Annotated in this window: 53 protein-coding genes and 1 riboswitch (2 of these 54 cut by a window edge); of the genes, 35 read left to right on the top strand and 18 right to left on the bottom strand. The window is 51.7% G+C overall.

Annotation, left to right across the window (positions count from 1 at the left end; all coding sequences use genetic code 11):
* The 4 genes from WFK81_RS27445 to WFK81_RS27430 form a co-directional block, all read right to left on the bottom strand.
* Positions 1-975: the 5' portion of an MFS transporter gene (locus WFK81_RS27445; protein WP_336790219.1), read on the bottom strand. Its footprint begins 231 nt before the window's first position; the window shows 975 of its 1,206 coding nt (coding positions 1-975); the start codon lies at positions 973-975; its stop codon lies beyond the left edge, outside the window.
* A gap of 583 nt (positions 976-1,558) precedes the next feature.
* A complete protein-coding gene (locus WFK81_RS27440) occupies positions 1,559-2,533 on the bottom strand; it encodes a sensor domain-containing diguanylate cyclase (RefSeq protein ID WP_336790217.1) in 975 nt (324 codons plus the stop codon).
* Positions 2,534-2,551: 18 nt separating this feature from the next.
* Positions 2,552-3,358 (bottom strand): alpha/beta fold hydrolase, encoded by an 807-nt coding sequence (locus WFK81_RS27435; RefSeq protein WP_336790215.1) that lies wholly within the window; start codon positions 3,356-3,358, stop codon positions 2,552-2,554.
* A gap of 97 nt (positions 3,359-3,455) precedes the next feature.
* Positions 3,456-4,256, bottom strand: coding sequence for an AraC family transcriptional regulator (locus WFK81_RS27430; protein ID WP_336790214.1), 801 nt, complete (start codon positions 4,254-4,256; stop codon positions 3,456-3,458).
* Positions 4,257-4,446: 190 nt separating this feature from the next.
* Between WFK81_RS27430 and tynA the strand changes: the two genes are divergently transcribed.
* The 4 genes from tynA (at position 4,447) to WFK81_RS27410 (ending at position 8,444) form a co-directional block, all read left to right on the top strand.
* A complete protein-coding gene (gene tynA / locus WFK81_RS27425; protein ID WP_336790213.1) occupies positions 4,447-6,744 on the top strand; it encodes a primary-amine oxidase in 2,298 nt (765 codons plus the stop codon).
* A gap of 148 nt (positions 6,745-6,892) precedes the next feature.
* Complete coding sequence (locus WFK81_RS27420) at positions 6,893-7,351, top strand: GNAT family N-acetyltransferase (protein WP_336790212.1); 459 nt, start codon at positions 6,893-6,895, stop codon at positions 7,349-7,351.
* Positions 7,352-7,451: 100 nt separating this feature from the next.
* Entirely contained in the window at positions 7,452-7,703 is a 252-nt protein-coding gene (locus tag WFK81_RS27415; RefSeq protein ID WP_336790210.1) for a hypothetical protein, read from the top strand.
* Between the two features lie 78 nt (positions 7,704-7,781).
* The gene (locus WFK81_RS27410; RefSeq protein WP_336790208.1) at positions 7,782-8,444 is read left to right on the top strand and encodes an HD domain-containing protein; all 663 of its coding nucleotides are present in this window, start codon (positions 7,782-7,784) and stop codon (positions 8,442-8,444) included.
* Between the two features lie 271 nt (positions 8,445-8,715).
* Here WFK81_RS27410 and WFK81_RS27405 read toward each other — a convergent pair whose 3' ends face one another.
* The gene (locus WFK81_RS27405; protein ID WP_336790207.1) at positions 8,716-9,174 is read right to left on the bottom strand and encodes a VOC family protein; all 459 of its coding nucleotides are present in this window, start codon (positions 9,172-9,174) and stop codon (positions 8,716-8,718) included.
* Between the two features lie 201 nt (positions 9,175-9,375).
* Between WFK81_RS27405 and WFK81_RS27400 the strand changes: the two genes are divergently transcribed.
* The 4 genes from WFK81_RS27400 to WFK81_RS27385 all read left to right on the top strand — a co-directional run bounded on the left by WFK81_RS27400 (position 9,376) and on the right by WFK81_RS27385 (position 12,805).
* Positions 9,376-10,266, top strand: coding sequence for an ABC transporter ATP-binding protein (locus WFK81_RS27400; protein WP_336790205.1), 891 nt, complete (start codon positions 9,376-9,378; stop codon positions 10,264-10,266).
* A 14-nt stretch (positions 10,267-10,280) separates the two neighbouring features.
* Positions 10,281-11,039 (top strand): ABC transporter permease, encoded by a 759-nt coding sequence (locus tag WFK81_RS27395; protein WP_336790203.1) that lies wholly within the window; start codon positions 10,281-10,283, stop codon positions 11,037-11,039.
* A gap of 74 nt (positions 11,040-11,113) precedes the next feature.
* On the top strand, positions 11,114-12,202 hold the full coding sequence (locus WFK81_RS27390; RefSeq protein ID WP_336790201.1) for a sensor histidine kinase: 1,089 nt from the start codon (positions 11,114-11,116) through the stop codon (positions 12,200-12,202).
* Positions 12,203-12,805, top strand: coding sequence for a response regulator transcription factor (locus tag WFK81_RS27385; protein WP_336790199.1), 603 nt, complete (start codon positions 12,203-12,205; stop codon positions 12,803-12,805). It begins immediately after the preceding gene.
* A 262-nt stretch (positions 12,806-13,067) separates the two neighbouring features.
* Here the strand turns inward: WFK81_RS27385 and WFK81_RS27380 are convergent, their stop codons facing one another.
* Both WFK81_RS27380 and WFK81_RS27375 read right to left on the bottom strand, forming a co-directional pair.
* Positions 13,068-13,466, bottom strand: a complete 399-nt coding sequence (locus WFK81_RS27380) for a GNAT family N-acetyltransferase (RefSeq protein WP_336790197.1) — start codon at positions 13,464-13,466, stop codon at positions 13,068-13,070.
* A gap of 76 nt (positions 13,467-13,542) precedes the next feature.
* On the bottom strand, positions 13,543-14,427 hold the full coding sequence (locus WFK81_RS27375; RefSeq protein ID WP_336790196.1) for a LysR family transcriptional regulator: 885 nt from the start codon (positions 14,425-14,427) through the stop codon (positions 13,543-13,545).
* A 111-nt stretch (positions 14,428-14,538) separates the two neighbouring features.
* Here WFK81_RS27375 and WFK81_RS27370 point away from each other — a divergent pair, with 111 nt between their 5' ends.
* From WFK81_RS27370 to WFK81_RS27330, 9 genes are all read left to right on the top strand, one after another.
* Entirely contained in the window at positions 14,539-14,937 is a 399-nt protein-coding gene (locus tag WFK81_RS27370) for a tautomerase family protein (protein WP_336790194.1), read from the top strand.
* A gap of 4 nt (positions 14,938-14,941) precedes the next feature.
* A complete protein-coding gene (locus tag WFK81_RS27365) occupies positions 14,942-15,253 on the top strand; it encodes a carboxymuconolactone decarboxylase family protein (protein WP_336790193.1) in 312 nt (103 codons plus the stop codon).
* A gap of 130 nt (positions 15,254-15,383) precedes the next feature.
* Positions 15,384-15,959, top strand: a complete 576-nt coding sequence (locus tag WFK81_RS27360) for a GNAT family N-acetyltransferase (RefSeq protein ID WP_336790192.1) — start codon at positions 15,384-15,386, stop codon at positions 15,957-15,959.
* Positions 15,956-16,378 carry a PH domain-containing protein gene (locus WFK81_RS27355; RefSeq protein ID WP_336790191.1) on the top strand — a complete coding sequence of 141 codons (423 nt, stop codon included), beginning with the start codon at positions 15,956-15,958 and terminating at the stop codon, positions 16,376-16,378. The genes WFK81_RS27360 and WFK81_RS27355 overlap by 4 nt, the downstream gene beginning before the upstream one ends.
* Positions 16,379-16,478: 100 nt before the next feature.
* Complete coding sequence (locus tag WFK81_RS27350) at positions 16,479-18,233, top strand: sensor histidine kinase (protein WP_336790190.1); 1,755 nt, start codon at positions 16,479-16,481, stop codon at positions 18,231-18,233.
* Positions 18,230-19,018 (top strand): response regulator transcription factor, encoded by a 789-nt coding sequence (locus tag WFK81_RS27345; protein WP_336790189.1) that lies wholly within the window; start codon positions 18,230-18,232, stop codon positions 19,016-19,018. The genes WFK81_RS27350 and WFK81_RS27345 overlap by 4 nt, the downstream gene beginning before the upstream one ends.
* Before the next feature lie 102 nt (positions 19,019-19,120).
* The gene (locus WFK81_RS27340) at positions 19,121-20,467 is read left to right on the top strand and encodes an extracellular solute-binding protein (protein ID WP_336790187.1); all 1,347 of its coding nucleotides are present in this window, start codon (positions 19,121-19,123) and stop codon (positions 20,465-20,467) included.
* Positions 20,468-20,568: 101 nt separating this feature from the next.
* On the top strand, positions 20,569-21,450 hold the full coding sequence (locus WFK81_RS27335; protein WP_336790186.1) for a carbohydrate ABC transporter permease: 882 nt from the start codon (positions 20,569-20,571) through the stop codon (positions 21,448-21,450).
* Positions 21,451-21,519: 69 nt separating this feature from the next.
* Complete coding sequence (locus WFK81_RS27330; protein ID WP_336790185.1) at positions 21,520-22,398, top strand: carbohydrate ABC transporter permease; 879 nt, start codon at positions 21,520-21,522, stop codon at positions 22,396-22,398.
* Positions 22,399-22,715: 317 nt separating this feature from the next.
* On the opposite strand, the gene thiC is transcribed toward WFK81_RS27330, so the two are convergent.
* Positions 22,716-24,479 (bottom strand): phosphomethylpyrimidine synthase ThiC, encoded by a 1,764-nt coding sequence (gene thiC / locus WFK81_RS27325; protein ID WP_336790183.1) that lies wholly within the window; start codon positions 24,477-24,479, stop codon positions 22,716-22,718.
* Positions 24,480-24,784: 305 nt separating this feature from the next.
* Positions 24,785-24,888: riboswitch (TPP riboswitch) on the bottom strand.
* Positions 24,889-25,033: 145 nt separating this feature from the next.
* On the opposite strand from thiC, the gene WFK81_RS27320 reads away from it, so the two are divergent.
* A complete protein-coding gene (locus WFK81_RS27320) occupies positions 25,034-25,498 on the top strand; it encodes a hypothetical protein (RefSeq protein WP_336790181.1) in 465 nt (154 codons plus the stop codon).
* A gap of 33 nt (positions 25,499-25,531) precedes the next feature.
* Complete coding sequence (locus WFK81_RS27315; RefSeq protein WP_336790179.1) at positions 25,532-26,533, top strand: NAD(P)-dependent alcohol dehydrogenase; 1,002 nt, start codon at positions 25,532-25,534, stop codon at positions 26,531-26,533.
* Positions 26,534-26,560: 27 nt separating this feature from the next.
* On the opposite strand, the gene WFK81_RS27310 is transcribed toward WFK81_RS27315, so the two are convergent.
* From WFK81_RS27310 to WFK81_RS27295, 4 genes are all read right to left on the bottom strand, one after another.
* Positions 26,561-29,815, bottom strand: coding sequence for an OmpL47-type beta-barrel domain-containing protein (locus WFK81_RS27310; RefSeq protein ID WP_336790177.1), 3,255 nt, complete (start codon positions 29,813-29,815; stop codon positions 26,561-26,563).
* 181 nt (positions 29,816-29,996) lie between these two features.
* The gene (locus WFK81_RS27305) at positions 29,997-30,506 is read right to left on the bottom strand and encodes a tetratricopeptide repeat protein (protein WP_336790175.1); all 510 of its coding nucleotides are present in this window, start codon (positions 30,504-30,506) and stop codon (positions 29,997-29,999) included.
* Positions 30,507-30,536: 30 nt separating this feature from the next.
* Positions 30,537-31,391, bottom strand: a complete 855-nt coding sequence (locus WFK81_RS27300; protein WP_336790173.1) for a YwqG family protein — start codon at positions 31,389-31,391, stop codon at positions 30,537-30,539.
* A gap of 320 nt (positions 31,392-31,711) precedes the next feature.
* Positions 31,712-33,319: a glycoside hydrolase family 43 protein gene (locus tag WFK81_RS27295; RefSeq protein WP_336790172.1), complete on the bottom strand. Its 1,608-nt coding sequence runs from the start codon at positions 33,317-33,319 to the stop codon at positions 31,712-31,714.
* 214 nt (positions 33,320-33,533) lie between these two features.
* Here WFK81_RS27295 and WFK81_RS27290 point away from each other — a divergent pair, with 214 nt between their 5' ends.
* Together WFK81_RS27290 and WFK81_RS27285 are read left to right on the top strand one after the other, a co-directional pair.
* Positions 33,534-34,406: an AraC family transcriptional regulator gene (locus WFK81_RS27290; protein WP_336790171.1), complete on the top strand. Its 873-nt coding sequence runs from the start codon at positions 33,534-33,536 to the stop codon at positions 34,404-34,406.
* Between the two features lie 99 nt (positions 34,407-34,505).
* Positions 34,506-36,116, top strand: coding sequence for an ABC transporter substrate-binding protein (locus tag WFK81_RS27285; protein ID WP_336790170.1), 1,611 nt, complete (start codon positions 34,506-34,508; stop codon positions 36,114-36,116).
* On the opposite strand, the gene WFK81_RS27280 is transcribed toward WFK81_RS27285, so the two are convergent.
* Positions 36,113-36,889: an exodeoxyribonuclease III gene (locus WFK81_RS27280; protein ID WP_336790168.1), complete on the bottom strand. Its 777-nt coding sequence runs from the start codon at positions 36,887-36,889 to the stop codon at positions 36,113-36,115. The genes WFK81_RS27285 and WFK81_RS27280 overlap by 4 nt on opposite strands.
* 155 nt (positions 36,890-37,044) lie before the next feature.
* Here WFK81_RS27280 and hisA point away from each other — a divergent pair, with 155 nt between their 5' ends.
* The gene (hisA, locus tag WFK81_RS27275; RefSeq protein WP_336790166.1) at positions 37,045-37,797 is read left to right on the top strand and encodes a phosphoribosylformimino-5-aminoimidazole carboxamide ribotide isomerase; all 753 of its coding nucleotides are present in this window, start codon (positions 37,045-37,047) and stop codon (positions 37,795-37,797) included.
* Positions 37,798-38,056: 259 nt separating this feature from the next.
* Here the strand turns inward: hisA and WFK81_RS27270 are convergent, their stop codons facing one another.
* The gene (locus tag WFK81_RS27270; protein WP_336790164.1) at positions 38,057-38,935 is read right to left on the bottom strand and encodes a DMT family transporter; all 879 of its coding nucleotides are present in this window, start codon (positions 38,933-38,935) and stop codon (positions 38,057-38,059) included.
* Between the two features lie 331 nt (positions 38,936-39,266).
* On the opposite strand from WFK81_RS27270, the gene WFK81_RS27265 reads away from it, so the two are divergent.
* Both WFK81_RS27265 and WFK81_RS27260 read left to right on the top strand, forming a co-directional pair.
* Complete coding sequence (locus tag WFK81_RS27265) at positions 39,267-40,037, top strand: ABC transporter ATP-binding protein (RefSeq protein ID WP_336790163.1); 771 nt, start codon at positions 39,267-39,269, stop codon at positions 40,035-40,037.
* A 384-nt stretch (positions 40,038-40,421) separates the two neighbouring features.
* Positions 40,422-41,282: an ABC transporter permease gene (locus tag WFK81_RS27260; protein WP_336790161.1), complete on the top strand. Its 861-nt coding sequence runs from the start codon at positions 40,422-40,424 to the stop codon at positions 41,280-41,282.
* On the opposite strand, the gene WFK81_RS27255 is transcribed toward WFK81_RS27260, so the two are convergent.
* On the bottom strand, positions 41,279-42,073 hold the full coding sequence (locus WFK81_RS27255; RefSeq protein ID WP_336790159.1) for a 3'-5' exonuclease: 795 nt from the start codon (positions 42,071-42,073) through the stop codon (positions 41,279-41,281). The genes WFK81_RS27260 and WFK81_RS27255 overlap by 4 nt on opposite strands.
* Before the next feature lie 113 nt (positions 42,074-42,186).
* On the opposite strand from WFK81_RS27255, the gene WFK81_RS27250 reads away from it, so the two are divergent.
* The 4 genes from WFK81_RS27250 (at position 42,187) to WFK81_RS27235 (ending at position 45,392) form a co-directional block, all read left to right on the top strand.
* Entirely contained in the window at positions 42,187-42,780 is a 594-nt protein-coding gene (locus WFK81_RS27250; RefSeq protein ID WP_336790157.1) for a TetR/AcrR family transcriptional regulator, read from the top strand.
* A gap of 256 nt (positions 42,781-43,036) precedes the next feature.
* Positions 43,037-44,068 (top strand): aliphatic sulfonate ABC transporter substrate-binding protein, encoded by a 1,032-nt coding sequence (locus WFK81_RS27245; protein ID WP_336790155.1) that lies wholly within the window; start codon positions 43,037-43,039, stop codon positions 44,066-44,068.
* A gap of 29 nt (positions 44,069-44,097) precedes the next feature.
* Complete coding sequence (locus WFK81_RS27240) at positions 44,098-45,027, top strand: TauD/TfdA dioxygenase family protein (protein WP_336790153.1); 930 nt, start codon at positions 44,098-44,100, stop codon at positions 45,025-45,027.
* Between the two features lie 56 nt (positions 45,028-45,083).
* Entirely contained in the window at positions 45,084-45,392 is a 309-nt protein-coding gene (locus tag WFK81_RS27235) for a Dabb family protein (protein ID WP_336776070.1), read from the top strand.
* A gap of 81 nt (positions 45,393-45,473) precedes the next feature.
* Here WFK81_RS27235 and WFK81_RS27230 read toward each other — a convergent pair whose 3' ends face one another.
* Entirely contained in the window at positions 45,474-45,701 is a 228-nt protein-coding gene (locus tag WFK81_RS27230; protein ID WP_162862767.1) for a DUF2642 domain-containing protein, read from the bottom strand.
* A 178-nt stretch (positions 45,702-45,879) separates the two neighbouring features.
* Here WFK81_RS27230 and WFK81_RS27225 point away from each other — a divergent pair, with 178 nt between their 5' ends.
* The 5 genes from WFK81_RS27225 to WFK81_RS27205 all read left to right on the top strand — a co-directional run bounded on the left by WFK81_RS27225 (position 45,880) and on the right by WFK81_RS27205 (position 53,240).
* Positions 45,880-46,548, top strand: a complete 669-nt coding sequence (locus tag WFK81_RS27225; RefSeq protein ID WP_132310007.1) for a bifunctional 2-keto-4-hydroxyglutarate aldolase/2-keto-3-deoxy-6-phosphogluconate aldolase — start codon at positions 45,880-45,882, stop codon at positions 46,546-46,548.
* 183 nt (positions 46,549-46,731) lie between these two features.
* Positions 46,732-48,117 carry a class II fumarate hydratase gene (gene fumC, locus WFK81_RS27220; RefSeq protein ID WP_336790150.1) on the top strand — a complete coding sequence of 462 codons (1,386 nt, stop codon included), beginning with the start codon at positions 46,732-46,734 and terminating at the stop codon, positions 48,115-48,117.
* Positions 48,118-48,942: 825 nt separating this feature from the next.
* Complete coding sequence (locus tag WFK81_RS27215) at positions 48,943-50,895, top strand: ABC-F family ATP-binding cassette domain-containing protein (protein ID WP_336790148.1); 1,953 nt, start codon at positions 48,943-48,945, stop codon at positions 50,893-50,895.
* Positions 50,896-50,952: 57 nt separating this feature from the next.
* Positions 50,953-51,582 carry a fumarylacetoacetate hydrolase family protein gene (locus WFK81_RS27210; RefSeq protein ID WP_336790146.1) on the top strand — a complete coding sequence of 210 codons (630 nt, stop codon included), beginning with the start codon at positions 50,953-50,955 and terminating at the stop codon, positions 51,580-51,582.
* 134 nt (positions 51,583-51,716) lie between these two features.
* On the top strand, positions 51,717-53,240 hold the full coding sequence (locus WFK81_RS27205; RefSeq protein WP_336790144.1) for an MFS transporter: 1,524 nt from the start codon (positions 51,717-51,719) through the stop codon (positions 53,238-53,240).
* A 78-nt stretch (positions 53,241-53,318) separates the two neighbouring features.
* On the opposite strand, the gene WFK81_RS27200 is transcribed toward WFK81_RS27205, so the two are convergent.
* Complete coding sequence (locus WFK81_RS27200; RefSeq protein ID WP_336790142.1) at positions 53,319-53,753, bottom strand: Dps family protein; 435 nt, start codon at positions 53,751-53,753, stop codon at positions 53,319-53,321.
* A 56-nt stretch (positions 53,754-53,809) separates the two neighbouring features.
* Positions 53,810-54,844, bottom strand: coding sequence for a LacI family DNA-binding transcriptional regulator (locus WFK81_RS27195; protein WP_336790140.1), 1,035 nt, complete (start codon positions 54,842-54,844; stop codon positions 53,810-53,812).
* A 436-nt stretch (positions 54,845-55,280) separates the two neighbouring features.
* On the opposite strand from WFK81_RS27195, the gene WFK81_RS27190 reads away from it, so the two are divergent.
* Together WFK81_RS27190 and WFK81_RS27185 are read left to right on the top strand one after the other, a co-directional pair.
* On the top strand, positions 55,281-56,606 hold the full coding sequence (locus WFK81_RS27190; protein WP_336790138.1) for a sugar ABC transporter substrate-binding protein: 1,326 nt from the start codon (positions 55,281-55,283) through the stop codon (positions 56,604-56,606).
* Between the two features lie 81 nt (positions 56,607-56,687).
* Positions 56,688-57,671 carry the 5' portion of a carbohydrate ABC transporter permease gene (locus WFK81_RS27185; RefSeq protein ID WP_336790137.1) on the top strand. 324 nt of this gene lie beyond the right edge of the window, so the window shows 984 of its 1,308 coding nt (coding positions 1-984); its start codon is at positions 56,688-56,690; its stop codon lies off the right edge, out of view.

The raw sequence follows: 57,671 nt of genomic DNA, 5'->3' as shown, positions 1-57,671 counted from the left end.
GCCTAGATCGAGCAAAATAACGCCGGCAATTAGTGCCCACAACATGCCGCCCAGCAGCCCAAAGAACAGGTAAGCGATAATATTAAGCGCGATTAAAGCGCCGATCATCCACTTGGTTGGGATGCGGTCGGCGAGTCGGCCAACGAAGGGAGCGCCTAATGCTCCGGCCGCTCCGATTAGGCCAAACAGGCCGGCGATCTGGCTGCTGTAATGATAAGGCTCACCTTCGACGTAGAAGGATAATGCCGTCCAGAAAATACTGAACGCGGCAAAGTTGGCGGCGCCAATCAAAGCGGACTCCCTCAGCGTCGCGTATTTTTTCACGAGCCTGCCCATGGAGAGCAGCAGCTCGCTATAGCCAAGCTCGGCGGTTGCGCGAGTTACGGGGAGCTTGATCCTAAGCAGAAGAAGCAGAGCCAGCATGGCCGCCGCCGCTACGGCGTACATAAACCGCCAGCCCCAGGTGCCGCCGATCAGACCGGACACGGTTCGGGTGAGCAGGATGCCCAGCAGCAGACCGCTGGTTACGGTGCCGACAGCTTTGCCTTGTTCGCCGGGTGCCGCGAGCGTTGCGGCAAGCGGAATCAGGATTTGCGGCACAACGGTTGTCAGGCCAACCGCAAAGCTTGCGATAAACATCCACGCGAGATTTTGCGCGGTGGCTACGCCAATCAGGGAAAGACAGACCAGCGAGAGCAGGACGGTAATAAGTCCTTTGCGTTCCTTGATATCGCCCAGCGGCACAAACAGGAACATGCCCAAGGCGTAGCCGATTTGGGTACAGGTGGATACAAAACCAACCTCATCGGGGGCAACGCCAAAGGAACGGCCGATATCCGCCAGCAGCGGCTGGTTGTAATACAAATTCGCAACGGTCATGCCGGCGGTGAAAGCCATTAAAAGCAGCAGCCCTTTGGAAAGCGATGCTTTGTCTGCCGGTGCTGCCTTGGATTGAAGCGTATGGGCGGATGACATAATAACGGTTCCTTTCAGGTAAATAGGAAAGTGCTGTCTTAACAATCTTACCTGTAAATTTTTTAATGTAAAGCAGAAGCTGAGGATGGGGAGTTCAAGGTTTTGTTGCATGGTATTATTTGAATAAAAAATAGGAGAAGCATGTTTGTCGGGAAGCTGCAGGCTTGATCTATTTCGGAAGTTGTATCCTGGGCTTAATCTTTATTCTGTTTATCTATCGGATATTCCGTTATAAATTGACGAAGTACAATAAAGAAAATGTTGGTTTAAGTATGGCAGCTGTTTTTCAAGGAGAGTTCGTTGAGTACCGGGTAGCTTACATTCTTCTCGTTTCCGTTGCGTTACTTTTTGCGGCTGTGTTCTTTTATGGTTTATTGTTTAAAAGTAATGGCGTTAATGAAGGACCTGGCCATCGTTGATGGTCAGGTTTGGTGCTTAACGATACGGCGTATCGTTAAGGTGGTGAAAAGCCGCTGGTTAACAGCCTTAGCGATGTCGCACATCGCTAAGGCTGGCCCATACAAGGGCTAGCGAAAAGGAAGCGAATAAAGGCAGTCCATACCGGTGGTATGGACTGCCTTTATCATGAACCACGGTAAAGCGTAACACGGTTACGCCCGTTGTTTTTCGAAAGATAGAGCGCTTGATCGGCCTGCTGAAGCAGGGATAGCTCGGATTCCGAAGCGGCAAAGGCTGCTGCGCCGATACTGATGGTAATGCGCAGATCGCCAAGCGGAGTCGTCTCCGTGGCTGCACGGCAGCGCTCCGCGGCTGCGAGCGCCTGCTCCTGATCCAGTCCCGGCAGCAGGATGACAAACTCTTCTCCGCCGAACCGGGCGACAACCGCGTCTTCCGGTGACTGCTCCTGCAGAAGCTGAGCCAGCCGGGTGAGGACGAGGTCGCCGACAGGGTGGCCGTATGTATCGTTGATGCTTTTGAAACGGTCGATATCAACGATGCAGAGCGAGAGGGCGGCCCCCGTCTGCTCGGATAGCTCCGTAAATTTCTGCAGCTGCTCCTGGAAGTACCGGCGGTTCTTCAGACCGGTCAAAGGATCCGTTGAGGCGAGAGTCTCCAGCTTCTCGTTTAGGTCAAGCAGCTCCTGCTGCTTTTTCTCGTATTGGGCATGCAGCAGCTCCAGTCTGTGATTCGCTTCGTTTGTCTGCTGGTACAAGACCTCAAGCTGCTGCTTGGTCTTCATAATATCCTTCTCATGCTCAATCCGTTTCCGCATCTCGAGTGCCACGCAGTCGATTACGGCCTTGCCGTCACGGTCCCGCCTTATACCGTTCAAGAGGACGGGAAGATCCTTGCCCTCTTTCGTCCGGAATGAGAAATACATCTCATTCACTTGGCTGTAAAGCTGGATGTAGGGATAGAAATACGTATGAAAAAACATTTTGTTCGCCACCGACATCGTGGACTCGATATGCCGTTCCAGCAATTCCTCACGGTCATAACCCAGCATCGTTAACAGTGTCTGATTGACCGATTGAATTAGTCCCTTGTCGGTAATCGAGAAATAACCGCAGGGTGCTTCATTTAACAGGGTGTCCATTCAAATACTGCCTTTCTCTTAAGAAATCGCCAAATAATCCTTAATATATTGCGTGGTCTCTTCCGGATGACTGAGATGCGGGTAATGTCCGGTTGCCTTCATATGTCTTAACGTACTGTTCTTCAGCTGCGCATGCATGTATTCTCCGACCTCCGGAGGCGAGATGCTGTCATCCGCGCATTGCAAAATAAGCGTCGGGACCGAAGCAGAGGCCAGTTCCGACCGGCAGTCGGACAAGAAGGTCACTTCCGCGAACTGCCTGGCGATATGCGGATCTCTGGAACAGAAGCTTTTCTCCAGCTCGGCGGACAGCTCCTGGCGTTCCTGATTCTGCATCACGATAGGTGCGAGGTAGCTTGCCCAGCCGATAAAATTCATCTGCATCATCTGCAGCAGCTCGTCAATCTCGTTGCGGTCAAAGCCCCCGTAATAGGTGGGGAGTTCGTTAACGTACCGCGGGGAAGCGCCAAGCATAACCATCCGCTGAAAATATTTCTTTTGCCGAATCGAAGCAAGCATGCCAATCATGCCGCTGACGGAGTGGCCAACGAATATCGCATTCTCCAATTGAAGCGTATCCATCACATCAAGCACATCTTCGGCGTAGCCGTTTAAGCTGTTATATTTGTCTGGGCTGTAATCGTTAATTTGGGATGCTCCGGAGCCGACGTAATCGAATAGAACAATCCGGTAATCCTGTTCGAATTGGGGGACCATGTGCCGCCACATGTTCTGGTCACAGCCAAAGCCGTGGGCGAATACAATAGCCTGTTTTCCGCGGCCAAGCACGTTTACGTTATTGCGTGTGAGAATATCCGTATTCATAGACGGTCTCCTCTCTTAAGAGAAGTATTACGCTATGAACATTATATCGGATTATTTTGGAATTGGAATGAACTTTTGTAGATTTGTGTCGAAATGACTAGAGGAGTGATGAGGAAGGTTTCACGTGTTTTCGTAACTGAATAGGGGTAAGCTGGCTGAAAGATTTAAATTCTTTCATGAAATGGGACTGGTCGAAATAACCCCCTTCCATCGCTACATCCGTCAAGGAGGATGCGCCTCTTACGATGACGCCGAGCGAACGCTGGAAACGGATAATCCGATTGTACAGCTTGGGGGAGATGCCGAGGGACTGCTCGAACTTTGTGCGGATATAACGCTCGGAGTAGCCGGTATCCTCTGCCAGGTCGCGGATCGTAACGCTGCCGTTTGAACGCTGCATGGCGGTCAGGCAGTAATCTATCATCCGAATGGAACGGACATCGCCCGACAGAATGGGCATGCAAAGCTTTTCAAAGCCTGCTACCCGCTCGGCGAAACCTTGAAACTCCGCAATAATAGCTCCCGTATCTTTGTATCTAGATAAAGAATCCTCGAATGGGACCTGGATCTCGATGACTTCCTTCAACGGCAGATTAGGCAGCAGAAGACTTAGTCTTGCGGACAGACGAACCCCGAAATAGGTAGTGTCAGCCTCGAAATAAAGCTCTTTTCCCTGCAGCACGGTGCCGCAAACTCTCGCGGAAGGCTTTCCGGGATGGCAGCAGAAGAGGAGATCGACACAGCCGTCCGGCACAACATGGATCATCCGCCCGGATGCATCCGTATTGAACTGGTAATAGATAACGGGCTGCCCGCTATAATAGATTTTCCGTTCTATATAGCCCGTTGTTTCCCATTCAAAGCCGTACTGGATGCCGCTAATGAGTTCCTCTAGCATGTGTCCATTCCTCCCGCACCTTAATATGCGTACAACAATAACAAAGGCAATGTTCTTTCGTCAATGAGTTAAGGTCATATTTTCTAACATAATTTTCGGGTTTGTTCCGTTTTTTACAATTCCTCCCCCTTTAATGTCAGGTAAATTAACGTCAAGGAAAGACGCAAAAAGAATGGGGAGGCATATAAAGATGAAGAAACTAAAAGGTTCGCTTGCTAAAAAGTCGGCGGTACTAGGTACGGCTTTAACCGTTGCGCTTGGCAGCGGGGTAGTCGCGCCGCTGCCGGCACCAACTGCCGAAGCGCATGGAGGCTCGGAGGATTTTGTTCCGCTTCGCACAACCTTGGAGGAGTTTGAGGCTGAGGTGAAATGGGACAGCTTCGCGGGTACCATTACAATTACAAAGAACAGCACGCTGGTCAAGGTAAAACCAAATTCCAATATCGCTTTGGTGAACGGCCAACGCCTGGAGATGGAAGCCCCGGTCATTATGAAGAAAAACCTGGCGTACGTATCCCATCATTTTATCAGCGAAGTATTCCAGTCGGGTCTGGACCAGACGTTCCAGGTAGAGAAAAAGGCTAATCCTCTAAACCCGCTTACTTCCGCCGAGATAGCGGAGACGGTTAATATTTTGAAGGCGGAAGGGAAATTCGGGGACAACTACCGCTTTACCGAAATTACGCTGAAGGCTCCGCCGAAGGAGCAGGTGTGGAAGTTTGTGCTTGACGGCACGGATGTATCGGCTCACCGCTCGGCTGCGGTCGTTATTCTGGACGGCAAGCATGTCATTGAGGGGACGGTTGATCTAGCAACCAAAAAAGTAACCGCATGGCAGCCGATTGAAGGCGCGCATGGCATGGTGCTGCTTGATGATTTCGGTACGGTTCAGACCGCTATTGAAGAAAGCGCGGAATATGCGGCTGCTCTGAAGAAACGCGGCATTAACGATGTGAAGCAGGTCGTTTCCACGCCGCTGACGGTTGGTTATTTCGACGGCAAGGACGAGCTGCAGCAGGATAAGAGGCTGCTTAAGGTAGTCGCTTATCTGAACACGGGAGACGGCAACTACTGGGCGCATCCGATCGAGAATCTAGTCGCGGTGGTCGATCTCGAGAAGAAGAAGGTTATTAAGATTGAGGATGCCGGTGTCGTGCCGATTCCAATGAAGGCAACCCCGTATGACGGCAGCAATATGACAGCGACAACGCCTTCGAAGCCGCTTGAGATCACGGAGCCGGAAGGCAAGAACTACACGATTACCGGCAATACGATTCATTGGCAGAATTGGGATTTCCACCTTCGTCTGGATTCCCGCGTAGGTCCGATACTGTCGACGGTGACCTATAACGATCGGGGCAAAAAACGCAAAATTATGTACGAGGGCTCGCTTGGCGGCATGATCGTTCCTTACGGCGATCCGGATGTAGGCTGGTACTTCAAGGCTTACCTCGATTCGGGCGAGTATGGCATGGGGACTCTGACTTCCTCGCTTGCCCGCGGCAAGGATGTGCCGGATAACGCCGTATTGCTGGATGCGACGATCGCCGATTATACGGGCGCGGCGATGAACATTCCAAGCGCGATGGCGATCTTCGAACGCTACGCAGGCCCGGAATACAAGCATCAGGAGATGGGCCAGGACAATGTCAGCGCGGAAAGACGCGAGCTTGTTGTCCGTTGGATCAGCACGGTTGGCAATTATGATTATATTTTTGACTGGGTATTCGCGCAAAACGGCACGATCGGCATTAACGCGGGTGCTACCGGTATTGAGGCCGTAAAAGGCGTAGAATCCAGCACGATGCATGACGAGACAGCCGCTGAAGATACGAAATACGGCACGCTGATTGACCATAACATCGTGGGAACGACGCATCAGCATATTTATAACTTCCGTCTCGATATGGACGTGGACGGCGAGCAAAATTCCCTGATGGAGATTAATCCCGTCGTGGCGGATAATACGGCCGGCGGCCCTCGCAAGAGCACGATGCAGACCGAGACTCGTATTGTGGGGACGGAGCAGGAGGCGGCTCAGAAGTTCGACGCTTCGACCATTCGCCTGATCACAAACACGAATAAAGAGAACAAGGTAGGCAATCCGGTCTCCTATCAGATTATTCCGTATGCCGGAGGTACCCATCCGATTGCCAAAGGTGCTAACTTCAGCGAGGACGAATGGCTGTTCAACCGCGTTAACTTTATGGATAAGCAGCTTTGGGTTACGCGCTACTATGAGAACGAGCGTTATCCGGAAGGCAAATACCCGAACCGCGCGAAGACGGATACCGGTCTTGGATTGTTCACCTCGGATAATGAATCGATCGTCAACACAGACAACGTAGTCTGGATGACGACGGGCACCACCCATGTGGCGCGTGCCGAGGAATGGCCGATTATGCCGACGGAATGGGTGTATACGCTGCTTAAGCCGTGGAACTTCTTCGACCAGACGCCAACGCTGAATTTGAACGGCAAAGAGTAATCGGAGAGTGCAGGGGCCGAGGTAGATTTAGAGGCTCCTGCTCTTTTTGTTGTTCCCTCTCGTCCATCAAGTTATAATGTTAGAAAATATAACGTAAAAGCAAATTGCGAGGAAAAAGGAAAAAGGAAAGAGGAAAGAGGAGATCCCGATGAAACGGATGATTGTCCAGGTTGCCCATGACAACAAAGATTTGCATGATTTAATCCGGAAGCTGGACGAGGATTTGGCAGGGCGCTACTCCAATCCGGACGAAGTGTTTACGGTCGATTTCTCGGATCCGAAGGTGAAGGACATGATCTTTATGGTCGCTTATATCGACGGAACTCCTGTAGGCTGCGGCGCTATTCGCCCGCTGGACGAGGAAATCGTTGAATTGAAGCGCTTCTATGTAGACCCCGGCTACCGGAGGCAGGGGATTGCAGGCGCCGTTTTATCCGCTCTGGAGGATCAGGCGATTGCGTTGAACCGCCGGATCATGCGGCTGGAAGCGGGAGCACCGCAGCCGGAAGCCCTTCATTTTTACGCAAGCAAAGGCTATTACGAGATTGACCGTTTCGGGGAATATATCGATTGCGAATCCAGCCTCTGTTATGAAAAGGTGCTGTAACTTATTGAAGATGAACTCCGTTCTCGTAGAGGCGGAGTTTTATTATTGTCAGCGTAGCTTGCGGTTGGAGCTGGCTCTCGATTAACATTATCGGTAGAAAATGACAAACGAAACCCGGACTTTTAAGGAGGGAGCTGCGGAGAATATGAATGACGGTCTGGTTGGCGGAGCGTTGGAGAAGGTCAATCCCTATTATTATGTTGGCGGGATAGTTGGCTGCATTGCCGGTTACGCCATGGCGAAGATTTATCTGATCTGGGCGATGATGTTCATAGAAGGCGGGTATGACCGTTTCACCGGTGATGCGTGCTCTCGCAGAGGCAAGGAGGAGACGCATGAATATGGCCAATAAAACTACACGTTCCCCGGTTACAACTACAGTACATAAAGAAAAACGTACATTATATTTAAAATTTGAGGTGCAACAACCATGAAAATCACGCATGACGATAAAGAAAAGATTATCCGCAAGGCGGAAGAGTTCAGCCGTTCCGTATTGGAGAATGATGCAAGCGGCCACGACTGGTGGCATATTCACCGGGTGGTGCAGATGGCGAAGCGGATCGCCCGCGAGGAAGGAGCGGATCTGTTCATCTGCACGATTGCGGCGCTGCTGCATGATGTGGCGGATGAGAAGCTGAATCCTTCGAAGGAAGAGGGGCAACGGAAGGTTGAGGCCTGGCTGGAAGCTAATCTGCCGGAAGAAGAACACCGGGCTCATGTGATGGACATCATCTCCAACATGTCCTACAACGGCGGGAAAAACCCGCCAATGCGGACGCTGGAAGGCAAGGTTGTGCAGGATGCCGACCGGCTTGACGCTATCGGGGCTATCTCGATCGCGAGAGCTTTCGTATACGCGGGCTGGAAGGGCACCCCGATCCACGATCCGGCCATTCCGCCGCGCGGCGAGATGACCGCCGAGGAATACCGGAACGGGAAGAGTACGGCGATCAATCATTTTCACGAGAAGCTTCTGAAGCTCAAAGACCTGGTTAATACGGATGCGGCAAGACGGATAGCCGGGGAACGCCACCGCTATATGGAAGAATACGTCGAGCAGTTCTACGAGGAATGGGACGGGAACCGGTAGAGCAGGTAGTGGGCGAATGACGTCATTGCACGAAGTGCAGCATAATCGTCGATCTAAGCCCTATATATAGCAATATCCTGCATGGAGTGCAGGATATTAGCAGCTAAACCGCTCTAATCAGCTACAATTCATCGATTTTGCTGCATTTTGTACAGCATAATTCAACCAACGCCCTCACTCAGAGCCTATACCCTGCATTTCGTACAGCAGGATCCGTTTCACTAGCCCGCAGGGGGCACATATACCCGAAAAAATAAGACCCCTGGAGGTCTTATTTTTTCGCGTTGATCTCATTCCACTCGCTTAAATAAGGAACAAAGCTAAGGTTCTGGGGCTCGTCGTCGAGCCACGCCATAAACTCGAGCTCATTGCCGTCATGGTCATTGAAATAGACGCTGGCGGCCGGCATCCACGCATGCACGAAAGGTTCCGGAGGAGCCTCTTGTTTGCCAAAGCCCGGTAGCGGGTGGATTCCCCGTTCGATCAGCCAGTCCGAAGCCGTAAGCAGCTGATCAAGCCGAACGCCAAAAGCGAAATGCCGGGGCTGCAGCTTCTGCCCTTTGGGCAGCTCCTTTAACGCAAGCAGGTCTCTGCGTTCTCCCACATAGAAAAAAGCAGATCTCCGCTCGGGCTTATGTAACGCAAGGGTTAGTCCGAGTTTCGTATAAAACTTGATGGAACGGTCTAAATCCGTCACCTGCAAATGGGTTTCGAAGATGGAATCAATCATGTCAGTAAACTCCTTTAATAAATGCCGGTTTGTTCTATTGTAACTTATCATGTCCATGATATGACATTTGTCATCTGAAAGAGATTACGTTCATGCGTAGGAGCACTCAACTCAAAAAGGTAAGATATGTATGTAAGCGAGAGCAACAACTTGAGACGTTAACAGCACAACAAATTATAGATAGCGGGAGTGAAACAGACAATGAGTTATGCAATCGAATTGGATCAAGTCTCGAAGATCTACCAAGGCAAAAAAGCCGTAGACAATTTATCGCTCAGGGTGGAAAAAGGAACGGTGATCGCGCTGCTTGGGCCAAACGGCGCCGGCAAAACAACAACGATCTCCATGATTCTGGGGCTGAAGCAGCCGACCTCCGGAGCGATTAAGCTGCTGGGAGGAAGCCCGAAGGACATCAAAGTTCGCAACAGGATTGGAGCGATGCTTCAGGATGTTAGCGTTATTGATAATTTGAAGGTAGCGGAAACCATTGAGCTGTTCCGCAATTACTACAGCAATCCGCTCTCCCTGCAAGAGCTGCTCCGGATCTCCGGCCTGGAGAAGGAAAAGGATAAAATGGCCGCGTCGCTGTCCGGCGGACAACAGCGCCGTCTGGGCTTCGCGCTTGCGGCGGCAGGCGATCCCGAAATTATTTTCCTCGATGAACCAACGGTTGGCATGGACGTCACCTCCCGCCAAATGTTCTGGGATACGATCCGTTCGATGGCGGACAAAGGCCGCACGGTTGTTCTTACGACGCATTACCTGGAAGAAGCGGATAGCCTCGCAGACCGCATCGTCGTTATCAATCAGGGCAAGGTTGTGGCGGACGGCTCGCCAAGCCAGATCAAAGCCGAAACAACGGGCCGCGTTATCTCCTTTACGGCGGGTGCTTCCGTAACGAACGATCAGCTGCTGGCGCTGCCGGGAGTTATCGACGCGGAATGGAGCGGACGACGCGTAAAGCTTCATAGCCGGGATACCGACCGGTTGATTGTAACGCTGATCGAACAGCGCATCGAGATGAAAGATATCGAAATCCAAAGTGGCGGCCTTGAGGATGCATTCCAGGCGATTGTCCACTCTACGAACTAAGGGGGATATATGTAATGAGTCAATCTACAAGCATGAAAGCAACTCTGGCGCAATGCAAGGCGGAGCTGCTGCGCACCGTCCGTAACCGCCGATTCGTTATTTTCTCGTTTATTATGCCGGTTGTGCTCTACTTTATCTTTACCAATACGGTTGGCGATAATGTGCAAGTTGGCAATGTCGATTGGAAAGCCTATTACCTGATGTCGATGACGGTATACGGGGTTGTAGGGGCAAGCTTGACCTCCTATGCGCAGCGGCTGTCGAGAGAACGGAGCCAAGGCTGGCTGGCTCTGCTGAAAATCACGCCGCTTCCGTCCTGGTCTTACGTACTGTCCAAAGTATTGTCGCAAGGCGTTATTAACTTGGCTATTATCATTGTCATGTTTATTGTTGGCGGAGTGTTTAAGGATGTTAACTTAAGCGCATCGACCTGGATTACTTGCGGATTGTTTATCTTTATCGGCGGCTTCTCGTTTATGGGTCTTGGCACCCTAATCGGCTCGATCAAAAATGCGGATTTCGTCCAAGTTCTTTCCATGATATGCTATATGGGACTATCCATTCTGGGCGGTCTGTGGTTCCCGACGGACACCATGTCGAGCACGATGAAGACTATTGCTCATCTTACGCCTACCTACCGTCTTGGCCAAGGGGCATGGGACGCGGTTGCCGGAGTGTCCATTAACTGGACCGGCGTAGGAATATTGGCAGCTTACGTGGTAGTATTCCTTGCGATTTCGTCTTATATCATGAAAAAACAGGAAGCGGTGTAATGCAAAAATACTTGCATGATTTACGTCGATTAATAATGAAGCGGCCCCCCGAAGGAGGGCCGCCCATTTTCTTTATGCTGTTATGGCTCATCTATATCTTGTTTCCGGTCATGGCACTCGCCGAACGGCCTCACGAGGAGCAATGGATAGGATTTCCGCTTATCGTCTTGTTTATCGCAAGCTATATCACGGGGCATTTGAGCAAAAGCTGGCGCATTTGGGCGGTTATTATTCAGTTGCTCGTCATTGGTTACTTCAGTTGGCGGTACGATGAAAGCTTTATGTATATGGGCTTTTTTACAGCTTCGCTTGTCGGTATGCTGCCAAACCTTCGTCAGATCGGAATTGCGATGTCCGGCGTGCTGCTGTTGTACGGGATGGAGGTCTGGCACTATGAAGAGATGAATGGTCTGGAAGGGCTTTATAATCTTTTGCCTGCTATGGTTGCGGTATTGCTGGTTCCTTTTGTCATGTTTATCGGACGCCGGTCCAGAGTGCTTCGTACCCAGCTCGAGCTGGCCAATGACGAGATTGCCCGCTTGTCCATTCAGGAGGAGCGGCAGCGGATCTCCCGCGAGCTCCATGATACGCTTGGCCATACGCTTACGATGATCACGCTCAAGAGCGAATTAGCCGAGAAGCTTATCGCTCATCATCCGGACCGGGCCAAGCAGGAAATCCGGGATGTTCAGCTTACTTCCCGTGCGGCGCTGAAGCAGGTCCGGGAGCTGGTTACGGGGATGAATACGGTAACTCTGCAGGCTGAGCTGTCGAATGCCAAACGGATTCTAGCGGCAGCTTTTATAACCATTAGGGTGGAAGGCCATCCCGCTTCCGCATCCTTAAGCCCGCTTATCGATAATATGCTGGGCATGTGCCTGCGCGAAGCGGTAACGAATGTCGTCAAGCATAGCGAAGCCCGTCAATGCGTCATCGAATGGGCAATGACGCCCGACCAGTACCGCCTTGCCATCCGGGATAACGGGGTTGGCTGCGATCTGGCGGACAAAGGGCCTGCGCATAACGGGCTCAGAGGAATGCAGGAACGACTAAATCTCGTGGACGGAAAGCTGGAATTCAAGTCCACGAAAGGCAGCGGCTGCGTTATAACGATTACCGTGCCTAGAGTACGCTCGTCATCGAAGAAGGGAGACTCCACATAAATGAGAGTACTTGTCGCCGAGGATCAGGGAATGCTGCGCGGCGCGCTTAGCGCCCTGCTTGATTTGGAAGAAGATATTGAGGTCGTCGGACAAGCGGAAGACGGTGAACAGGCGTTAGAGATGATTCGCAGCCTGAAGCCGGATATCTGCGTGATGGATATCGAGATGCCCAAGCTGACCGGGCTTGATGTTGCCGAACGCTTGCGTACGGATAAGCATCCTTGCCTGGTTGTCATTCTGACAACCTTCTCCCGCTCCGGATATTTCCAGCGGGCCATGAAGGCAGGGGTAAAGGGCTTCCTGCTCAAGGATTCCCCGATCGATGAGCTGTCCGCGGCGCTTCGCAACGTCTATGCCGGGAAACGGGCGGTAAGTCCGGAGCTTGCTTTGTCGTTCTGGGAAGCGGAGAATCCGCTTACCGAACGGGAACGGGAGGTGCTGCGTCTGGCGCGGGAAGGTCTGCCTGCCGGCGAGATTGCCTCCCAGCTGTTTCTGTCCGCGGGTACCGTGCGCAACTATTTGTCCGAAGCCATACAGAAACTAGACGCCAAGAACCGGATTGATGCGATTGGAATCGCGGAGAAAAACGGCTGGCTCGATTAATCGGTGCTGGAACTAGAAGATTAACGCCGTGCAATTTACTTCAGGCTGCCGTCACCTGCAAAAGTACAGGTTAGTTGGATGGTTTAAGTCTGCAAATAGAATAAAAATGCAAAAGTACAGTTCATTCCGATGAAAAAATGCTCAAATGAGCATCTTGCCCGCGGATTAGCTGTACTTTTGCATTTTAATCGGAATTTTTGCTGTTGCAGGAGGAATTCGCCTGCATTTTCGCAATTCAACTGTTTGAGTATGGATTTGGGAATTATCTTACTCGTTTAATCAGGAACGCATTGTCGGCTTTGGCAAAGCCGATCTGCGGATAATAATCCATGGCGGAGGGCGCGGACAGCAGCAGAAGGGCAACCTCTTCGCCAAGATGTTCCCGCAGCCGGTTCACCAGCTCCGTGCCGATTCCGAGACGTTGATGCGTCTTGCTTACGGCCAGATCGGAGAGATAGCAGCAATAGGAGAAGTCGGTAACCGCCCGGGCAATGCCGACAAGCTCTTCGCCATCCCAAGCCGAGAGGATGAGATCGGCGTTGTCGATCATTTTCTGAATGCGGGCTAGATCATCGACGGGTCGTCTGATGCCGGAGCTTCGGAACACTTCGGCGACTTGTACGGCTGTAACGGGAGCTCCAATGCGGTATTCAACTGGCATGGCGGATGCACCTCTTTTTACGATTTGTTATAAGAAAAATATAGGGGATTGCTCCTTCTGTCAACGGTCTTTTTCGTCAAGCCTCCATGAACCAGACCTCCTTGATTATGTCGATAAGCCGCTCGCGTGCAGCCGACGGATATACCGTATCCCGCCGTTCAAGCAGGCCAACGGGGATCGTATGCTCCTCCCAGTCAACCGCAAGCGGCAATACCCAATCTGGCAGAGGGGTTGAAGCAAGGACCACGCCGATAAACGGCGGACGCGCCGCAAAACCCGGAATAGCAGAGATTTGGCTGACCGAGTGAAGCATCGGCATGCTGTCGAATCTGGCAAGCTGCCTCGATAAGTGCAGATAGTACAGGCAGGTTGGCCCGCCAACCACCATCGGATAGGGCAGCAGCTCCTGAAAGGGAAGACTGCCTCCGTCACGTTGGTGAAGAGGATGGTCTTTGGCCGCCGCAAATACAATCCTCTCCTCATACAAAGGTTCGAAGCGCAGACCCGACAGGTCGGGGGGCTCGCCGCATATCGCAAAGTCCAGCTGTTTGTGGCGAAGCTCGCTGGCCACCAGATCGGTGTTGCCAATCACGAATTGGCAGGCGATTTGCGGCTTTTCTTCCCGGAACCGCCATAACGCTTCCGGCATGACCTGCCGGGCAAGCATCTCCAGCATGCCAATTCTAAGGCTGCCGGTCTCCTCCCGCAGAATCGCTTTTGCCTGATCGGATACATAATGCCAATGCTGAATAAGCCGTTCTACTTCGGAGGCGTAGATCTGCCCGGCGGGGGTCAGTTCGGCTTCCCAGCCCCGGTCAAACAGCTGGAAGCCCAGCTCTTTTTCCAATCGCTGAATCTGGTTGGTAATGGTGGACTGGGCGTAATTCAGCTTGGCTGCCGCCTTCGCAAAGCTGCCCTCCTGCAATATCGTCTGAAAAGCGGTTAGCTCCTTCAAATCCATTTATGAAACATCTCCATCATTAAATTTGAATTAGTTGTTTAATTAATTCAATTATATAGATGAAGCAAGAGGATATACAATGATGTCATCTAATCCAGGGAGTGATGACAGATGCCTTTTATCCGGGTCAGCTATAGGGAAGATCAATATAAGCAGGAGGAGCTTTCGGCGATCAGCCAAGCGATTCATCAGGCGTTAACCGAGTATTTCCGCGTGCCGGCGGATGATTATTTTCAAGTGTTTCATGGTCATAAGCCAGGGGAGTTCTATTACGATCCGGCCTATCTGAATGTCCCGCGTTCGGACCGACTGCTCTATATCCAGATTACCCTAAAGTCCGGACGGACGGAGGAGCAGAAAAGGGGCTTTTATGCCCGATTGGCAGAGCTCTTGCCCGCGTGCGGAGTGAGATCGGAGGACATCTTTGTGGTGCTTGTGGGCACGGAGTTCGAGGACTGGACGTTTGGAGGCGGAATTGCCCAGATGCTTGAACGGAAGAGGGAGGTATAACCCGATGCATAGAAAAATCGATACGTCTCATATCGGGCCTGCCTATGGAGATGCCGCTTTTGCTCGTTATACCAAGGATATTCTGTTCGGAGACTTGTGGCGGAGGGAGGAGCTTTCGCTGCGCGAGCGAAGCTTGATTACCGTAGCGGCTCTAGTAGCCGGCGGGCATATGGAGCAGCTTCCTTATCATCTGCAGCTTGCCAGGGAGAATGGTCTCACCCAAGAGGAGCTGATCGAAGCGGTGACGCACTTGGCCTTTTATGCGGGATGGCCTAGAGCCGCTTCCGCAATGGACCGTATCCGGTCCCAACAATAAAATAACCGCAGGTAATGGCATCGCGAGATGCCTATCCTGCGATTTTTCTTGTCTTGACAAGCAAGGATGTTCATGAAAATATTAGTAAAATATGGATAATGCTCATTGTTTGTGGAAAGGAGCTGCTGCGATGAATATTACAGCGCTGGATGGCAAACGGATTAAGCTGATCCCTTTATCGGAGGAGCATGCCGAGCCGTTATTCGCCTGCTCGCGATCGGATGAATTATGGGAGCAGCTTCCTGTCAAAGTCCATACCTTGCAGGAGATGGAGCGTTTTGTCCATACGGCGATACAAGGAAAAGAACGTAATGAAGAGTATCCGTTCGCGGTCTTTGATAAGCAACTGAACCGAATTGTCGGTACAACGAGATACCTCCGCATCGCCCCGTCCCACCGCAACCTGAATATCGGCTGGTCCTGGTATTCGCCTGAAGTCTGGCGGACAGCCGTTAATACCGAAAGCAAATATCTGCTCCTTAAGCACGCTTTCGAGCAGTGGGAGGCCGTCCGGGTTGAGCTTATCACAACAACCTCGCATCATCGCTCCCAGCGGGCGATAGAACGGCTTGGAGCAACACGCGAAGGCGTGCTCCGCAAGAAATACAATGGCATGGATTATGTTATATTTAGCATTATTTCGGAAGAATGGCTTCCGGTGAAAGAGCGTTTGGAGAAACTTTTGAGGAGGGAGGTAAAGCCATGATTTTTGCTCCAAAAAGGGACTTATGGCTGTCGGTTACGATCTGGGTTACGATCGGCATTCTTGCTTTCTCGGCAATCTCTCCGTTTGTCATTGGCGGAGCCGGCGTCTTTGAGACTATCCTTGTTCTTGCCTTATGTCTTCCTGCCGCCGTATTTATGCTATGGATATGGCTTGGCGTATCCTATGAGCTGACAGGCTCCGACCTGCTTGTCAGGATGGGGCCCATCCGAACCGTTATCCCTCTTGCCAGCATCCGCAAAATCAAGCAGGTCCGCTCGATTATTGCCAGTACGGCTACTTCGGTGGACAGACTGGAAATCCATTATAAAGCTTATGATATGATTTATATTTCCCCGCTTGACCGGGAGGCCTTTCTTGCCGAATTGAAGCGAAGATGTCCGCAGCTGGACTTGGAATAACCTGAACGCCGAATAGCCAAGCCCCAATGAAGGGGCTTTCTTTTTTTTATTTATATTGTGTATAGTAATGGCGACAGATATTTAGGCGGGGGTGTCCGGGTTGTTCCAGTTTAATCGCATAAACACATTGCGGAATCAGATTTTTCTCGGATTCGTGCTCGTTATGCTGCTGGTGCTTGCTTCGGTAGGCTTTTTTACTTACGGACAAGTATCGGAGCTGCTGCGCAATAATGCCGAAAAGCATATTCAACAGACAGCGGTACAGGCGACCGGCAAGATGGATGTTTTGCTCCATCAAATGGAGACGTTTACGATGCAGGTAGCCACCAACGCTTCGATTCAAAACCTGATGGCCAAAGAGGCCGGCGGCACAAAGCTAACCTTCGAGGAGCGGCAGGTGCTGCAGCACGAAATCCGGAAGCAGCAGGCATACGTGAGCGGCGTACAGTCGATCGAATTATATTCGAACGGCTTCCGGGTATTGTTCCCGCTGACGGATATCAGCCTGTTCAACCGGGTTCCCAATGAATGGATCCGGGAGGCGGATCAAGCCGCGGGTCAGCTGGTATGGTTCGGCATTGATCCGAACAATCCGAATCAGATTACGGCGATCCGCCGCGTACGCCTGATTGACCAGTCCTTTTCCAATGCCGGGTATTTATTGGTCCGAATCGACAAAAAATATTTTGAGCTTATTGATACCAATACAGCCGCTGAAGGCAAGGAAGAAATGGGGCTAATCGACGGCTCCGGCCAGATTATCGCGGCGAACTTCTCGGCGGACATTCCGCAGGACGTGCTGCAGAAGACGGACGGTAAAACCATCAGCATGCATGGCCGATTGTATATTCCCATTCAAAAGCAGCTTGAGGCGGCAGCGGGCTGGAAGGTGTTAATCCTGACGCCGGCCGAGTATGCGGCTGAAGGAGTCACGGTGCTGCGCACGGCCATAATCGTATCGGTTATGGTGGGGTTACTGCTGTTCTTGGTTCTGACTTTTATCCTGTCGACCATGATTACGAGCCCGATTCTTAATCTTATCAAGGCGATGAGGGGCGCAAAATACGGCTCGCTGAAGCCTATACCGGTAACATCCTCCACGCTGGAGATTAACGAGCTGAACAATACTTACAACCAGATGGTCGCCTATTTGAACGAGCTGATCGAAGTGGTGTACGAGAAGGAAATCATTCAGAGCCGAACGGAGCTGAAGGCGCTGCAGGCGCAGATCAATCCGCATTTCCTGTTCAACACGCTGGAGGCTTTATATTGGGCGCTTGAGGACAAGGATGAAGAAGAGCTGTCCCAGGTTGTCGTCGCGATGTCCGGCCTGTTCCGGTATGTAATTAACCGGGCGGACGATGATGAATGGGTAACGGTAGCCGATGAACTGGAGCATGCGGAGCGTTATCTGAAAATCATGGAGATGCGCTTGATCGACCGGCTGAAGTGGCGGATTGAAGGCGATGAGAGCCTCCGGGGCGTTCCCATTCCGAAGCTGTTGATCCAGCCGCTTGTAGAGAATGCGATCTCGCATGGCGTAGAACAGCGGATCGGACAAGGCTCGGTTGTAATCGGCATAGAGAAAACCGGACAGCCGGGCCATATCCGGATTTCCGTCACGGATAACGGTCCGGGCATGAGCTTTGACAAGGTGCAGTCGCTGTATGCGGCAATGAAGCTGGGACATGTCCATGATGCGAAAGGCACCGGGGTTGGCATCTCCAACGTAGACCGCAGGCTAAGGCTCTATTACGGGGGAGAAACGGAAGGCTTGCAAATTCAGAGCGAGCAGGGAGTGGGCACTAGGATGTCTTTTGAAATACCGATTGAACATGGGGGCGAGGCAAGATGAAGACCATTCTGATCGTGGATGATGAGCCAAGAACAAGGGAAGGCGTGCGGAAAGTGCTGGAGTCGTGGTCGGCAGGCCGATACCAGATCACAACGTCTTCAAGCGCCGTGGAAGCTTTGGAATGGCTGAACGAGAATGAAGCCAATCTGGTTGTTACCGATATCCGGATGCCGGAAATTAACGGGCTGGAGCTGGTGGAGAGGCTGAGGGCAAGACAGCATCCGCCGGTTGTTATCGTTATCTCCGGCCATCCCCAATTCGACTATGCCCATAAGGCCCTGCAATTTGGCGTTATCGAATATTTGCTCAAGCCGCTGGACAAGAAGAAGCTGGTGGAAGCCGTGGAGCTTGCGTTCCGCAAGGAGGAAGAGCTGAACCGGATTGAACGCATGGAGCGTTTAGTCGATACGAAGCTGCTGGAGACTACCGAGCAGGAGACGCAATACAGCGCGCCGGTGAAGGAAGCGATTCAGTATTTGGATGAGCATCTGCATGAGCCGGTTACGATGCGGGATATTGCCGATCATCTGCATATGAACGCGAGCTATTTCAGCGTGCTGTTCAAGGAGCAGATCGGGCTGACCTTCAGCGATTATTTGACAAGACGACGGGTGCAAAGAGCTAAGGAGCTGCTGACCAACACGCGCCTGTCGATCAATGAGATTGCCGAAAAAGCAGGGTATCAGACCGCCAAATACTTCGTCAAAGTGTTCCGGTCGCATGAGGGAGTAAGTCCTGGACAATATCGAAAAAACGTCTCTCACGCGGAGGAGACGATCCAATAAAAGTAGTATTTTTCCCAACTCTCAATACCTTATGCTGCTGTGAAAGCGCTGTTACAATTTGTTTAGCAACACAAACACATCAGTCAAAAAGGGGTTGTAAACGTGTTCAAAAAATCGAAGTGGATGACACTCGGACTAATTCTCTGTCTCGCCATCGTAACGGCAGCATGCGGCAACAACAGCGGCAGCAGCTCAAATAGCGGCAACACCGCTTCTAGCGGGGGCTCCTCTGAAAGCGGTTCCGGCAAGAAGGTAACGATCAATTTCATGCATCTGTGGCCGGAAGGCGTATCCGCGGGCCAGAACAAAATCGTTAACCAAATCATCAACGATTACCAAAAAGAACATCCTAACGTAACGATCAAGCAAGAGGTTCTCGATAACGAGCAATACAAAAACAAATTAAAAGTCCTCTCCGCATCGAATCAGCTCCCTGATGTGGGCGTAACTTGGGCGGCCGGCTTCTTGAAGCCGTACGTAGACGGCAAGCTGTTCACGCCGGTTGACGATCTGCTCAGCGGTGAGCTGAACGGCAAATTCGTAGCGGGCACAACGGAAGCTTACGCGATCGACGGTAAAACGTATGCGCTTCCGCTGGAGTTCAACATCGCTCCGATCTACTACAACAAAGAAATTTTCAAGAAATACAATCTTGAAGTTCCAACCACGTACGAGCAATTCAAGCAAGTCGTGAAAACGTTGTCCGACAACGGCGTAGCACCAATCGCGCTTGGCAACAAGGATCGTTGGACAGGTTCCCTGTGGTACATGTATCTGGCTGACCGCATTGCAGGTCAAGAGACCGTAGCTAACGCGATTAAAGGCACAGCGAAATTTACGGATCCGGGTCTGCAGCAGGCCGCTTCCGAAGTCCAATCCCTGGTTGACGCAAACGCATTCGTCAAAGGCTTTAACGGTCTGTCGAACGAAGAAGCGAAATCCGAATTCCTGAACGGCAATGCCGCGATGTACCTGATGGGTACTTGGGAGCTGCCGAACTTCACAACCAACGAAGACATTCCGCAATCGTTCCGCGACAGCGTTGGATTCTTCAAGTTCCCGACGGTTGAAGGCGGCAAAGGCAACGCGGACAGCTGGGTAGGCGGTCCTGGCGTAGGCTTGTTCGTAGGGGAGAACTCGAAAGTGAAAGAAGAAGCGAAAGCATTCGTTCAATACTTCGTGACGAAGTGGGGCGAGCAATCGGTAACCGGAGCGGGCGTGATTCCGGCTACGAAGATCGATACTTCGTCGATCCAGCTGCCGCAGCTGTACATCGACCTGTTCAACGAGCTGAACAAAGCAAGCAGCATCACCTTGTTCGCGGACGTTCAATTGCCGGCTAACGCGGCAGAGACTCATCTGAACATGATCCAATCGCTGTTCGGCAAAGCGGTTAACCCAGAGAAATTCGCATCCGAGCAAGACGCGGCCATCGCGAAAGGCAACTAGTTCAGACATCCAAAAATAAAGGGAGGCCTATCCGGACGGACGGGTTCGAAATACCGGATAGGCGACTCCCTTATTTTTGACAGAGAAAGGAGTCGGCCAAATTGGATAAGGTGCTATCTAATAAGAAAGTCATCGCTTTATATGTTCTTCCGTCCCTTCTGCTCATTCTGGCCGTTGTTTATATCCCAATCGTTCTTACGGGTTATTACGGGCTGAATGAATGGAACGGCATTGGCGCAATGAAGTGGGTGGGCCTCGATAACTATGCCACACTCGTTAAGGATCAAGATTTCTGGAGCAGTGCCGGACATTCGCTGCTGCTAGCGGTATTTTCCATGGTCAGCCTTATTATCTATCTCGTCGTGGCAATGGTGCTCGCGGCCAAACTCAAAGGAGCAAACCTGTTCCGCAAAATTTACTTAATCCCGATGCTGCTGTCTTCGGTAGCAATCGCTCAGCTGTGGCTCAAAATCTATCATCCTACTAACGGCATTATGAATAGCTTGCTGGAATCCCTTGGCGTTGCAAATCCTCCCGCTTGGCTTGCAGAGACGGATCTTGTTTTGTTCGCTTTGTTTATTCCGATTCTGTGGCAGTACGCGGGCTTCTATATTCTGATCTACTATGCGGCACTGAAGAACATCCCTTCTTCCCTTGAAGAAGCAGCGAAGATTGACGGAGCGAACTCGTTCCAGATCGCTTGGAGAATCAAATTCCCGCTTGTGATGGAAGTTGTAAAAGTAACGATTGTCCTGGCGGTTGTAGGTTCCCTGAAATACTTCGACCTGATTTATGTCATGACAGACGGCGGGCCGAACGGCTCCAGTGAAGTAATGGCGTCGTACATGTACCATAAAGCCTTTAAAGCTTATGACTTCGGTTACGGCAGCGCGGTTGGCTTCTTCCTGCTCATTATCTGTCTAGTGGCAACCTGGGCTATCCGCAAGGCAACTGCCAGCAAAGACACGATTCAGTATTCCTAAGTTAAAATTCTTTCTAATGCTTACGATGCAAGAATCATCACAACAGATTCTTTTCAGGAGGTACGCTTCATGTCATCGACAACTATGAAACTGGGCGGAGAAGCGAAATCCGGATCGAGAATAGGAATGAAGGTCGGCTACGCTGTACTGTACATCGTTCTCATCGCCGTTGCGGTGTTCCAGGTTTACCCGCTCATCTGGCTTTTGTTCTTCTCTTTGAAAAACAACCAGGAAGTTTTTAATCTATCGCCATTTGCTTTGCCATCTCCTCCGCACTGGAACAATTACAGCAAAGTGTGGAATGCGGGAAATATCGATACGTATTTCCTGAACAGCGTATGGATTACGGTAGCCGCAACGGCTGCAACGATCGTGCTTGGCAGCCTCGTGACGTTCGCGATTACCCGCATGAAATGGAAGCTCAGCTCGCTTGTCCTTGGCCTGTTTATGGTCGCGATGATGATTCCGGTTCACTCGACGCTGATTCCGCTGTTCAGCATGTTCAACAAGGTTCATCTGATCGACAATCCATTGTCTCTCATTCTGTCTTATGTGGCATTTAACATGCCGATCACGATTATGATCCTGCTTGGCTTCTATGTCGCTCTGCCGAAGGAAGTCGAGGAGGCGGCCATCATTGACGGAGCCAGCATTCATAAGGTGTTCTTTAGCATCGTCTTCCCGATGACCAGCTCCGTGCTGGCGACAACGGGCATCATCAACATGATCTACAACTGGAACGAATTTATTTTCGTCAACACGTTTATCAGCTCGGATAAATTCAAAACGCTCACCGTTGGCGTGCAGAACTTTATCGGCCAATACACCACCGACTGGGGCGCAATCGGCGCCACGCTGATGATCAGCATCCTGCCTATCCTTATCACGTTCCTGTTCCTCAGCGACCGGATCGTAGAAGGTATCGCGGCCGGTTCGGTAAAAGGTTAAATAAACATTCAAACGAGGCTGTGCCATCGTCATTTTTAATGACTTTGGTACAGCCTCAGCCTTTGTTCCTCCTCATACGTTGGATTTATTCCAGTGAAATGAGGGGGAAAGGAAGATCCCGGAGGCTACGTTGGATTCGCTCCAGTCTACAGAGCCGGAATGAGCAAGTATCGTCCAAATGAGCTGATTTCACTGTAGCTAATCCAATGTAGATCGAGTAAACGGTCAAAAACGCCCAATTATGCTGTACGAAATCCAATGTAGCTCTACTGCTAGCCCACCTTCATTAACGGCGTAGGGGACAGCCCCGTTTTGTTTTAGCTATACAGCTTGCTTCCGGACATTTTGAACGAATCCGCCTGTTCTTTCATTCCGGCTTCGATGGCTTCTTCGGTATCAAGCCCGTGCTCTTCCGCGTATTCCCGGATGTCTTGAGTAATTCGCATGCTGCAGAACTTCGGACCGCACATGGAGCAGAAGTGAGCCGTTTTCGCAGCCTCTGCGGGCAGCGTCTCGTCATGGTAAGCGATCGCCCGTTCAGGATCAAGCGACAAATGGAACTGGTCGCGCCAGCGGAACTCGAACCTTGCCTTCGACAATGCGTCGTCCCGGAGTTTCGCCATGGGATGTCCTTTGGCAAGATCGGCGGCGTGCGCTGCTATTTTGTAGGCAATAACACCGTCTTTAACGTCTTCCTTATTGGGGAGACCCAGATGCTCTTTAGGCGTTACATAGCATAACATTGCCGTTCCGAACCAACCGATCATTGCTGCTCCTATCGCCGACGTAATATGGTCGTAGCCCGGTGCGATGTCCGTCGTGAGCGGCCCCAGGGTATAAAACGGCGCTTCCTTGCAGATCTCCATTTGTAGGTCGACGTTTTCTTTGATGAGATGCATGGGGACGTGGCCCGGCCCTTCGATCATGACCTGAACATCATGCTTCCAAGCGATATCCGTCAGCTCACCAAGAGTTCTCAGTTCCGCGAATTGAGCTTCGTCGTTAGCGTCCGCAATGGAGCCGGGACGAAGGCCGTCCCCGAGCGAAAATGCTACATCGTAAGCTTTCATAATCTCGCATATTTCTTCAAAGTGGGTGTAGAGAAAGTTTTCCTTGTGGTGGGCAAGACACCAGGCAGCCATGATGGAGCCGCCCCGGGAAACGATTCCGGTAACGCGTTTGGCCGTAAGCGGAATGTAACGCAGCAGCACGCCTGCGTGAATAGTGAAATAATCGACGCCTTGTTCCGCCTGTTCAATCAACGTATCGCGGAATACTTCCCAGTTCAGGTCTTCCGCTTTTCCGTTCACTTTTTCAAGCGCCTGGTAGATCGGCACGGTACCGACCGGAACGGGGGAGTTGCGGATAATCCATTCGCGGGTCGTATGGATGTTTTTTCCCGTGGACAAGTCCATAATCGTATCCGCTCCCCAACGGGTCGCCCACGTCATTTTCTCGACTTCCTCTTCGATGGAGGACGCAACGGCTGAATTGCCGATGTTGGCGTTAATCTTCACATGAAAACGGCTCCCGATAATCATCGGCTCGAGTTCGGGATGGTTGATATTGGCCGGTATTACCGCGCGCCCGCGGGCCACTTCCGAACGGACCAGTTCCGGATCAACCCCTTCGCGAATCGCGATAAACTCCATTTCCGGAGTAACGATGCCTTTGCGGGCGTAGTGAAGCTGTGTCACGTTTTGCCCTGGCTTTGCCTGAAGAGGCCGGTGATTCAGGCAAGGGAAAATTTCCGCGCCTTTCTCCTTCGCACGTTCCTCGTTTGCGAATCCGTTGTCTTCCGGCCTAACGATGCGGCCTTCGTATGTTTCCGTGTCGCCACGTTCGTTAATCCACCCGCCCCGCACAATAGGAAGTCCTTTTCGTACATCCGCCTCATAGGACTCGTCGGTGTACGGTCCGCTTGAGTCATACACCCGCACCGGTTCGTTCGGCTGCGGCTGTCCGTCTTTTCCCCGGCTGTCGGATAATACGATTTCGCGCATGGGAACCCGAATATCTTCCCTCGATCCTCTCACATACGTTTTGCGGCTGCCCGGCAGCGGCGTCGATAAAATCGGCATCAAAAAAACCTCCTTAAGAACATTCGATAGGTTCAGGAATGTCCGCTAGGAGGCCGTTGTTTAGGGGGAATGGAAATGTACGCGGCATAGCTTCTGCAGTTAGACACGGCGAATAGGCAGAGCTCGCCCAGGCAGGGCAAAGCTCGCAACCCCCGGCCGCTCCCCCAAAGGCGGCATTTGATGCGGCCGGACGATCGCCGGCAACAAGAAAAGCCGCCCCGTCGGGAGCGGCTTGAGGTGTCGAAATCCGTGCAAATCGAAACGGACGAATGACAATAGCACCCCGTTTCTATCGCATATGGCTGACGCGCACAAGACCACTTTCCTACGCTGGCATAACCCAGATCAGGTTCAAAGGGACCAAGGCTAAGCCTTATCTCAGCCCTTGCGGGCGCCCCTAGTGGAATTCCTAGTCCAAAGACTACACTCGTATCCAGCTTCTGTCAAGCAAGCTTTCAAGCGAATCTTTCATTTTATGCTCGTAGGCAGGATGAATTGGTCGTTTATGGAATAGTAATATACAATCTCGTACTTGATCAGGGAGGTTGGATGAATTGGACAATCAGCCATTCAAGCATGCGGTCAGAAATCCTTCGGGCATAAAGAACATTTTTGCGATGACGGTGCTGTGTTCACTCTTTCTTGTTAGTACGCTGCGTGGAAAAGAAGACGATACGATTCTATACGTTCTGGGCATCGCGATATTCTGCTTCTGCGCTGCCGTCTTGATCTGGTCCGTGTACCGGGCGGTACAGAAGCCGATTGATCTCTGCTTGCAGGAGGATACGCTTTTGCTTAACGGAAATACAATCTCCGCCGATCAGATTAAGGTCATCATGATCAGACGGGACTCGGTTCACCCGATTATCGGGATTAAGCCTTATGGCGCGAAAATTGTTCCTGTCCGTTTGTGCTTCAGGTATGTGGACGAAGAGGATAAAGGCTTCGCGGATATCGCCGACTGGGCGAAGAGGAATAACGTAAAAGTCGATTATGGTTTCTTTTTTAGATGGATATAGAGAGGCAAATGAGATGAAACAAGGAGGGCGGCCATGAAGGCTCGCACGATGAAAGCGCTGGTCTATGAAGCTTACGGTTCGCCGGAGGTTCTCCAAATCAAAGAAGTGGATGTCCCTGCGCCTAAGGAGCATGAAGTGCTGATCGAGGTTTATGCCGCTTCGGTCAATTCATGGGATTGGGATCTGCTTCGCGGCAAACCGTACATAAACCGCATTGGCGGACTCCGCAAGCCGCGGTTCCCTATTCTTGGGGCGGATATTGCCGGGAAAATCATCGCCGTTGGCGCCTCCGTCACGCGGTTCCGACCCGGCGATGAGGTGTTCGGCGATCTTTCCGGCTGCAGCTGGGGCGGATTCGCCGAATACGTATGCGCGGGTGAGGATGCTTTGACGCCAATGCCGAAGCGGCTTAGCTTCGAGCAAGCGGCAGCGATTCCGCAAGCAGCCGTGCTTGCCTTGCAAGGAATGCGAGATAAAGGGAATTTGCGGAAGGGCCAGCAAGTGCTCATCAATGGGGCAGGAGGCGGCGTGGGGACGTTTGCCATCCAATATGCCAAGCTGCACGAGGCGGAAGTCACCGCTGTTGACCGGGCATGCAAGCGGGATATGCTTCTGTCCCTCGGAGCGGATCATGTGCAGGATTACAGGAATGAGGACTTTACCGCTAATAGGCGGCAATACGATCTTATCCTGGATGTAGTGGGGACCCGTTCCGTCTTCAAAGTGAAGCGGGCGCTTAAAAAAGGCGGAACATACGTTATGATTGGCGGCTTAATGCCTCGTCTTCTCCAAACCTTGCTCGCCGCACCGCTGATCCGCAGGTTTGAGAAGAAGAACGTGACCATTCTGATCCATAAGCCCAATGATGCTGATCAGCAGGTATGGAAGTTGCTTGCAGAAGCGGGCCAGGTTACTCCCGTCATTGACCGGCTGTATGGATTGCAGGATGCTGCCGAAGCTTTCCGGTATTTCGGGGAAGGGGAGTTCAAAGGCAAAATCGTTGTTCGCATAAAAAGCGAAACCCCCACGCCATAAGGCATGGGGGTTTCGCTTTTTATTTTATTATTTCTTGACGGTCACGGTTATCGTGTCGCTGGATGTAACGCCTGCCGCATTCACAAGCTCGCAGCGGTACACGTAGGTGCCGGGCGTTCTTGCCGAAATGGCGGTTACTGCATTTTGCGCCGCAGGAGTTGCGTCCTTCAGCGATTGCGTATCGATAAGCACGCCATTCTCGTATAAGCGGTATTCCGTGGCATTAGTGCCCCACCACAGGTTCATCGTTACTTTGTAATTTCCGTCTTGATCCCAATTGTCATGGGACAGGACGGCTTTGCCCGGAGAAGCGTCGGTTACTTTAACGACCAGCTTGCTGCTGGCTGTTTTACCGTAGGCATTAATCAATTCCGCTGTATACGTATAGGTCCCGTTAGCTTTGCCCGTAATTTTGGTCTGAACGGATTGGGCCGAAGGGGAAGCGTCTTTCAATTCAACCGTATCAATCAGTACGCCATTCTCATACAACCGGTACTCGGTACCGTTATTGCCCGACCACAGGTTCATCGTTACCGTGTAGCTTCCGTCCTGAAGACCGTTATCCCAACCGTTGTTATGGGATAAGACCGGCGTTCCCGGAGCGCCGGTGGCAAGCGGTTTGCTTGTCACTTTGAACGTGTAGCTTGCTGTGGACGTATTGCCTGCTTTGTCGGTTACCGTATAGTTGACCGTGTGGCTTCCGATGCCAAGCTTGGAGGCTGCTATAGAATATCCATTTGCAATTACGCTATTGTCCAAGAGCAATTGCTCCGAAGCAACACCGGAAAGCGAGTCGCTGCTTGCAAGGTTATAGACAAGAGTCTCCGTCTCAACAACGTCGGCCACTTGTCCGCCGGATTGCGTTAACTCCGCCGTCGGAGCTGTCTTGTCCAATGGAACATTAACCGATGCCACGCCGCTTTTGTTTCCTGCCGCATCAACCGCGTAATAAGAGAATGTATGATTGCCTTCTGCGGTTACGGTAACCGGCGTTGCGTAATCGGAAAAGCTGTCGTTGTTTAACGCGTAAAACGTATCTACTTTACCTTCCGAATTGTCTTTAGCGGTTACGCTTACTTGAACGTCCTGATTAAACCAGCCTTCCGCATTAGGGGAAGCGGACAGCGAAGCTTCAGCGGTTGGCGGTACGTTATCCGCCGGCTGCACAACCGTGAAATCCGCGAGGCTGCGAGGTTTGAGCTGGTACAAGTCTTTAAAAATAGCGGCCACGCCGGTGATTGTTACCTTTTGGCCGACAGTATAAGGGAAGCTGCTTTGCGTTAGGCCGGTACGTCCGTCAACACGGATATGATTAACCGTTCCGTTATCGCTGACAGCGTCAAACTCGAAGGAGCCGGATGGCGTGGCGGAGATGATGTTGGCAATCGTCACGTCATTCAGCTGCAACAGCTGGCCTTGATTGGAGCTGTCCACTGCGGCTGCCGGGCTTGGAGCCGGCACATCGGCCGTCCCCGTTTTTTCAATGGCAACAATATCTCCAAGCTCTAGCTCGGTATTGTAGAGCGACGTAGTCGCGGTTACTTTGACAACGTCGCCCTGATGATAACCGGCGGCGTTCTGGTACACGTAAATACCGCCTGTCTGATCTTGCAGGTAGAAGGTTTGTCCGCCAAAAATGCCGGGCTCCGTCGTCACCACGCCTTCAACCGTAACGGTTGAGCCAACGGTTTTGGCACGGGATTCCGCAATGGTGATTTTGGCGGGGATTCCGCCTTCATCGCCCGGAAGCGGCTCAGCCGATACGTTGCCGAGCGTAACGGCTTCGGTCAGCAGGTTTGTGCTGTTTTGTCTTAGGCGAAGATTAGCCGCGCCGGTAGAACCGGCTTTTAAACGGATGGTTAAATCCTTATACGCATGTCCCGCGGCATCGGCCGTAACGTTGAAGCTCGCGCTGTAGCCGTAAGCGGTAGGCCATGTTCCGTCTGCATTTTGCACCTGGGCGATTTGGGCGCCGCTGCTTGTTAAATAAACGCCAACCTGATAGTTGCTGACGGTCGAATTAGGAGCCAGGTTGTTGAATACGACCCGAACGGGGAATGACGATCCGCTGTTAGGCAGCGTTGCCTGATGCACAAAGCTGTATGCCGGATTGGAGACAGCCGCTCCCCCGCCGAAAGAACCGGCCTTGTATGTCGAGCGGTCATACCATTTGTAGCCTGCATTTGGAGCTGCCCATGGTTCAGGCTGCGGCTCCGTGGACAAAGATGGAGTCTCGAAAGGAAGAAGAGCAGTAGGCTTATCCAGCTGCAGGCCGCTAACCTGGCTCAGGCTGGCATAGCTTTCTTTTTTCGACAGCCAGTCGATAATGTTAACAAGCAATACGCCGTCATTCGCTTCTTTGAAGCCGTCGTAAGTTGTTTTCTTCGCGCCCGTATCTTCGCGCAAATATTTAGGCGTTACATCCTCAACCGGGGAGGAGTCGCCGATAAAAGCCGCTTTACCGCCGCCAAGCTTGGATACGGCTACATAAGGACCTTCCGCTACGCCGCCGCCGTTGTATACCCCTTGGTCAACCGCGTTTGCCCAAGCCTCGTTTGTTTGCGGCAGATACACAATGCCTTTTGCTTTTGTTGGATCAATAATGGCAAGCGTCGAGCCGGCATGCATGGCTACGGCCGATACGCCTTCCGTAATGCCAAACGCCTGGCTTGGAGCGACAATGTTGGTTGCGTTAATGTCGCCAAGCGCGTTGTAACGGAAGCGGATGCCGAAGTTGTCGGCCAGCCAGTCGGAGCTTGCGACATTTTGCATCGCATAGGAATTGGCCTCTTCCGTGCTCATGCCTTGAGCCGGATTCGCCCATGCGCCGCGGCGGTAACCGTTAATGGACTCCGAGCCGTCCCAGCGGTTTTTATTCCGGTCCGCGTTGTAATGGTCGCCGATGAAAAAAATGCTGCCGCCGCCTTCGACATATTGCTCCATGGCAGCTTGCTCCGAGGTTTTGAACGGAATGTTGGGTTCAGCAATAACAAATACGTCATAGCTTTTTAAATCGTCATAAGTAAAAGCGGTAGACTTGCGAAGCTCTTGGACATAGTAGCCATTGCTTGCAAGCGCGTTGGCGAAGTCCGAGAATCCGCCATCGATTACCCAGTCAGCGGCACCCGCCGTTTGCGCGTGCGTATTGTCGAACAACACCTTTTTGCCCGCATTCTCGTTGACAACCTTCGCGTTGATGTATGGAGCAGGATCCGTTGGTCCCTCCGCATGAGCGCTGCTGCTTGTCCATTGATACTGAACCGGTACAACCAGCAGTAACATTAGCAACAACTTCAGCCATTTGTGTCTCACTTGAAGTATTCTCTCCACAACCATTCCTCCCAATAGCTATTTGTTTCTTCCCGGCGTTATTTTATCACGGCCTTCCGGATTTTTGTGATAGGGTATTGTAAAAGAGGGACCGCACGGACTAGTTCAAAAGTAGGGATCCGAGCCGTTTTGTTTATTCAGCTGTCTCGTCAAGATCTTCATTGTAAGCCAATATTCCGCGTTTGAAATAATGAAGCTTTTCGTCTGTGGTGCTTTCCATCAGGTTCGTGATCAGAAGTCCCACGCTTTCCTTATAGTTTTGGCTGTTATACAGAGCCATGGCGAGAAATACCTGAATGGCGCGGTTCTCCGGGAATTCTTTCATCCCTCTGCGCAGAGTCTCGACGGCTTTGTCGTATTGTCCCCAATAGCGGTATGTACTCCCGAGCCCCATCAAGCATCTTTCCAGGTCTGCCCCGGATAACCCCAGGTCAATGGCCCGCTCGTAATAGGGGATTGCCTTATCTCCAAGACCGGAATTATCGCAGGCAATCCCCATTTGGTAATGGATCTCCGCATCATCGGGATAATTGGCAAGCAGTTCTAATAATTGCTCTCGTACCTCCCTTAAAATACTTTGATCCTGCTTCGCTCGTCCTTCTTCTCTGCGTTCAATTAATTTACTTAAAATGTCTCTTGTCATATTTCACGACTCCCATAGATGTAGTAGTTGCTAGCTGCATTGTAAAACGACCCACACGTTATCAAAATTCAGTTGTCTCAGATCTTCTTCGCGTATCCAGAAATACAACCTGCCCGTCATTCCCCACATCATTCCAATGTCTTCTTCCGAGTCGATTTGGAGCAGAAGCTTCCAGCGGTCTGCCGTCTGTTCGAGCAGTTCTCTCCTTGGATCCCTATAGGCTGTACCGTCTCCGCAGTATAAGCCATGAGTGACTAGCTGGCATTTTAATTGCATCTCATTCTGAATGGGATTCGGATGCCCCAATAATCGATGACTCATATCGCCAAAATTATAATGATCCTCAATTTTTTCGAGTAACGCATAGTAGTTATCTGTTTCCTCATTTGTCAATCGAAGTTTCTCAATAAACAAGGATTCGGCAGGAGGCAATGTTGTCTGTAGGTTGAAGACGGTCATACATGACGAGTAACTGCCTTGTTCGATGATATCTTCGGGTTCTTCTCTTCTTTCTAGATCTTCAATACGATCAAAATAGAGAACCTTCCATCTTCCGCGGTCATTGGGATCATATCCCCATGGCTGCTCAAGCTCATAAAAGAAACTGAGCAGGCCTTTATCAGGCAACAGAGAAAGTTTATTGTCCGGCTCTGCAAGATTAACTTGCGCAATAAAATGGAGAGAACGATCCTGATACTTCGGCCAAGAAAATCCGATGGGCAGATCCGGTTTACCTCCCAGCTTAGAATGTGCAACGGGAATGTTACCATCATCCCGGTTTTCCGTGGTCATTCTAAGTGATAATAAACAATTAGAGATAATGGCATCTTCATATTTCTCGAGATTACTGGAACGAATAAGTTGTTCTATCTTGCTGTCAATCATGCAGTTCCTCCAATCCACGGTTAGGTTAGAATCAGTAACTCTCATTCTATCATTTACTGGAAAAAAAGACCTGTCTCAATATAAAAAAAGGAAGGCCCAATAAAGCGGCCTTCCTTTTCTTTCGGTCCCCAAAAAATAAGACAACGGCGAGGAATAGAGGGAATTGTTCTCCTGGAGGAGCGGAGCGCTTGCCTTTGCCCGAAGGGCAACAGCTACACCGAATTTCGGCAACTAGCTAGATGTTGACGAAATTTCGGTGAACCGGAAGGAGAACAATTCCCGCCATGACGAGCTCAGCTGTCCTTGTCCTTTATCTGAGTTCAGTTGTCTTTGTAAACAAAATAATCAAAGTCTGCATACAACCCTCGGCCGGAAGTATCCTGGCATTGCATGCCCACAAATGCGCCGGTAAAGAAGCCGCCGCCTTGAATGTAATCATCCGACAGCTTATGCGACTCGAAGGTAACCGGCAGCGTTATCCAGCTGTCGCCGTCGAACGAGTACGAGTAGCGGTACGTCAGCTCCGTAACATCAACGCGGAGGAATACGTATTCCACGTTGTCCGGGATTACAACCTCGGAGCCTTGCAGCGGCTGCGAGAACGAGAAGTTATCGCAGGCAACCAGCTCCAGAATCCGGCCTTTCTCTTCATGCCGAGTAATCTGGCAGGAAGTCCAGTTCTGCGTATTGTAGTAGTTCACCAGACCGGCGGATTGCTGGAACGTCTCAGGGCTAAACGCTACCTTCGTCTCCGCGGTGAAGTAGAAATGCTGCCACCGGCGGGCAACAAAAGCCTGCGTGAACTTCGAGGTCAGCGATTCTTTCCCGTAGATGCGCAGGTGGCCCGGGTTGTCTTTCAAGGATACAATCTTCTCTCCGAGCGGAATGCGCAAGGTCTGGAAATGCGGATTCAGCGTCTCCGAATCGAAGTCGTCCTTCTCTGGGAAGTCGGGTGCCCACACCACTTCTTCGATGTTTGGTCCTTCGATAGTGAGCGACGGTTTATTGCCGCCAACCACGTACGGCCAATCGTTCTGCCATTCAAGACGTTGAATGGCGGTTTCTCGCCCAAGCGGACAATAGCCGCGCGGGTCCAGCAAAGGTTGTCCTTCGCGGGAGAGCGGACGTCCAACTAAGTGGACAAGGAACCATTCATCCGTATGCGTCTGAACGATCGAAGCATGTCCCGCTTTTTGCAGCGCGATCCGCGGATGGGCATGCGAAGAAATAAGCGGATTTTCCGGATGCACCTCGTAAGGGCCTCGGAGGTTTTTCGAACGGGCGATAGTCGCCTGATGATCGTATTTCGTGCCGCCCTCAGCGGTCAGCAGGTAGTAATAACCGCCTATTTTGTACAAATGAGGCGCTTCGGTCAGCTTAATGTCGGTGCCTTTGAAGATCACTTCCGCTTTGCCGACCAGACGCCGCTCAGCCGGATCATACTCTTGCAGCACAATACCGTAGAACGGGTGATTGCCGACGCGTTGATCCCACATCATATTCACAAAATATTTTCTGCCGTCTTCATCATGGAAGAGGGAGGGGTCAAAGCCGGAGCTGTTCATGTGAATCGGCTCGGACCATTCGCCGTCAATCGTATCGCAGGTAACGAGGTAGTTGTGGCAATCCTTCCACTGGCCTTCAACAACCTTTACGTCGGTGTAGATCAGCCAGAATTGATTGTCGCTGTAAGACAATTGAGGCGCCCAGATGCCGCCGGAATCCGGGTTGCCCATCATGTTCAGCTGGCTTAGACGGTTCAGCGGACGGGACGCCAGCCGCCAGTTTTTCAGATCCTTGGAATGGTAAATGCCAACACCCGGAAACCACTCGAAGGTCGATACCGCAATATAATAATCTTCGCCTACACGGCAGATGCAAGGATCCGGATTAAAGCCCGGCAAAATAGGATTCGTAATAGTAGCCATATCGACAAAATTCTCCTCTCATCAGTTCAGCAAATAAGCTGTTGGAAAGACTGGAATTGTATAGAAATTACCCTTCTTCGCTACCGTCTTCCTTCAGCTGATGTGTTATAATATCATTATATTATCAAGGTTTATGAGGATAACCCATATCCATAGCAGGACAGTATTTACCCAAATCGATCAAGCTGAGAATGCCGCCCGGGAGGAAATTGGAATGGAGCAAAAAGAGCGTCAAAAAAGAGAGTATATGCTGCCCGATATGGATTCGACCTTCCGGGTGTTTGGAGCCCACTCCCGAACCGTTAATCCGGAATGGAGTTATCCGCTTCACAAGCATCCGATGTTTGAGATCAATCTGGTTCTGACGGGGACTCAGCAGTTTAGCGTTGAACGGACAAGCTATACGCAGCAAGCGGGCGACCTGCTGCTCTTCAGGCCTGGCGACCAACACGAAAGCCGGGCATCAGGGGGGGAGGAAATGACGTATTATTGCCTTCATTTTGATGTGGACGAGCCTTCGTTCCGGGAGCTGCTCTGCCGGAGTCCAAGATGCTTCTATCCCTCGGACAGCGAGCTTGCTATGGCGATAAGGCCAGCGCTGGACAATCTTATCGGATTAACGGTATCGCAAGAAGCGGTGCTGCGGACGGAGGCCCGCATGCATGTCCTATCTGCCTTATTCCAGCTGTTTGCCGTCCTTAGCGGTACATTGTCCAAGTTGAATCAGGACCCTGTCGTCCTTAGAAATTCCGAGTTGGCTTCGCGGGTCGCCATCATGCTGGAGGAAGCCGTAGAGGATGCAGCAATTATGGATGACAAAGATACGATAAGCTCGATTGCCGCCGCGGTCGGATACAGCACTTCATCGGTGAACCGTCTGTTTACTAGGGCTTTTGGCGTATCCCCGAGGCAATATCTATCCACGATTATGCTGAAGAAGGCGAAGCTGCTGCTGATGGATCCCGAGTTCACGATTGAAGAGATCTCCTCGAGACTTGGCTACAACAATATTGCTCATTTCAGCAGACAGTTCAAGCGCTGGACGGGAGAATCGCCAAGCCGTTTCAGGGATAGATTCCACGATTAGCCATATAGTGGTAAACTGTAGGGAGAGGTATTTTTTTCGCGAAACGTATGCCGCCAGCAGCCGTTTACGCTAGGATTGTTGAAGAGGAGTGACGCTAGCTTGCATAACTTTAGTCGTATGCGCTCCCTGTTAGGGTTGCTGGTAGGCGTGCTATTTATCCTATCGGCATGTAGTAGAACGGAACTATCCATGAAGCCGCTCTCCTCGGCAAAAACCGTTAATATCGGAGTAACGTACTCGCCAAATACTCTTAATCCATTGTCGCCGGTTGGACAGGTCTCGTCTTATATTTCCGGTTTAATGTATTTGCCGCTTTTTGAACTGGATCAGGAATTATCCTTTAAGCCGATGCTGGCGGATTCCATTACGACAATGGACCATAGATTATTTACGATCAACCTGAATCCGTCCGCCAAATGGAGCGACGGGAGTCCCGTCACAGCCGACGATGTTGTTTTTACGCTGGAGCTGATGACTAGCAGGAAGATTGCTTCGACGTATGCGTATATGTTTGCCATCATAGAGGGGACCGATTCGGCAGGCTTCCGGCCGGAGGGACAGTCGGCGTTGGCAGGTGTTCAAGCAGTGGACAAGCATACGTTGACGATTAAAACCAAAGAGCCAACAACCTTAACTATTATGCAGGACACGATAGGCCGGAATATATTAACGCTCCCGAAAAAGGCGTTGGAGAATGAGCCGCCGGATCAACTGAGGAATGGTGATTTTGTGCAAAAATCTGCCGTCATCAGCGGACCGTACCACCTCGACGGCTATGTGCGGGATCAACTTGTCCAGATGAAGGCAAATGCCGATTACTTCAAGGGAGCGCCTAAAATCGGCCGGTTAAACTTTAAAATATTGAAAGGCGAGGCGCTTGCGGATCAGTTGAAAAACGGAGAAGTTGACCTCAATATTCCGTCGTTTGGAGTTATTCCGATTCAAGATTACGGCACAATCAAATCGCTCCCGGATGTGACGGCGATCAGCAGCCCGTCGATTACGACCCAATTCATGTATATCAATGAACAAGAACTGCCGGATGCAAGGCAAAGACAAGCGATCTCGTATGCGATTAACCGGGAGAAGATTGTGAACGATTTGCTGCGGGGAGCGGGAGAGACCATGGACGGTTTGTTTACCAGCTACAGTCCTTATCTTGATCCATCGGTCAAGCAGGCGGACTACGATCCGGCCAAAGCAAAAAGCCTGCTCGCGGCGTCTGGCTGGGTGCCCGGTACGAAGCTGACGTTATCCGTCTTGTCCGGGGACAGCACGCTGGAGCAGGCAGCCCGGATGGCAGCCGATGATTTAAAGGCTGTTGGAATAGAGGCAAAGATTCAAATGGTAAATCTAGCTCCGCTAATCAATAAAATTGCTGAAAGAGACTACGATCTTGGCGTTATGACGGTCTCGATGTCTCTTGTTAACCCTCTGCCGGACGTAAGCTATTTCCTGCAAGAGGGGAATCCCAACGGGTATCGCAATTCGGAAGTGGACAAGCTGCTTGCTTCCCTGAAGTCAGAGACTCGGGAGGCGGATTTGAAGCAGACTTACAGCAGGCTTCAGCAGATTGTCGCGGCAGACGTGCCAATGCTGTCCATTTACGCAACCCGTTCCTTAAGTGTTGTAAATAATGCGGTAACCGGCGTGTATCCTTCGGATTACGGCATGTTTATTGATGTGCAGGACTGGGACATTAAGCGTTAAGCTTGATGTCCCTTTTCCATATCGAGGGTAAGAACAACCGGGCAATGATCGCTGCCGATAATTTGGGAATCGATGCCCGCATCTACAATGGCCGGGGCAAGTCTTGCTGAAGTTAGGAAATAGTCGATGCGCCAGCCGACATTCCGTTCTCTGATCTTCGGCATAAAAGACCACCAGGTATACGCATCCGTGCGGTCCGGGTACAAGTAACGGAAGGAGTCGATAAATCCGGCATCAAGCAAAAGCGTCATTTTTTCTCGTTCCTCGTCCGTGAAGCCGGAGTTGCCTCGGTTCGATTTCGCGTTTTTCAGATCGATTTCCTGATGGGCCACGTTTAAATCCCCGCACACGATCACCGGTTTATGCTCGTCCAGCTTACTGAGGTAACCTCTGAACATCTCTTCCCAAGCCAGCCGGAAATCCAGCCTCGACAGGTCTCGTCTAGCGTTTGGCGTGTATACCGTTACGAGATAGAAGCTCTCGTACTCAAGCGTAATGACCCGTCCTTCGTTATCCTCGTCTTCTTCGCCCAGGCCATAGCTTACGGACAGAGGTTTATGCTTCGTAAAAATCGCCGTGCCGGAATAACCTTTTTTCTCGGCGTAATGCCAGAACAGATGATAGGCTTCTCCGAGCTCCAGCTTGATCTGTCCTTCCTGAAGCTTCGTCTCCTGCAGGCAGAAGAAATCCGCGTCCATCTCGTTAAAATAATCCAAAAACCCTTTATTTACACAGGCTCTAAGGCCGTTCACATTCCAGGATACAAACTTCATCGCTCGCGAATCTCCTTCTCTATTAACTCTCGTACTCTAGTGTAACATACGACTATCTGCCAGAAGGTTTTAAAATTTTGCCTATGCGGGGCATTCGCCATGGCGGACAGTTCTGTTACAATAAAGGGACTTAAAGACGAGAAAGAGGAGATCGCATGAAGTTCAGACCGTGTATCGACCTGCATAGCGGGAAAGTGAAGCAAATTGTCGGAGAGACGCTGGATGCCAATCCGGGGCGCGTGGTTGAAAATTTTGTGTCCGAGCATGACTCGGCTTATTACGCTTCGATGTTCAAACGGGATGCGTTGACGGGCGGTCACGTCATTATGCTGGGCGGAGGAAATGAAGAAGCGGCATTGTCCGCATTGCGTGAATATCCGGGCGGCCTGCAGATCGGCGGAGGGATTACGGCGGACAATGCGGCAAAATACCTCGAAGCGGGCGCTTCGCAGGTCATTGTGACGTCTTATATTTTCCGTGACGGCGAGCTGAATATGGACAACCTGAAGCGGATGGTCTCCGAGGTTGGCAAGGACAAGCTTGTGATCGATCTGAGCTGCAAGCAAAAGGACGGAAGCTGGTATGTCGTGACGAACCAATGGCGGACCTTCAGCAGCTTCCAGGTGAACGAAGCCAATCTTCACGAGCTGGAATCGTATTGCAGCGAGTTTCTCGTGCATGCGGTAGACGTGGAAGGGAAGCGGACGGGCATTCTGGAAAGCCTGGTGAAGCAGCTGGCGGATTGGGTATCCATCCCGACGACTTACGCAGGCGGCGCCCGCTCGCTGGAGGATCTCGAGCTGTTCCGCCGTTTGACGGACGGCAAGCTGGACATTACGATCGGCAGCGCGCTGGACATCTTCGGCGGCAACCTGTCTTACGATGAGGTTGTGGCTTACTGCCGGTAGAGAGGTCGGTCATTAATCCGCCAGACTCGGAACGCGAAAAATGTATCTTCTACACCGAATCTGCAACATACTGAGTAACTGTTCGCAGATTCGGTGTTACGCTGCTGTTGTCTTCCCTTTGCCTAATCAAATTTTAAAGGTTGCAAAGGGAAGACAAAGGCAGGCGCTTCGCTCTCCAGAAGATACATTTACCGCTTATCCTTTCTTTGGCGATTAAAAACGACCTCTCTTTTTTATGCTTTTTTAACCGAAGGAAAAACTACTCTTTGCCGTGGCGCATAAACAGCCACACGCCGAAGAGGATCACGATGCCGGCGCCTAACTGCCAGCCGGTCAACGCTTCCTTGAGCAGCGCCCAGGCCAGCAGCGAAGCGATAACCGGCTCGCCCAGCACGGACATGGAGACCGCCGTCGCGTTCATATACTTCAGCAGCCAGTTGAACAGATAATGGCCGAACAGCGTTGGCACAATAGCGAGCAGCAGGAAGATGCCCCACTCATGCGAGCTGTAGCCCGTAAACCGGTAGCCTTGAGTAAGGTTATAGACGGCAAGCGTTGTGGCGGCAATGGTAAACACAAGGAAGTTATAGGCGAAGGCGCTTGTGTTGCTTCGGAGCTGCTTGCCGATCAGCATATGGAGCGCTACCGCAATCGTGCCGAGTATCGACAAGACGTCCCCGTACAGCGCTTCTTTCGATAAGGCCAGGTCGCTGGAGCCTATAATCAGCGTGCCAACCATGGCAATCCCCATGCCGAGCAGCATCATTTTGTTAGCTTTTGTCTTAAAGATGAGATAAGAGCCCAGCATGACAAGCACCGGTTCAAGCGCCAGGAATATCGTTGAGCTGGCAACCGTGGTATGCTTCAGCGACGACATCCAGAGCAGGAAATGCAGGGCAAGCATAATGCCCGAAGCGAACAGCAGCAGGAGCTGGCGAGCCGTATGATAGAGCAGCTCCTGCTTGTATCTCCATGCCAGCGGCAGCATAATCAGGACAGTCAGGTAGAGGCGGTACATCCCGATAACCGAAGGCTCGGCGCTGGACCATTTGATGAAGATGGACGAGAACGAGATGGCGATGATGCCAACGACGTAGAGGAGCTCGTAGGCGGAGAAAGACTTGGATGCGCGATTCATGAATGTTACTTCTCCCATGCAATAAATTCGTATAAAAACCCCAACATGTAATACTACTACAGGAGGGTATCGGGAGCAATTTGTAACTGTTGGTTTTTAGGCTGTAAAAAACGATTGACAGCTTTTTCTCAACCCGCTATGATCTTATCAACAGATACGGATTGACGAAAATGTCAGTCTGTGACCCGAAGATCGAATCGACTGGACCAACCAGAGATTCAATGGAGCTGTCTGCTTAGACGTCCATTGGATCTTTTTTTATATCCTAATTCCAACTATTCCAATGAGGAAAAACTAAATTAGGAAAACAATAAAACAGGAGGTGCCGGCTATGTCGACGGCATTATTGGAGATTGTTGACGTTAGCAAGACGTTCCGCAATTCAAACGAGGCGGTCCCCGTGCTTGACCGGTTGAAGCTGACCATCAATCAAGGAGAGATTGTATCCATCATTGGACCAAGCGGCTGCGGGAAAAGCACGCTGCTCAAGATTGTAGCGGGGCTGGATGTCGATATCGAAGGCCGTGTTCTGCTTGAAGGGGAGCAAGTGAAGAAGCCTTCCCAGGAGAAAGGGTTTATTTTTCAGGAGCATCGGTTATTCCCTTGGCTTACGGTGGAACGGAATATTGCCGCAGATTTATCCCTTCGCAATCCGGAGACCCGCAAGAAGGTAGACGAGCTGATCAAGCTGGTCAAATTGGAGGGCTTCGAGAAGGCGTATCCGAAGCAGCTGTCCGGGGGCATGTCCCAGCGGGTGGCTATCGCAAGAGCGCTGCTCCGCAATCCGAAGGTGCTGCTGCTTGACGAACCTTTTGGCGCGCTGGATGCGTTCACCCGCAGCCATATGCAGGAGGCTTTGCTGGATATTTGGCGCGAAAACCGCACAACGATGCTATTTGTCACCCATGATATCGACGAAGCCGTCTTCCTGTCCCACCGGGTTATCGTTCTGGACCCTCGTCCCGGCCGGATTAAGACGATCGTTCCGATCGATCTTCCGTTCCCCCGCAAAAGAACGGGTTCGGCATTCCAGGACCTCCGTACGTTAATCCTCCGGGCTCTCGACCATGAGGAGCCGGATAAAGAAACTTATACAATCTAGCTCCGGCTGATGTTTCGGCCTGTTGTGACTCATGTTTTAGCGTCCAGCGGAGATTGTTTCGGTGGAATGCGACTTTACGTGTTTTGTATCGGTTGGCGGAGGTTATTTCAGTCGAATGTGGATTTCTAGCTGTTAGCGGAGGTTATTCGGTCGAGTGAGACTATTGCGCGTTTGTTTCAACCTATGAAAAATTCTAATCATGAAACAAATCGCAAGGAGCAATCGATCGAATAACCGGAGCGTCGCAAGGAACAATCGACCGAACAACCGAAGCCTCAGCGTGGAACAAACCACAAGGAGTAGTCGATCGAAATTACCGGAGCTGCAAACAAACCGCAAGGAGCAACGACCGAACATTCGGAGCCATGAAAGGATGAATAAACCATGTCCAATCCCGCAACTGAAGCATTAAAAGGAGTAACGCCGTCTCCGGCCGCTTCCAAGCCTGCCGCTGCCGTTCGCGTGGCGAGGAAAAAAGGGGATTTTAAGGGAAGAAAGCTGCTGATGGGCAGCTTGCTGCCTCTTATTATTCTTGGAAGCTGGCAATACGTCAGCGGCACGGGAATCGTAGACGCGATGATGTTCCCCGCGCCGTCCTCCATTATTAAAGAATTTTATGAAATGATTGTCTCCGGCGAACTGTTCCGTCATCTGGAAATCAGCGTCCTGCGGGCGCTGCTCGGCTTTCTGCTCGGCGGCAGCCTTGGCCTGATTTTTGGCCTAACGGTTGGCATGTTCAGCAAGGTCGAGGAGATCGTGGACCCTACCGTTCAAATGATTCGCACCGTACCGCTTCTTGCGATTACGCCGCTGTTTATTTTGTGGTTCGGGTTTGGGGAGACGTCGAAAATCCTGCTGATTGCGCTTGGAGCATTCTTCCCGCTGTATGTAAATACGTTTCTTGGCGTACGGAACGTGGATTCCAAGCTGTTTGACGTTGCGAGGGTATTGGAATTCAAGAAGGTGAACCAGATGATCCGCCTTGTCCTTCCTGCGGCAATGCCCAACGTGCTGCTGGGACTCCGGCTTTCGATCAGCATTGCGTGGCTGGTGCTTGTCGTGGCTGAACTGATGGGTGCCGACCGGGGCATCGGCTATTTGATCCAAGATGCCCGGTCGTTTATGCGCACCGAGGTGGTGTTTATCGGCATTATTCTGTTTGCTGCCGTCGGGAAGCTGACGGACTCGCTGGTACGGGTACTGGAGCGGCGCCTGCTCAAATGGCGCGACAGCTACAAGGGTTAGCTGCCGGCAGGGCTTTGCTGCGGCGGAGCCTGCCGCTGCGGCAGCTTGGCGGCCTCCGCTTCGAAATATTCCTTCAGCTCGGCTTCCTTGCGCGGATCCGTTAAGGCAATCTTGCCTTCCAAATGCTTGGTTACGAGCAGCTCCCAAGTGGGGGCTGCCTTTTGAGTACGCATTGCGCGCACGGCGTTTTTGACCATGCGGCGCTCTTTTGCGTTGGTATACAGATCTTTGTATTTCTGCTTATAAGCATCGAGATCCAAATGATCGAAGATGGCGCGGAATACGTGGGCCGTCATGATCGCATCGTCCAGCGCCCGGTGGGCATTCCCTTCGAAAACCAGATTAAGATCGGCCAAAGCGGCTTCAACGCTGACGTCGTTTGTGATATTTTTATAGCGGAGATAGCCCTTCAGCAGGTCGAAAGTATCCATGGACAGCCAGAAAGCGTCATCCAGCTTATGCATCCGCGTATCGTAGACGATCCGTTTCAGGTCTTCGCCGCCCCAAGTAAAGAGCATAAAGGGCTCTCCGCGGTCCAGCCACTTGATAAACTCGCCGATCACGCGAGGGAATTTTGGCGCTATATCAATCTCTTCCTGCGGAATACCCGTCTTTTTCTTGATAAAGGAATTCAGCTTGGAGAAGTAGACCGGCTTGATCAAGGAAGAAAAAATATCGGTCTGCTGCAAATCGGCATTCAGCCGCACGGCGCCAATCTCAATGACTTCCATGGGAAGATCGCTTGCGAATTTGCGTCCGTTAAATTCAATGTCCAGAATTATATAATCCATGTATTAACCCCCGATAAATTGCTCATGCCTATCCATTCTAACAGAAATGCGAAGGAAACAGGAATGAGCGTATGAGAACCTCTTGAGAGGATCATGGCGAAGGAGCAGATATTATGGCCAGGAACGTCATCAAAGACCAGCAGCAGAGGGAACTGCGCCGCAATCAGATATTGACGGCAGCGGCTTCCGTATTTACCGTGCGCGGCGTAGCCGTTGCGAAAATATCCGATATTGCGACCGAAGCGGGATTAAGCTACGGTCATGTTTATAATTTTTTCGAATCCAAGGAGAAGATTCTATTGGCACTTGTACAGTCCTCGCAGGAAAGGTATACCGAGCTGCTGCTCGAAGCGCGCGGCGGCAGCGGTACGGCATTGGATAAACTCAGGTGGCTCATCGAAATATACCTGCAAACGGGCAGGACGTCCACGCATTTCTGGGTGGTGCTGCAGGCGCAGGCGACCGAGGTGCTGAATCCGGAGGAGAAAGCGGAAATTAATAAGAAAGCCCAGGCTAACCGCGACCTGCTCGCGGATATTATACGTGACGGGCAGGCGGAAGGTACGATCGTGGAAGGGGATGCGGTTGAACTGGCAACGCTGCTGCTGTCGCTGTTTCAAAGCACGTCGATATGGGGTTACCGCGGCTTTGGCGAGCCTTCCGGTCATGCCGTCGATATTATGCTGAGGCTTGTTGTCAAAAAGTAAACCAAGCGGGTTGGAATAATCGGAAAAAAGTGGTTGACAGCAAAAAAGTCAGCTGGTATGATCAGAATCACCAAATGACAAATTGATCATTTTATCAGTTTGTCGAACGAAGAGAATGAAGAATCGACTGGACGACCGGAGATTCGATTTCCTAACCTTTTACCTGATCACAGGGTAAGGTTAGGAATCGGATCTTTTTTATTCTCTAAATCCGATTAAACAAATAAGCAAAGTTGTATTAAGGGAGATGGAGCATATGAAGAGAAACAAGTTTCGAGCTTTCACGCTGACAGCCTTATCGGTTATGGCGCTGGTGACGGTACTGGCCGGCTGCGGCGGCAAGACGTCGAAGGATTCAACCGCATCCGCGGCATCGGCTAACGGAGGTACGGCTGAACGGCCGCATGTAACGGTCAACGTAGCGATCAACGGAGGATTATCGCCGCTGCTTCTGGCAAAGGAAAAGGGCTGGCTTGAGGAGGAGTTCAAAACGTTAAACGCCGACGTCAGCTGGAGCGAATTCCAAAGCGGGCCTCCGCTGCTTGAGTCGCTTGCTTCCAAACGCGTCGACCTCTCCTTCCTCGGGGATGGCGCTACGATTTCCGGTTTATCGGCAAACCTGCCTTTCGAAGTTATCGCTCTTCTAAGCGACGGCAAGCTGTCCAACTCGATTATTACGCCGAAGGATAAAGGGATCTCGAAGGTTGAGGACCTGAAAGGCAAGTCCATTGCGGTTGCCAAAGGCACAACGGCGCATGTATTCCTGCTCAAAGTGCTGGAGAAGTACGGGCTGAGCGACAAGGACGTCAACCTGATTGCGCTGCAGCCTGAGGACGCGCTGCCTGCCTTTGAGACCGGCAAAGTGGATGCTTGGGTAACGTGGGATCCTTACACGACGAAGGAGACCGCATCGGGCAAGGCGACGATTATCGCGGGTTCCAATGAAGGGATTGCCGCACCGGTATCGGCGATTGCGAGAACGGATTTTGCCAAGAGCAATCCCGAGCTTGTCACGGCGTTCCTGAAGGTTTACAAGCAGGCGATTGATTGGCAGAACGCCCATAAAGACGAGGCCGTGCAGATCTATGCGGATCTGAAAAAGATTGACGCAGGCGTTGTAAAAGCCCTGCTTGCCAGCTCCGCGCCTAGTCTTCGCGCTTATTCGCAAGAAGAGCTGGATGCCCAGCAGAAGTCGGCGGAGCTCCTGCTCGGCAACGGCTTCATTAAGAATAAGATTAGCTTCCAGGATCATGTCGACATGAGTTTTCTTGAGAAGCTGTCCCAATAAACCATTTATCTAAAAAGGAGCGATTAACCATGACTCAATTAACCGTAGACACATCCCGTCAATTTGATCTTTTTGCGAAACGCACGATTCAAGGAGGCCCGCGTTTCCTGCAGCGTTTGGCTGACGGCCTGGAAGACCGTCCATACACGTTATTTACGCTCAAGCCGCTTGGTCCGGTTATTGGCGCCGAGATTGAAGGCGTTGACTTAAGAGAGCATGTGTCGCCGGAGGTTAAGGCTGAGCTGCACCGCGCATTGCTGGAATGGAAGGTTCTTTTCTTCCGCAACCAGGACATTACGAGCGAGCAGCAGCTGAATTTTGCAAGACAATGGGGAGAGCTTGAGAACCATCCGTTCCTGCCAAAGGGCGCGGCGGCCGAGATTACCCGTTTCGAGAAAGATGCGAACATGAAGGGGCAGGAGAACAACTGGCATGCGGATGTCACCTGGCGTCTTGAGCCTTCCATGGGTGCCGTTCTTCGCTTGTCCGAGGTGCCGCCGCAAGGCGGGGATACGCTGTGGGCGGATATGGGCGCTGCTTATGACAACCTTCCGGATGAGGTGAAGGAGCGCATTGACGGGCTGAAGGCCATTCACGATTTCACGCCAACCTTCGGACGGTTTATGCCGCCTGAGCTGCTGGCACAGAAGCAGGCGGAATTCCCTGCCGCCGAGCATCCGGTTGTCCGCACGCATCCGGAGACGGGGCGGAAAACCCTGTTTGTTAATCCGGTATTTACGACGCGAATTGTTGGCCTGGATGAGGAAGAAGGAGAGAAGCTGCTTCAGTACCTGTTCCGTCAAGCGGAGATTCCGGAATATCAAGTGCGCTTCAACTGGGAGAAAAATTCGATTGCGCTGTGGGATAACCGCGCGACCCAGCATTACGCCTCTTCCGATTATTATCCGAACCGCCGCGTTGCCGAACGGATTTCCATTCTTGGCGACCGTCCTTATTAATTATATACTTAGGGCAGGCTTGGCCTATCATAGCGTTCTAAAAGGAGAGGAAGCACTTGCCCGCATCAACATGGATTCAGCATTCCGTTATTTTCACCTTGAAGCATGCCGAAGGCTCGGAGCAGGAACGTCAGTTTCTCGAGGACGGCAAAGCGATTCTAAGTTCTATTCCCACGGTTCAGCAGTTCCGGGTTTTCCGACAAGTAAGCCCGAAGAATGACTATAAATTCGGGTTCTCGATGGAGTTCGCCGATCAGGCGGCTTACGAGGCTTATAACGCGCATCCGCTGCATGTTGCCTTCGTATCGGAGCGTTGGGAGAAGGAAGTAGAAGCGTTTCTCGAAATCGATTATTCGGAAGTTTAAAGAAGTATAGACAATGGGAGGGTGTTCCTTTGGGGCCGGTTATGGCCGAAGGAACACCCTCTTTTCGCTTGCGCAAAGCGATTAATAGGCCGGTTCGAAGGTAAACGAGGCAATATTCATAACAAGCACGTATTTGGTCTGGTTCGTATCCGTGGTCAAGGTGAGGTAAGCAGGGTCGAAAGCCGTCAGAATGCCTTGTACATCGCCGGCTGCGGTCGATACGGTCATTAACTGGCCCTTGTGGCGGGTCATCAGGGAGAAAAGGGTGGAGCCTGGCGTAATAAGATGGGAAGCGGATGGCGTTGTCATTGGATTCATTCCTTTCTGGTGAGGTCTGACTCGTATATTATAAGTATCCGCTTACAAGCGAAAACGGAACCAGTTTTTTTGCAGGGTTGTCCGATTGTTAAACATAGGCCTATAATGGAGCGGGAATGTTCAATCTTTTTGCGTTTATTTCACCTATGACTATGGGAGGTCATTTTTCATGAAGAAGCTGAAAGTACTTGGGCAATTAACAGAGGCGGGTGTCGTTGCGGTTCTGCGCGCGGATTCGCCGGAGGAAGTAGCCGAGATGGCGCGCCGTGCCATTAAAGGCGGCATTAAAGCGATTGAAATTACGATGACGGTGCCGTTCGCGCTCCGTGCGATCGAACAGCTGTCCAAGGAGTATTCCAGCACGGCTTCGCCGGATGCGGACAACTTCGCGATTATCGGCGTAGGCACCGTGCTTGATCCGGAAACGGCACGCGCGGCGATTATGGCCGGAGCGGAATTTGTAGTGGCACCTGCTTTTAACCCGGATACGATTAAGCTTTGCAACCGTTACGCGATTCCGGTTATGCCGGGCACGATGACGGTTCATGAAATTCAAAGCGCGCTTGAGATGGGCGTTGACGTAGTCAAGCTGTTCCCTGGCAACCTGTTCTCGCCAAGCATCATTCCGTCGATTAAAGGTCCGCTGCCGCAGGCAAACATTATGCCAACGGGCGGCGTATCGCTCTCCAACCTGAAGGATTGGATCAAAGCGGGCGCCGTAGCCGTCGGTATCGGTTCCGACCTGACGAAGGATGCCGTAGCAACGGGCGACTTCTCGCTGATCGAGCAAAAAGCAAGCGCTTATATGGAAGCCTATCGCGCCGCGAAAGGGCTGTAAGTTTTTGAAACGTCCCGGGGATGGAGAGCTTAGCTGCTCCGTCTTGGGGCGTTTTTGCATGCTGGGCCCGGAATTATGCCGACCCGGCATGGATATGAGGCGGTAATCGTATTGAAATGACCCGGTGATTTTGTATAAAGTAGTACTATGTGCATGTAAACATGAAGGAGGCCGTTAAAGAGCATGGAATACCGGATTGAGAAAGACACAATGGGCGAGATCAAAGTTGCCGCGGACAGAATGTGGGGAGCTCAAACCCAACGCAGCTTGGAAAACTTCAAAATCAGCGGCGAGAAAATGCCGCTTCAAGTCGTATATGCGATGGCGATCATCAAGAAAGCGGCTGCGAACGCAAACCTGAAGCTTGGCAAGCTCGACGCGGAGAAAGCCGGTGTAATCGGCGAAGCGGTTGACGAGATTCTGGCTGGCAAATGGGACGAGCATTTCCCGCTTGTCGTATGGCAGACAGGCAGCGGCACGCAAACGAACATGAACGTGAACGAGGTGGTTGCTCACCGCGCGAACCAATTGCTTGCCGAACGCGGCAGCGAAGCCCGCATTCACCCGAACGATGACGTGAACCGTTCCCAAAGCTCGAACGATACGTTCCCGGCAGCTTTGCATATCGCGGGCGTAATCGACGTGGAAGACAAGTTGATCCCGGCAATCGACGTGCTGGCTGGCACGTTTGTTGAGAAGATGGAGAAGTTCGACAATATCGTCAAAATCGGCAGAACGCATCTGCAGGATGCTACTCCAATTACGCTAGGCCAAGAGATCAGCGGCTGGCATGCGATGCTCGAGAAAACACGCGCGATGCTGATCCAAAGCATTGATCAAATGCGAGAGCTGGCGCTTGGCGGTACGGCGGTTGGTACTGGCTTGAACGCTCATCCGGACTTCGCGGTGAAGGTAGCGGAAGAAGTAACGGCTCTGACTGGCAAAACGTTTATCACAGCTCCTAATAAGTTCCACTCGCTGACTAGCCATGATCAAATCGTGTACGCGCACGGTGCGGTAAAAGCGCTCGCGGCGGATCTGATGAAGATCGCGAACGACGTTCGCTGGCTCGCAAGCGGTCCTCGCTGCGGCATCGGCGAGATCTCCATTCCGGAGAACGAACCGGGCAGCTCCATCATGCCGGGTAAAGTAAACCCTACGCAAAGCGAAGCGCTGACTATGGCAGCTTGCCAAGTGTTCGGCAATGACGCAACGATTGGCTTCGCGGCAAGCCAAGGCAACTTCGAGCTTAACGTGTTTAAGCCGGTTATTATCTACAACTTCCTGCAATCCGTTGCCCTGATGGCGGACGGCATGATTTCGTTTAACGATAATTGTGCGATTGGCATCGAGCCAAACGAAGCGGTAATCAAGCGCAACCTCGAGCAATCGCTCATGCTGGTAACGGCGCTGAACCCGTACATCGGCTACGAGAACGCGGCTGCAATCGCGAAAAACGCGCACAAAAAAGGACTGACGCTGAAAGAATCCGCGATCGCAAGCGGCCTCCTCACTTCGGAGCAGTTCGACGAATACGTGAAGCCGGAAGCAATGGTTGGCAAACGTTAATAGATAAGGCAGGCTCCGGTTTCCCGGAGCCTGTTTTTTTGTGTGCGCGGCCATCCGGGGAGGTGCACCGCGCAGCTGGTGGATTTGCGCGAAAAGTGGAGGTTAAGGTCCCTGAGGGACCTTAACGGAGTTCGGCGGAGTGGGACTTGGGTGCTTAAGGTCCCTGAGGGACCTTAAGGTTGGCGGAGAACGCTGAAACTAGCGCAAATGAGTTGAAAGGTTGAAGGTTAAGGTCCCTTAGGGACTTTAACGATGTTCAAGCGAGTGTGAATGGGCTACTTAAGGTCCCTAAAAGGTCTTAAGGTGGTTGAAGCAGCAGAGACTGGCTTGATTGCAGACGGCTGGCTAAGCTTAACGATGCGCGACATCGTTAAAGTGACTAATTAATGGGAAGTGCGGGTTCTTGGCGATGTGCGACATCGTTAAGGGAAGAGGAAAGTTGGCGGAATGAGCGATATGGGCGGTTTTGGCTAAGCTTAACGATGCGCGACATCGTTAAAGTGACTAATTAGTGGGAAGTGCAGGGTCTTGGCGATGTGCGACATCGTTAAGGGAAGAGAAAAGTTGGCGGAATGAGCGATATGGGCGGTTTTGGCTGGCCTTAACGATACGCTGTATCGTTAAGGCCGTTGAAAGACGGCAGTTAGTGTTACTTAACGATGCGCGGCATCGTTAAGTTGCTTGCGTGAGGCGTGAGGCTGAGCTGCTGAGCTTGCCTGCTGCAAGGGCTCGGGTGCCAGCGGACGGCGGAATATGGTATGATACGGATGGCAGAACCCGCAAGCGGCGGCTGCACATTTTGGATGTAAAGTAGGGTAACTTATTATGCATTTATTATCGGTTGAACATATAACAAAAAGCTACGGCGAGAAAATGCTCTTCGAGGACGTGACCTTTGGCGTCGAAGAGGGCGACAAAATCGGCATTATCGGCGTCAACGGAACGGGCAAGTCGACGTTCCTGAAGGTTATCGCCGGAATTGAACCTGCCGATTCCGGCAGCATCTCGATCGGCAACCGCGTCGTTGTGCGGATGCTGGCGCAGGACCCGGCATTTGCGCCGGGTGAGACGGCGCTCGAGCATGTCCTTGGCGGCGATTCGCCGCAGCTGCGCGCCGTGCGCGAATATGCGGCTGCGCTTGAAGCGCTTGAGCTGAAGCCAAGCGACGAGTCGCTGCAGGAGCGACTGATCAAAGCTAATCAAAAGATGGACGAACTGGACGCCTGGACGCTGGAAAGCGAAGCGAAGACGGCGCTTGGCCGGCTGGGCATCCAGAATTTCAACGATAAAGTAGAGACGTTCTCCGGCGGGCAGAGAAAACGCGTTGCGATGGCGGCGGCGCTCTTGCAGCCTTCGGATATTCTTATTCTTGACGAGCCTACCAACCATATCGATAACGAATCCGTTGCATGGCTGGAGAGCATGCTGCAAAAGCGCAAAGGCGCGCTGCTTATGATTACCCATGATCGCTATTTCCTGGACCGGGTAAGCAACCGCGTCATCGAGCTTGATAAAGGGCGGGCGTTCTTTTATGAAGCGAACTACAGCCGGTTCCTCGAGCTGAAGGTAGAACGCGAGGAGCGGGAAGCGGCTTCGGAGGACAAACGGCAGAATCTGCTGAGGAACGAGCTGGCTTGGATCCGGCGCGGAGCGAAAGCCCGGTCAACCAAGCAGAAGGCGCGGATCGACCGGTTCGAAGCGCTTAAGGCGCAAGCGCCGAAGCAAGCAGGCGGCAAAATGGACGTATCGGTAGCGTCAACGCGACTCGGCAAAAAAATCGTGGAGATAGAGAAGGTCAGCAAACGGTTTGGCGACCGCACGCTTATCCGCGATTTCAGCTATATCGCCGTACCGGAAGACCGCGTCGGCATCGTTGGCCGTAACGGTGAAGGCAAGTCTACTTTGCTGAAGCTGATCGCTGACAAGCTGCAGCCCGATGAAGGCAAGATCGAGCTTGGCTTGACCGTTAAGCTGGGTTGGTTCTCGCAGGAGCATGAAGAGATGGACGAATCGCTTCGCGTTATCGAATATATCCGCGAAGGAGCGGAGCAGGTAAAAACGGCAGATGGAACAACGATCTCCGCGGGCCAAATGCTGGAGCGGTTTCTTTTCCCGCCTGCGATGCAATGGTCGATTATCGGCAAGCTGTCCGGCGGCGAGAAGCGCCGTCTGCAATTGCTGCGCGTCCTGATGAATGCTCCTAACGTGCTGCTTCTCGACGAGCCTACCAATGACCTGGACATTGCAACGTTGTCGGTACTCGAGGATTACCTCGACGATTTCCCTGGCGTTGTATTTGTGGTATCCCATGACCGTTACTTCCTTGACCGGACGGTTGATAAAATTTTCGCCTTTGAAGGCGAAGGCGTTATTACGCAGCATGTCGGCAACTACACCGAATACCAGGAGTATGCGGAAAAATACGGCGTACCTGCGGCTACGGATTCATCCAGCGGCGTAAATCCGGCACAGCCGGCAGTTAAGGCGGCTGCAGAATCTTCTGCTGCAGCAGATGGCGGAAGCAAGCCATCCGGCGAACGTCTGCGCATGTCGTACAAGGACCAGAAGGATTTCGAGCAGATTGACGGCTGGATCGAGAAAGCGGAAGACCAGCTGGCGGCCGTGACGGAAAAAATGAATAACGCGGGCAGCGACTCTGCCCTCTTGCAGCAATTAGTTGAAGAGCAGCAACAGCTGGAGTCCAAGCTGGAAGAGCTGATGGACCGCTGGGCGGAGCTAAACGAGCTGGCGGAGAAGATCGCAGCGCAGAAGAAATAAGTTAATGCTTACGAAGCAAGAATTGCTTCGCCATTCTTTTTAGGAGGGACCTCAACCATGGCAAACGAAATTCGCAACATCTATTGCATCGGCAGGAACTACCGCCTGCATGCGCTTGAGCTTGGCAATGAAGTGCCGGAGGAGCCGCTTGTCTTCACGAAGCCTTCTCATGCGGTCGCGCCGATGAACGGCAACGTCGTCGAAATTCCGGGCGGACGCGGGGAAGTGCATTTCGAGCTGGAGCTTGTGCTTCGTATTGCGCGTCCGCTTGAGCCCGGCATGTCGCCGGACGAGATTATTGACGGACTGGCGCTTGGACTCGACCTGACGCTGCGCGACGTGCAAAGCAAGCTGAAGGCGAAAGGCCAGCCTTGGCTGGACGCCAAAGGCTTCAAAGCTTCCGCGCCGCTGGGCGAATGGATGGCTTATCCGGGCGAGGAAGGGCTGAAAGACTTTGATTTTGCCCTGATTCGCAATGGCGAGCAGGCTCAGCTTGGCAACTCGAAGGATATGCTGTTCAGCATCTCCGAGCTGGTACGCCATATCGATTCGCGTTACGGCCTTGGCGAAGGCGACATTATCTTTACCGGCACGCCTGCCGGCGTAGCCGCTTTGCATGACGGCGACGTGCTTGAAGCGCTGTTTAACGGCGAAAAAGCAGCAAGCTGCACGGTGAAGCTGGTATAGCACACCTCATAAACGAGTTAGACTGTCGAGATCATATCGGCAGTCTTTTTTTCTTTTTCGGCTTCGGTTTAAATTCCGTTTAAATTCGGCGGTTAAGATGATACCAGATCAACGAAGCAGAGAGGTGCTTAACTGTGACTGTGAATGTGAGTAAAAACAATAAAACACTCATCCTGATTGGCTTGCTTCTAGGCCTTATATTTGCCGAGATGGATGAGACCGTCGTCTCAACCGCAATGCCAACCATTATCCGCGAGCTGCATGGTTTATCGCTGTACGGCTGGGTAGCAGGCGTATACATGCTGGCTATGACGATTGCTATGCCGATATTGGGCAGGCTTGCGGATGTATTTGGTCGGAAAAAAATATACATGAGCTGTATGGCCTTGTTCTGTCTCGGTTCCATCGTGTGCGGCTCCGCCGACTCCATGGCACAGCTGCTTATCGGCAGAGGCATTCAAGGGATTGGGGCCGGCGGATTAATGCCAATCGCTCTTGTTATTATCGGAGAATCCTTCCCGCTCGAGCAGCGCGCGAAGGTGCAGAGCCTCATTGGTCCGTTGATGATTCTGCCGCAGCTAATCGGACCAACCATCGGCGGTTATTTTGTCGGAAATCTCAATTGGCATTGGTTGTTCCTGATCAATATTCCCGTAGCGGTTATCGCGGTTGCCTTCTTGTTCAAAGGACTGCATGAGTCCAAAGGGGAAGAAAAGCATACGATTGACTGGGCAGGGGCGGGAACGCTTGTCGCCGCATTGCTGTCCTTCCTGATTGCGCCTGTACTGATTGATAATCAGGGATTAAGCTGGTCGTCTCCTATTATCATAGGTCTGCTCGTCCTATCCGCTGTATTGATCGGCCTATTTATTCGGATTGAGTCCAGAGCGAGGCAGCCGATCATTCCGCTGCATCTGTTCCGCAACCGGAATGTCGTTGTATTATCTCTTCTAGTGTTTACGTTAATGCTTGGGCTTATGGGCGGAATCGCAACCTTCCCGTTCTTCGCGCAAAACGTGATGGGGCTTACGCCAACCGAAGCGGGCTATCTGATGTTCGCCTTTATGGCCGGAGCCATCCCGTCCAGTATCGTAAACGGATTTTTAATTACACGCGTCGCTTATCGCAACCTGTTTATTGCCTGCTTCATCCTGCCGCTTGTGGGAATATTCATGCTCACGCAGCTGGCGGTCAGCACAACCCCGCTATTTGTTATTATTGCCTTCTTTGTTATGGGACTAGGCATTGGAGCGCTGTTTGGCGGGGATAACCTGATCGTGCAGGAGTCCGTAGAGAAGAAGCATAGCGGCGTAGCGCTTGGCACGGTTCAGCTGTTCCAGTCGCTTGGCGCTACGGTTGGGCTCAGCGTATTCGGCAGCGTTCTTGCCAAAAGTATTAAAGACGGCATAAACGGCTTGTCGAGCGGAATGGACCCGGGGACTATAGATTCGATCAAAACAGGCGGGATTCCGGCCGGCTTGTCACCTAATCTCGTGCTGAAGATCCAAACGGTATTTGCCCATTCCTTCGACCATATCTTCGCTATTGCGCTTGGATTCGCGGCAGTATCCTTCGTAATTACCTGGTTCTTAAAGAAAGAAGTGCTCACGAAGCGGGAGGAACCAGAAGTAGAGGCAGCAGGACAAACGGTTGCCTAGATCTTCTTCCTGCCATCATAACAACTACCCCCGCGGACGCCGGAAGGCTTAGCGGGGGTATTTGTTATGATGCGAGATTCAAGCGTTAAACGCGGTGAGCATCCAGACATGCTTCTCGAGGGCGGTGTGGATGGCAAGCAGCATATCGGCGGTAGTTTCGTCTCCGGCGTCCTGCGCAATATCCATGCCTTCCTTCAGCTCGCTGATGACGATAGAGAAATCGGTAATCAGCGTCTCGACCATTTGGTGGGCCGATTCGCTGCCGGAGGCTTCCTTGATGCTGGCGATTCGCAGGTATTCCGCCATCGTCGCAGCCGGTGCGCCTTTTAGCGCCAGCAGCCGTTCGGCAAGCTCATCGACATGAAGAGCCGCCTCCTCGTAGAACTCCTGGAATTTTACATGCAGGGTGAAAAATTGAGTGCCTTTGACATACCAATGGTAGTTATGCAGTTTGATGTACAAGACGCTCCAATTGGCAATTTGTTTATTGAGAATTTCATTTGTTTGTGTCATTAGTTTCACATTCCTTTCCTAGACGGTAGTGTGCGCGAAGGAAAGGCTTTGCATACTTAAAAACCGCGGCTGGCGGCCAGACGAACGGAGGACTCGCGAACGATCAGGCGGTGCGGAATAATAACATGCGACTGATGGATCGGCTCGTCTTGAATCTGGCGGATCAGCAGCTGCGAGGCCGTATAGCCAAGCTGGTACGTACCGATATCTACCGAACTGATTGGCGGCGTAGCAAGCTCGGAAAGCGCAATATTGTTAAAGCTGACAAGGCTGATATCATCGGGCACCTTGTAGCCGATTTCGGTTAAGCCGCGAAGCACGCCAAACGCCACCACGTCATCAATGACCACGAGCCCTGTCGGGCGTTCCGGCAGTCCCATGATAAAAGACATCGCCCGGAAGCCGCTTTCCTGCAGGAACTCGCCTTCCACGATCCACTCCGACTGCATGGGCAGTCCTGCCTCGTGCATCGCTTTTTTATAACCTTCCATCCGGTCGTTCGAAACGGTCAGATTGGTTGGTCCACTCACAAATCCAATCCGGGTGTGGCCTTGCTTGATCAGGTGCTGCGTGGCGTCATAAGCAGCCAGAACATTATCGTTATTGACTGTCATCACGCGGCTGTATTCCCCTCCGGCACGTCCGATCAGAATGCTTGGGAAATCCTGCTCGTTCAAATAACGGATAAGCGGATCATTTACTCTCGCGGACAGCAGGATGACGCCATCGACGCGTCTTCCGAACACAAGGCGTGAGATCGTCTCGGTCTCGTCATGTGCGCTTGTTGCTGTCGTAAGCAGCATATCGTAGCCCGCTCTGGTGGAGTGGGTCAGTATTCCTCTTAACAGCTCTCCGAAAAAGAAATCCTGGAACAGCTCTTCCGCAGGGCGGGGGAGCATGATGGCTAACGTCTTGGTTGTCTTAGAGACTAGGCTTTTAGCCATGACATTCGGGTGATAGCCCATTTCCACCATGATCTTTTTCACCTTGGCGGTCGTTTCCTTGCTGATCCGAGGATGATTGGATACCACCCTCGACACGGTCGAAGGGGAAACGCCTGCAGCTTTCGCAATATCTTTAATGGTTACCATCGTTATCGTGATCCCCTTACTCTTATGCAATCGTTTGAACTCTATGCATCCATGTTACTTGAATGGTCGTTTAAAGTAAACTGGCTGTTCAGAACTTTGCCAAGCGATAAGTGAAATATTGGGCAAATCTTAGAAAAACGAAGAAAATGGGAGATAACCTTAAAATAACCTGCGCAGATCATCTGTGCAAACGTTTTAACAAACACAATGGGCTGTTGTATGATGAACTCGTGGATATAACGCTTTCATTACAAGTATTGGCGTTAAAACGACCAAAAACGGGTGAATACGATGGATACCCTTCTTTTCTCACTGCCATTTGAACAAACGTTTGCACAAATCGGCGAGTAGCGGCATACCTGCTGCGGGCACGGAAAACGGGTAAGATCGGGCGTAACTATCCCAAGTCATACAATACGGAAGGGGATCATTAAGAATGAAAAAATGGTTTGTAACGACGATGATCACGGCATTGTTCATCGTGTCGGCTTGCGGAAGCGGCGGCAGCAATAACAACGGCAATTCCGCGGCAACAAACGCTCCTGCGGCAACGGAAGAGGCTTCGGCTAACGCAGGCAACGCAGGCGCAAGCGAAGCGCCGGCGGATGAGGCGATCGTGCCGGAAGAAGGCGCAACGCTTACCGTATGGGATTCGAAGAACGAGCGCGGCTTCGTAGAGGAAATGGCGAAGGAATTTACGGCGCAATACAATATTCCGGTCAAGATCGAAGAAGTAGAGTCGCCGGACCAAGTGAAAAAGCTGACAACCGACGGCCCTGCGGGCATCGGTGCCGATATCGTAACGTTCCCGCATGACAACCTTGGCCAAGCGGTAGCGGCCGGACTTATTCTTCCTAACGATTTCTTCGAAGAAGAGACAAAAACAGCAAACGCGGAAGCTGCGGTTAATGCGGTAACTTCGGGCGGTATCCTGTACGGTTACCCGCGTTCCGTTGAAACCTACGCGTTGTTCTACAACAAAGACCTTGTGCAGACGCCTCCGGCTTCGTTTGACGACATCGTTACCTTCTCGAAAACATTCAATGATCCCGCAAAAAATAAATACGCCCTTATGTGGGAAATGGGCAACTTCTACTTCAACTACATTTTCTTCGCGTCAACCGGCGGCTACGTGTTTGGCGAGAACGGAACAAACGCTGCGGACATCGGCCTGAACAATGACGGCGCGGTTGAAGGTCTGAAATACTTCCAGTCCCTGAAATCGATTCTGCCTGTCAAATCCGGCGACGCTTCCGCGGACATTATCCAAGGCAAATTCGCCGACAAATCGCTGGCGATGACGATTACGGGTCCTTGGAAAGTCGGCGACTTCAAGAACCTGGGCATTAACTTTGGCGTAGCTCCAATCCCGACCATTAACGGCAAACCGGCAGTTTCGTTCTCCGGCGTTAAAGCCTGGTACGTGAACTCGTTTACGAAATACCCGAATGCTTCCCGTTTGTTTGCTAACTTCATTTCTTCCAAGGAAGGCCAGCTGAAAGACTACTCGCTGACTGGCGCCATTCCGGCGAACAAAGAAGCAATGGAAGATCCAACGTTCAAAGCGGATGAGATCTCGAGCGGTTTTGCGGCTCAATTCGTAAACTCGCAGGCGATGCCTTCGATTCCGGAAATGGGCAAGGTATGGGATCCGATCGGCGCAGCTCTGGCTGATATCTGGAACGAGAACAAAGATCCGAAGGCGGCTCTCGACAATGCGGTTAAGCAAATCCAAGATGCGGCTAAAGGTACGACGAAATAAGGCATAGCGAAATAAGAGACAGATGGCTCGCCCGCCGAAGGCAGTTTCGGCGGGCGTAAGCTGTGGAAGGAGTACACGGGTATGAATGGTCGTCGCAGTGCTATTTTGTCCGCCATATCAATGGGGCTTGGCCAACTGTACAACCGGCAATATATGAAAGGAATACTGCTGCTCCTGACGGAAGCGGCAGCGCTTGTTTATTTTATCCCTCGCCTTGCGCATGACCTGTGGGGGATTTGGACGCTGGGCGATACGCCTTCCAAGATGGTGAAGGTAGGCAAGGTATATCAGACGGTCAAAGGGGATCATTCGATCTTCCTGATGATTAACGGACTAATTACGGTTCTGGTATTGGCGCTTTTTATCACCATTTACATTATGAATATCCGCGATGCGTACCGTACGGGGGCGAAAAGAGAGCAAGGCATTCGGGCCGCGACCTTCCGGGAGTCTATCAGCTATGTGTGGGACCGCAAGTTTCCTCATTTGCTGCTGACCATTCCTGGCCTCGGCGTATTGTTCCTGACGATTATGCCGATTGTCTTCATGATTTTGCTTTCCTTCACGAACTACTCATTGCCTCAACATATTCCGCCGGCGAAGCTGGTCGATTGGGTTGGCTTCAACACCTTTAAGGACCTGCTGACGCTGAAATCCTGGAGCAGAACGTTTTTTGGCGTCTTTACATGGACGATTATTTGGGCCGTGCTTGCGACCGCAACCTGCTATTTCGGCGGCCTGCTTGTCGCTCTGCTTATTGAACAAAAGGACGTTAAGTTTAAAAAGCTGTGGCGGACGCTCTTTATCCTGCCTTACGCGATTCCGCAGCTGATCTCGCTGCTCGTTATGCGCAATTTGTTCAACGGACAGTTTGGCCCGATTAACCAGTACCTATCGTATTTCGGTTTTGGCAAGCTGCCTTGGCTGACGGATCCGACCTGGGCGAAGGCAACCGCTATTCTCGTTAACATGTGGGTGGGCATTCCGGTATCGATGGTTCTCATTCTTGGCGTGCTTACCGCTATTCCGAAGGATCTCTACGAAGCGGCGGACGTGGACGGAGCC

It is taken from the genome of Paenibacillus sp. MMO-177 (assembly GCF_037147795.1).
In the GTDB taxonomy this organism is placed as follows: Bacteria; Bacillota; Bacilli; order Paenibacillales; family Paenibacillaceae; genus Pristimantibacillus.
The sequence above is the reverse complement of the archived record's forward strand: the minus strand, read 5'-3'. Positions and strand labels throughout refer to the sequence as shown.

Bases quoted from the DNA above. Each gene is read 5' to 3' on its own strand.
- WFK81_RS27260 (WP_336790161.1), top strand. From the start codon at position 40,422: ATGTCCAATCCCGCAACTGAAGCATTAAAAGGAGTAACGCCGTCTCCG.
- hisA (WP_336790166.1), top strand. From the start codon at position 37,045: ATGAAGTTCAGACCGTGTATCGACCTGCATAGCGGGAAAGTGAAGCAA.
- WFK81_RS27375 (WP_336790196.1), bottom strand. From the start codon at position 14,427: ATGGATTTGAAGGAGCTAACCGCTTTTCAGACGATATTGCAGGAGGGC.
- WFK81_RS27395 (WP_336790203.1), top strand. From the start codon at position 10,281: ATGAGTCAATCTACAAGCATGAAAGCAACTCTGGCGCAATGCAAGGCG.
- WFK81_RS27250 (WP_336790157.1), top strand. From the start codon at position 42,187: ATGGCCAGGAACGTCATCAAAGACCAGCAGCAGAGGGAACTGCGCCGC.
- WFK81_RS27440 (WP_336790217.1), bottom strand. From the start codon at position 2,533: ATGGACACCCTGTTAAATGAAGCACCCTGCGGTTATTTCTCGATTACC.
- WFK81_RS27380 (WP_336790197.1), bottom strand. From the start codon at position 13,466: ATGCCAGTTGAATACCGCATTGGAGCTCCCGTTACAGCCGTACAAGTC.
- WFK81_RS27305 (WP_336790175.1), bottom strand. From the start codon at position 30,506: ATGACAAGAGACATTTTAAGTAAATTAATTGAACGCAGAGAAGAAGGA.
- WFK81_RS27390 (WP_336790201.1), top strand. From the start codon at position 11,114: ATGCTGTTATGGCTCATCTATATCTTGTTTCCGGTCATGGCACTCGCC.
- WFK81_RS27245 (WP_336790155.1), top strand. From the start codon at position 43,037: ATGAAGAGAAACAAGTTTCGAGCTTTCACGCTGACAGCCTTATCGGTT.
- WFK81_RS27290 (WP_336790171.1), top strand. From the start codon at position 33,534: ATGGAGCAAAAAGAGCGTCAAAAAAGAGAGTATATGCTGCCCGATATG.
- WFK81_RS27190 (WP_336790138.1), top strand. From the start codon at position 55,281: ATGAAAAAATGGTTTGTAACGACGATGATCACGGCATTGTTCATCGTG.
- WFK81_RS27295 (WP_336790172.1), bottom strand. From the start codon at position 33,319: ATGGCTACTATTACGAATCCTATTTTGCCGGGCTTTAATCCGGATCCT.
- WFK81_RS27430 (WP_336790214.1), bottom strand. From the start codon at position 4,256: ATGCTAGAGGAACTCATTAGCGGCATCCAGTACGGCTTTGAATGGGAA.
- WFK81_RS27230 (WP_162862767.1), bottom strand. From the start codon at position 45,701: ATGACAACGCCATCCGCTTCCCATCTTATTACGCCAGGCTCCACCCTT.
- WFK81_RS27225 (WP_132310007.1), top strand. From the start codon at position 45,880: ATGAAGAAGCTGAAAGTACTTGGGCAATTAACAGAGGCGGGTGTCGTT.
- WFK81_RS27420 (WP_336790212.1), top strand. From the start codon at position 6,893: ATGAAACGGATGATTGTCCAGGTTGCCCATGACAACAAAGATTTGCAT.
- WFK81_RS27240 (WP_336790153.1), top strand. From the start codon at position 44,098: ATGACTCAATTAACCGTAGACACATCCCGTCAATTTGATCTTTTTGCG.
- thiC (WP_336790183.1), bottom strand. From the start codon at position 24,479: ATGCCGATTTTATCGACGCCGCTGCCGGGCAGCCGCAAAACGTATGTG.
- WFK81_RS27400 (WP_336790205.1), top strand. From the start codon at position 9,376: ATGAGTTATGCAATCGAATTGGATCAAGTCTCGAAGATCTACCAAGGC.
- WFK81_RS27415 (WP_336790210.1), top strand. From the start codon at position 7,452: ATGACAAACGAAACCCGGACTTTTAAGGAGGGAGCTGCGGAGAATATG.
- tynA (WP_336790213.1), top strand. From the start codon at position 4,447: ATGAAGAAACTAAAAGGTTCGCTTGCTAAAAAGTCGGCGGTACTAGGT.
- WFK81_RS27385 (WP_336790199.1), top strand. From the start codon at position 12,203: ATGAGAGTACTTGTCGCCGAGGATCAGGGAATGCTGCGCGGCGCGCTT.
- WFK81_RS27405 (WP_336790207.1), bottom strand. From the start codon at position 9,174: ATGATTGATTCCATCTTCGAAACCCATTTGCAGGTGACGGATTTAGAC.
- WFK81_RS27410 (WP_336790208.1), top strand. From the start codon at position 7,782: ATGAAAATCACGCATGACGATAAAGAAAAGATTATCCGCAAGGCGGAA.
- WFK81_RS27365 (WP_336790193.1), top strand. From the start codon at position 14,942: ATGCATAGAAAAATCGATACGTCTCATATCGGGCCTGCCTATGGAGAT.
- WFK81_RS27315 (WP_336790179.1), top strand. From the start codon at position 25,532: ATGAAGGCTCGCACGATGAAAGCGCTGGTCTATGAAGCTTACGGTTCG.
- fumC (WP_336790150.1), top strand. From the start codon at position 46,732: ATGGAATACCGGATTGAGAAAGACACAATGGGCGAGATCAAAGTTGCC.
- WFK81_RS27435 (WP_336790215.1), bottom strand. From the start codon at position 3,358: ATGAATACGGATATTCTCACACGCAATAACGTAAACGTGCTTGGCCGC.
- WFK81_RS27300 (WP_336790173.1), bottom strand. From the start codon at position 31,391: ATGATTGACAGCAAGATAGAACAACTTATTCGTTCCAGTAATCTCGAG.
- WFK81_RS27255 (WP_336790159.1), bottom strand. From the start codon at position 42,073: ATGGATTATATAATTCTGGACATTGAATTTAACGGACGCAAATTCGCA.
- WFK81_RS27360 (WP_336790192.1), top strand. From the start codon at position 15,384: ATGAATATTACAGCGCTGGATGGCAAACGGATTAAGCTGATCCCTTTA.
- WFK81_RS27265 (WP_336790163.1), top strand. From the start codon at position 39,267: ATGTCGACGGCATTATTGGAGATTGTTGACGTTAGCAAGACGTTCCGC.
- WFK81_RS27280 (WP_336790168.1), bottom strand. From the start codon at position 36,889: ATGAAGTTTGTATCCTGGAATGTGAACGGCCTTAGAGCCTGTGTAAAT.
- WFK81_RS27270 (WP_336790164.1), bottom strand. From the start codon at position 38,935: ATGAATCGCGCATCCAAGTCTTTCTCCGCCTACGAGCTCCTCTACGTC.
- WFK81_RS27215 (WP_336790148.1), top strand. From the start codon at position 48,943: ATGCATTTATTATCGGTTGAACATATAACAAAAAGCTACGGCGAGAAA.
- WFK81_RS27355 (WP_336790191.1), top strand. From the start codon at position 15,956: ATGATTTTTGCTCCAAAAAGGGACTTATGGCTGTCGGTTACGATCTGG.
- WFK81_RS27330 (WP_336790185.1), top strand. From the start codon at position 21,520: ATGTCATCGACAACTATGAAACTGGGCGGAGAAGCGAAATCCGGATCG.
- WFK81_RS27210 (WP_336790146.1), top strand. From the start codon at position 50,953: ATGGCAAACGAAATTCGCAACATCTATTGCATCGGCAGGAACTACCGC.
- WFK81_RS27200 (WP_336790142.1), bottom strand. From the start codon at position 53,753: ATGACACAAACAAATGAAATTCTCAATAAACAAATTGCCAATTGGAGC.
- WFK81_RS27370 (WP_336790194.1), top strand. From the start codon at position 14,539: ATGCCTTTTATCCGGGTCAGCTATAGGGAAGATCAATATAAGCAGGAG.
- WFK81_RS27345 (WP_336790189.1), top strand. From the start codon at position 18,230: ATGAAGACCATTCTGATCGTGGATGATGAGCCAAGAACAAGGGAAGGC.
- WFK81_RS27195 (WP_336790140.1), bottom strand. From the start codon at position 54,844: ATGGTAACCATTAAAGATATTGCGAAAGCTGCAGGCGTTTCCCCTTCG.
- WFK81_RS27310 (WP_336790177.1), bottom strand. From the start codon at position 29,815: ATGTTACTGCTGGTTGTACCGGTTCAGTATCAATGGACAAGCAGCAGC.